This window comes from Paracoccus sp. SSK6, from assembly GCF_039770665.1.
In the GTDB taxonomy this organism is placed as follows: Bacteria; Pseudomonadota; Alphaproteobacteria; order Rhodobacterales; family Rhodobacteraceae; genus Paracoccus.
Map to the genome: position 1 here is coordinate 107,983 of NZ_JBDPNJ010000006.1, position 42,121 is coordinate 150,103.

Consider the following 42,121-nt stretch of genomic DNA (forward strand, 5'->3'; position numbering starts at 1 on the left):
CCCTGCCCGTCCGCTTCTGACCGATGAACAATGGCTGGCCCTGCAACAGATCTGCGCGGGCTGACGACGGCCTGTCGTTTTCGCCGTTGCACCCCGGCGGCGCTGCGGTTATTCACGGCCCCAGGCACCCGTAGCTCAGCTGGATAGAGCGCTGCCCTCCGAAGGCAGAGGTCACAAGTTCGAATCTTGTCGGGTGCACCAATATTTACTGGCATCTTGGATGGGTTGACGGCGTCGATTGCGTTGTCCGCACAGATTGCCGCATAGAAACCATTATTTGGATGCAGATTTCGTCGCAAGAATCGCGGGGTCGTTTTGGGTTGGCTCGTCGTTGGCCTATATACCCTGTGTCCTGGGCGAGCTGTGGAAAGCGAGCCCCTCCATCAACCGGTTTCTTGCCACGGGAGATGGGTATGGCGCCAGCGGCCGACGTGTCTGGAATTGAGCAGGAGGGGTGTCCCGGCCGTGCCCCAGCGAACAACGGCACCGGACTCGTAACCGGCAGTGAGGCGGCGTGGAAAGCAGACACGCGATTTGATGGCGAGACGTGGCCAGCACCCCCAGCCGGAGTAGCGACCGGCCCTCACAAGAAGGCCGCCCCTCGGGGCGGCCTTTCTCTTTATGGAGGCCCATCTTCTCCTGAACCGGATCCACCCGGCGGCGGAACTGGTCTCTGCCGTTCCTCCTCCAGCTCCTTCTCCAGCTCCATTCTTTTTATATGCGCTTTCAGCCTCCTGATGACGGACTGAAGCCCCACAACATCGCCGCTCGCGATAGCGGCCAAGGTGTGCGCCTGCAGCAACAAAGGCGCATTCGACCCCAACTCTTTGAGCAGTGTCTCGGCTTCGGCTATTAAACTTTGAGGCGTGGGTTCCGGGCGTTGGTCATCCTTGCTGTCCGTCATCGCTTTCTCCTCTTCGATGAAGGAAGCTTATCAACCGCTGCGTGAAGCCGCCAGCCACGCCAGCTTCTCGTGCGATGACAGCCGGGCCACGATGTGCTGGAACGACAGAATAACCCGGCGCGTCTCCTGGGCAACGACACCGGCGAGTTGCAAAGGGTCTGCCAGCACCCTGTCATCCAGATAGTGGGTCATGCCGATGTCCGTGACGCCGGGCACTCGATAGCAGACACCCAGGAAAGACCGGCCATCTGCATCCCGGCCAGTTTCCCATACCATCTTCGTTGGGTCGAATGTGAATGGATCATTCATATAAATGCCTTTGGCGACTTTCTTCATCGCAGAGGAAAATAGGACTGAAATCAGCAATCCAGAAACGAAACGTAGACGAAGTGCTACGCCATAGAGAAAAGGGCGCCCGGAGGCGCCCCTTCTATTCACCGACTTCATTAGCGGCTTGCCACTGTTCCAGAGCCACCCGCAGCCGAACGATGGCCTGGCGTTCCTCTGGTCGCGCGTCTCGGAACACGGCGATGATGCGCGGATCGTCAACGTCCTGGCCTTCGGACGCCCAAAATGGAATGCAGGCCGCCTGCGGATAAACAGTGCACCGCTGCATCAGGTCCGCTTTCTCCGCGTGCGTTGCGCGGCGATCGAACGCAAAGACACGGTCGTGCAGATCTTGCCGACACGCCGCAGCCAGTGGCCCACCGCCGCGCTCCCAGCCGTGCCACGTGTCCCACAAATCAGTCATGCCGCACCTCTTCAACTGGTGATTGTATGCCCCCAATGTCCGGTAACTGGAAGAGCTTCAGCGCTTCTTGGGCAGGCATCCGCCGCACCTCTTCCTCCGGCGCGCCTGAAGCGCGACGCAGGGCGAAATGCAGGTCCAGACGGCACTCCAGAACGGCGCCCAATCGACGCCATGGAGCCCAGCTACTCATCGCCCCTGCCCCGGCGGCGCTGGTCGCGAATCTGAACGTCGTAGAACAGGGGCCAGCCCACGACCGCGGTCCATACGGTGTTCACGATTACCAGGATGACGCGAAGGATGATGATCGCCAGCCAGATCAGGACAATGAACGCCCAGGCGCCATTCAAGGCAGCAATGACGGACCCACCGAACGCCACGATGGCGAACACGGCATTAACTCGACCCCACCAGAACATTGGCGGCCTCCTATGATATGGGAATGGAAAAGGGCGGCCCCATCCGAACCGCCCTATCGCGCGACACTTCGCCCATGCGTTCGCGCCAGCATGTCCCGGTGCAATCCCCCCGGGTTGGGATTGGCGGGGGCCTCTGGACTCGAACCAAAGCCATGCGGGCCATGGACCCCCGCATCCTCCCCTCGGAGAGCACCCCAGAAAATCTTCCGGGATATACCGCCCGGACGGTGGCCTATCTCGATGGCCAATCGCGCTTTCACTGCTTGCCGCTAAACATGGAGACGGGGCGCGGCGTTCAGCAAGTGCGTGTGCCAGGCGCTGTTTCCCGGCTGGAAAGTGCCCCGTATTAGAAAGGTATCTCGTCGTCGTATGATGTGCCCGCCGCGCCCGTGGCAGCCTGTCGGCTGTTTGTATGTGGAGCCCCGGCGCCAGCGTCGCGGCGGACATCATCCGCCGGCGCGCCGCGGCGCCCGTCGAGCATTTCCAGCGTGCCGCTGAACGGACGGATCACCACCTCGGTGGAGTAGCGGTCATTGCCTGCCTGGTCCTGCCATTTGCGCGTCTCGAGCTTGCCTTCGATGAAGACCTTGCTGCCCTTTTTCAAGAAGCGCTCGACAACGCCGACCAAGCCTTCTGCGTGGATGGCAACGCTGTGCCATTCAGTGCGCTCTTTGCGTTCGCCGGTCTGTTTGTCTTTCCAGCTCTCCGACGTGGCGATGCGCAGGTTGGCGACCTTGCCGCCATTTTGAAAAGACCGGACTTCCGGGTCAGCGCCCAGGTTGCCGATGAGGATAACTTTATTGACGCTGCCAGCCATGATGCTCTCCGTTGGTGTTGATAAGAAGATGGTTCCGTTTTCGGCCACCTCCAAAAAATGAGGCGGCCAAAACGGACTTTTATCTGGTGAGCTCGTCCGACGCGTTGATGACCGCGCGCGTGCATCGCCCTGCCAGCGCGATCACAGGCTCCACAGTCCAAGCGCCGCGCTGGGCGCGCTGTGCGGCATGGTGGGTCTTCACCAAGTCCTTGCGGTCGAGCGTCGGCACCGCGTAGCCGTCGCGCACCATGCGGTATGCGACATCCTCACCGCTGCGGAAACGGACACGCCCGTCCTTGCCGTGCTGGCCGGCGCCATAGCGGGCTTCCAAGGCTTGCAGGTGGGCGATGGCACGGTCTTCAGACTCCCGTCGAACCTTGGGGTCGGACAGGAACGGCGCGCGGATGCCGGGAATGCTGTAAAAGTTCATAGCGGCCACCCTCAGCATTCGTCGGTGGGCACGTTGCTAGGCACGAAGTAAATCGGTGAAAAACCGAGCTTCGGGTCATACCCCCAGAGCACGTAGCCATGATAGATGCCGTCCCCCGCGCCCCGGCGCACATAGTCCGAAAACGGACGCTCACGGGTCATCTCCGCGTGCACCGACGCCAGGTTTGTGAGCCGGATCTGGTCCATCGGGCGTTTGTCCTTGTGGAGCAGCTTTCCACAGAATTTTCCCGATGCAATGGATGCAGGGGCGCGGACGGCTGGCACCGCGACCCGGGTGCCGTCGGATGCCTCGGCGTGGGCGGCCCCTGCAACGACCGACATGATGATGCCCATGCCGAGGGCCAATCCTAGTGTGAAAGATTGAAAGCGGTCCATGATGTCTCTCCGGGTTGTGTTGTTGATACCCGAGAAATAGAGAAAGACCGGCCCAATCCAAAACCTACGCGGCTATTTCCTGTTTATTTTCAGCCGCTTGAAAATGTAGCAGGAAATCCGCCGCTTTTGTCGCAGCACTGGCGGCGGAAAAGATGGCGCGGGAGTCGTTTTTCAGCACCTGCAGCCAGTTCGCCACATACTCGGCGTGGTCCAGGCGCGGCTGGTTAGACACGCCCAGGTCAGCGCAGAGGAAGGCCGCGCTCAACTCCGCCACGAGCTCTTCCATCGCGTATGCGGAATCCCCAAACCTTTTCCCGAACTCGCGCTCCAAGCGGGACTGATGGCCGGTCCAATGGGCGGCTTCGTGCAGCAGGACGGACTGGAACGCTGGCACCGACACGAAATCCCCAGGCGCTGGCATTTGGACATAATCGAGCCGGGGGTGGTAGTAAGCCTGACCGCCGCCAAAGCGGACATCAACGCCGGCCGCGGCGATGAGGCGCTCGGCCGCGCTGGGCTCGTGCGGCGCCGCAGGCTCGCCGTCGACTTCATATCCCTCCACCTGGGCGGCGTTGAAAGCCCAAGAGGTTTTGAGAACGAACCGCTTGCCGGCTTCTTCCTCGTCGCCCTCCTGTTCGCCTTTCGCCGGCAGGTCTTTCCAAAAGACCACCAACGATGCCTTGGCGCCCTTCTTAACCTTCGCGCCTTTGGTCTGCCACTGCTTGAACGTGCCCCACAGCGGCGACGAAAAGCCCTTATCCTGGGCCTCTCCCCAGAGCATCAAGACGTTGATGCCCCGATACACCCGGCCCGTGGCCACATTGACAGGCCGGCCGCACTGGGAGTGCCAGGGCATGCGATACCCTTTGCCGGTGGTTAGGCCGGACTCGATTGCAGCAACGATTTTCGCGGTGATGTCGTCATATGCAGACATAGCGTGCTCCTGTTCCTCATCAGGGGGAACAGGGGACCGCATAGGTTTGCCTTGGCCTGAATCAGCTTGTAGTCTCACGGATAAATCCGAGGGACTTATGTTTGAACGACTGAAGAACGCTGGCTTTGACATCGCCATCCGCAACCATGCCGGCGCCATCCTGACCGTCGATTACCCCGACATCGCACAGGAGCTAGAAGACATCCTGCTGGCGGTGAAAATACCTGCCGAAGAACTGATCGGATCGGGCGGTGGCGAGGCGCAATCAACCCAACGGCTGAAAAAAGCCCTCTACGGTGCAGGCTGGCCCAAGCATCACTTCAAGTTTCGCCTGATGGTGGATGGGGTGGAACGGGTGGCCGCGAGCCATGAGATCGACCATGTCCGGCGCGTTGAAGGGGGCGGCACCATCGCCCTGGAAATCGAATGGAACAACAAGGATCCCTTCTTCGACCGGGATCTGGAAAACTTTCAGCGTCTCCATGCCCAATCCGCCATCAGCGTGGGCGTGCTCATCACCCGCGGCGCCAGCCTCCAAGACGGTATGCTGGGGCTAGTGGAGCGGTGCATACAGAAGCACGGCTATATCGACGAAGCCGACATGGTCGCCAACATGAACATGAAAGACCGGACAGCCCGACAAAAGGAAGCCGTCCAGCGCCGCGTAGACGCCCAAGAGCCCTTCGCAAAGGCATTCGCCAAGCAGTTCGTCGCAGACAAGTTCGGCCAGGCCACGACACACTGGCGCAAGCTCGAGGACCGCATCAGCCGCGGTGTGGGCAACCCATGTCCGCTGCTACTGATCGGGCTGCCCATCGGAGTTATTGAAGAGTGATTAGGGACCTAGAAGATCGTCCAAATAGCCAGGCGCCTGAACCTCGGTAACTATAGGATCAGCAGTGCGTTGGCCGGCCATCAATTCTGCAGGTGGTTGAATTAGCGGAACGTCCGGAAAATAGGTTGCGTAGTCGCCAGGGTTGGTCGTCATCAGAGGAATCTGCTCACATTCCGCTATAGCGCCAATCATATAGTCTGGAAGAACGCCTTTCTTGACCTGTCCTTTATGCCGACGCTTATACTCCATCCACGCGCGCCCGGCACGAAAAAGTGCGTTATTGCTTGCCCTGATGCGGTCGATCCCAAAACGCATCAAGATAAGATCTAGATCGGCGGATGTCTCGAAAACTATTGACGCTTCGGAGTAAGCAATGTCTGCGATTGCGGTCGGTCCGTCTAGGCGCCGCTCTGCCATCTTTTCCATTGCCCACTCGTGGAATCTATGATTTCGCTCTGTCAGGGCGCTAATGATATTGGTGTCGAGAAGCGTTGTCATTTTGCCCTAGTCATCGTTAGCAGCTCCTCTATCGACATCGTGGGCTCGATGCCGTCTGCTTCTATAGCTGCCAGTGCCCAATTTGAGCGCTGTTTCACAAACTCAAGTGCATCGAAGTTTTCCAGTTCATCCGGTGTGATGACTTGAAACCCTGCCAGGTAGGCTAGTTGGCTACAGCAGGGTGGAATGCTTTTGAGTATGCGTGGATTTGTAGGATGAACAGCTCCTCTCGGACGATGGTCGTTTAGTCGGATCTGAACCTGCTCTGGCACCAACTCTTGCACCCTGCTTCTCACGACTTCGTCGTAGAAGCGCGATCGACCGCCAAGAGTAAAATAAAGATATACTAGCTTTTGAAGCGCCAAATCCTTTTCAAGTGTTCGTTCACCGGTCAGCTTGAAGAAATCGCTATTTACTAGGAGCGACTGATACTCGGACGACGAGGGCTTTTTCCCTCCAAGTCCGGCATCCTCTATTAGGCGATCGAGCGCGAGAAAAAGGCAATCTACCCACCACCGGGTGACCCTTCGATCCGAAAAATCCTCCACATGTCCGATATGAAGGAGGTAGTTCAGGTTGGTTGCGAGCTTCCTGGTAGTCTCTGCCTTATATCTTGGATCTGCCGCTACATATCGTTCAATGTCATCGGCAGTGACTTTCACCACATCCCAATCAAGATCTTTTGCTATGCGGTTAACAACGTATGCATTGGCCCACATTGCTGGGCGACGTTGATAATCCTTCGAGCCCTTCCAGCGCCCGACATAGCTGAAAAGAAAAGCAAAGAGAGCTACCCGGTCAAATGCCAAGCTGTGGTCCCAGCACAGCGCCTGAAAAACCAGTTCGTCGATTACAATAATATCTTCACCGTCAACCACTCGGTTGAACAAGAAGAAGTTCATTGGGATGTAGTCTGGCCGTCCTGACGTGGCGATTCTTTCTCGGAACAGAGCGCGGGGGACATCCTCCAACGTATCCGCGAAACCAGCACGAATCACAGAATGCAACTCCGACAATCCAGCACCGCCACCCCAAGAAAAGTTCTTGGTGAAGCTCCCGGGGTGCCAGACCTCATCCCGTTCGGCCACGATGCCTCCAACAAAAAAGAACGGCCGGGTTTCCCCGGCCGTTCGATAGTAGCATAATAGTCGGAACCGAAATCAAGCTTATTCAGCCGCCGTCACGCTGCTGTTGTAAGCATATGTGGGCCACGACGGCTTGTAGTCGTCATCTGCTTGGTTGCCCCAGACGGTCCATCCAGGCCGCTTGCCGCGCCCGAACAGCTCTAGGAATGGCCCCCACGAACACGACTCGATGATGTCATACTGCTCGTCTGGCTTCCGGCTATGCTCACGCTTCCGGGTCTTCAAGAGGTCTCCGTCCGGCTCGACCTTTTCGGGCAGCCCAGGCTCCTCCGCCTCAATGTAGTTAACCTGGCGCCGGCCTGGGGCCAAGGTCCGAATGTCCTTCCCGCGCACGCCAAACAGGAGGATCTCGGTCACGTTCCGGAAGTAGAAGCCGACGCCGCGGCCGTCTGGGCCACCATCTTTGCGGATTTTCTCCCACACGATGTGGCTTTTATATTCGAAGCCCCAAGCCTTCATCACCTGCAGACCGTCAGGCAGCAGTGCGTTGGGCACCCATAAGTAGCAGTGCGCGCGCTTCTCGAGGTGCCTTGCAACGGGTAAGGCGCAGATTTCATCCAGCTCCATCGTTGGGTAGCGCGCCAGCCGCTTGTGCTCCGGCGCGATCTTTCCGGTGCGATTCTGGAATCGCCAGGGCGGGTCAGCCATGACCGTCGCAAACCGATCATCGCCAAGGAATTTTTGGAGGTCAGCGGCTGCGGACATGCTCGGACTCTTTCTCTATTCGTTCTGTTGTGCCCGTTTCGAGCAGTTATTTCAAATCGAAATGTGGGGATCGGCGGGGCGCCGCATACATCATGCAGCAGGAATGCGACACCCAGGGCGGCCACATCGCCTGTTTTCTCATCGCGGGGAAACAGGAACAGGGGTGGGCCGGAAACCCAGCGCCTTGTCTGTGGCTTCGACCAGGGTTGCGCCGGCAACCCAGATCAGCGCCGGCGGGCGGATGTGCGGTCGGTGCGTCGCAAACACGCCCACAGCATCGGCTTCATAAAGCGCCCTGTGCAGCGTGGCCGGGGCAGGCGGCGGGGCGAGGAAAACCACCGACCAGCCGAAATATACGATATCTTCGCGGTGGTATCGCAGCGACACCATACAATCGTTGCACTGGTCGAGGATCTCGGCCGCGCGGCGGGCGTCAGGGTCGATTTCGTCAAACACGACAAGAAGGTTGTAAGTGGGCATGCGGTCCTCCGGTTTCACGAGAAAACCGGAGGAACAGCGAAAGCAGCGTGGCACCGGTCCGCTGACGCTTGCTAGGCGAACCGATGGCTCTCATCATACCCAACCAGAAGGTCGGTAGGGATTCGCATATGCAAGGCTTCTACGCGTTATATTACACAGGCGTTGCCGGTTTCGGGCATGCGGTGATTGTTATGAAGGATGGAACTATAGTCGGTGCCGATGCCACCGGCGGAACCTACGACGGCACCTATGAGGCGGTGGGCGACAATATCGACATCCGAGTAGATCTTACTGTTCCAGCTGGAGGAACCCTGGTTACCGGCCAATCACTGGCGCAATCTATGACGCAGTCAATTACCGCGACCCTTCCAATGCACTTCGGCAATGGTCAGCCTGTCGCTGTCAGGACGCCCATGGGTCCGGTGAATGTGATTTTCAAAAAGTTGAGGGATGCCTGATGAGCGAGGCGATGCTGGTAGGTATCGTCGCGGCTGCGGCCGCCATAGCAGGTCCACTACTTGCTGTTTGGATCACTCGGAGGTCCGACGAACGAAAGGACGTTGTAGGTCGGCGCATGGACATCTTCCGAACACTTATGCGCACCAGAAAGATGCCGATCCACTACGACCATGTTGGGGCTCTCAACCTAATCGAGATAGAATTCGCGCACGATGAAAAGGTCATTGCGGCGTGGAAAGACTACTTTAGGAAGCTGAACGAACACCTCACACCTGACACCTCCCAGCATATTTTCGATGAGGTCATCAAACAGCGGCAACGGCTTCTTACGAAGCTGATCTCCGAGATCGCGCAAGTTCTAAACTTCAAGGTCGAGCAACTGGACATCCTGGACGGAAGCTACATCCCGCAGGGATGGAGCGACGAAGACACCGAACAGCGCATTGTGCGCAACTCCCTTATCGAAGTGCTGGGTGGCCGTCGTCCCATCCTCTTTCAACCTTATAGCCCTACGGCAGGAAACGGGCCCTACCCTCCTGCACCCCAAATCGACGATCAGCAATAAGAATTCCCCGGCCGCCGGCCGGGGCGCTTGCTTCACAGGCTCTCGCCAAGGGCGTCCAGCGCAGCCGCACCGCCGGCGCGCGGCGCTGGGGTGACGTCGCGCATACCCTGGTGCTGCGGGGCATGGTCGACCGTGTCGCCGCCTTCATCGTCACCGCCGGGCACGGAGATGGGCCAGAGTTTCGACGCACGCCGGATGCAGGTCTTCTTCGCCATCTCTTCGGGGTTTTCGTTCCAGACCTCGGCGCCCTTGCCGCCGCGCTTGTAGGCGTCCGAGTAGCGGTTGCGCACCTTCTCGACCTCTGCGCGGGTCATAAAAGTGAGCGTCTTGGCGCCGCTGGCGTAGTGGGTGATGACATAGACGGCCACCCACTCGCCGCGCTTGGCCGGGTCAAACTCGGGCTCAACGGAGATGTCGGGGTTGGTGCCTTTCACGACCCGGAACCTATCCCCGGCATAGATGACATCGGCCTCAACCGCGAGGCCGGCACGCGACGCCAGGGCGATGTAGCCCTTGTAGCCCACTTGGAGCACGGCCTGGCCGCCACGCGGGACTAGGTATGCCTGGCCCAAGGCTGGGTGCAGTTCGAGGCCGGCGGCCGCCGCGTTCATCAGGGCGGTGTAGATGGACGCGCGATTGCACTTCTCGACCAGATACTGGGCTTCCGGACGGGACAGGGCGGCCAGCGCGGCGCGCTTGAAGCGCTCGGCGGAGATGCCGGTGCCGTCCAGCGACGCGGCGATCTTGGGGGCGAATGCCTGGCTGTCCAGCATGGCGCTGATAGCCTGGATCGGGGACGGGGTGCGCTCTTCGGCGACCTGGACTTGTGCGTTCATGTTTTCCTCCTGTTGAATGAACGTCGGCGGGGTGCGGGGCCGGCAGGCCCCGCGAGGTTGTTAGGCGGCCAAGGCGTCAAGCGCTGGCGCGGCGGTGAGGCGCAGGCTGCGGCGCCCGTTCTTATCGGCCTTCCAACTGGCCTTTGAACCGTCCGGCAGGACGGCGAGCTCGGTTTCCCGCAGCACATCCATCACCTCTGCCTTGGCGGCCTCCTCGATGGCTGCTGCTGCTTTCTTTTCCTCGGCAGCAGCACAGGCGCGGTCGATAGCATCCATCATCCGGGCGTGCTGCTCCGCCGGCACAGCGGCGCGCGGGTCGGGCCGGACATACAGCCGCTTGATGGTTTCCGCGTCGCGCTCGTAGTCTGCCGTCGGCTCGCGGCCAAAATCGACATCTAGCCAGAATTGGGCGATCCGATCGCGGATCTTCCCAATGATGGTTTCGTTCCGCATACGCACGATACGGTGCATCTGGTTGCCGGCGACCAGCACGATGATGACTGCCCAGGGTGCGCCGGACAGCATCATCTGGTGCTGCACCTGGAGCTCGATGGCCGGCGGGGCAACGATGTCGTCGGGGTTGTCGGCGTTCCACTTGCGGTCGGTATAGCCAGCCTTGAAAGAGCCATTGAAGCCCAGGTAGTCGACCGTCTTGATCTCCAACGGGATGCGGCCCTCGAAGGCGCCAGGGGCATCATCCCAGGCAGTGATTTCCCAGTCGAAGCTGGAGCCGGTGCGGGCCTTTGGGTCTTCCAAATAGTCTTTGAGCGGCTTGGCTTTGAAGCCGAACTTTTCGCACGCCCAGGCGGCGATACCGGCTTCGAGGAACCGACCGGCAGCGGCCCGGTCGTTATCTTTGAAGCCGTCTTCGATGAGGCCCTTTTTCAGCGCGTAGAGTTCGAGCGGCGTCATGTAAGGCGACAGCCCGAACAGTGCCCCGACCTCGCTCGAGTTGATGTTGCGGGCACGGGTGGCGAGCCACTTCGCGCGGTTCTTTTCGTGCGCGAGGCCGCGGCGGGTTTTGACGGTCTGGGCCATGTCTTCCTCCTGTTGATGGCTTGTCAGCCCACTGTTCCGCGGGCCTATAAGAGAGATTGTTCGATTTTGGCGGGACGGAAATTATTTCGGCGTTGCGACCCATATTTTTTCCCCACGCCGATATTTATTTCTGGGTCGCACGACCAACTGCGGTATTGCGCCTTTTCGTCCGAAAAATGTTATCCGATCGGTTTGCCCGTATCTGCGTTGCGACCCATATTTATCGAGAAGCAAGAAAACCCCAGGGAGGGAACCATGCTCGGAAAATATGTCGAACTGATCGCGCGAAACTCATCGTCCGTTAAAACTTCGGACACACCCATTGAAGTGTTGGGGCTCTATGTGTCCCCGGAAACCTGGGTGGAGGCACAAAACATCATGCTCGCGGAACTGTCCTCGAAGCGCGTTGGCTTGGCCCGCGTCGCTGCCCAGGAGGTCATCCGCACGATGCGCAGATACCCCGCGCTCATAGAATGTGCGGGGGATCTTCGCGAGCGTGCAGAGATGCTCGGTGGTGTGGCCCTGCACGGAAACGCAGACCCCCGTCCCCGCACGCTGTTCCACTCCTCCGGCGCCTCTGCAACTGGGAGTCGCCAAGATTTGGTCGCGCTCACAGGCCTCCACTACGAACGCGTGCGGGACCTGCTCACCGGTCGCCGTCGCTATGCCTCGGGCTGGGCCCTGTCTGCCAAGGAAGCGCGCAAAGGGCCCGCCACTCCCGGACGGAAAAACAAAGCCTACGCTCCACCGCCCACGCCGGCGATAGAGGCACCGGAGCCAGAGTTTTTCCAAGAAAGCGGCGCCACCTTTTTCTGAAGCCCGCCTCTTGGACCTATCTGATCCCCGCCCTCAACCGGCGGGGATTTTTCTTTGCAGCACCTAAACCTTACCACCGCGCTCGGCTCCCTCTGGGCCCACCAATCGGACGACTTGGACGCATTGCGGCAAGCAATGCGCAGTGGGGCGCTGCGGATCCTCTTCGAAGCCAGCGTAGGCTACGGCAAATCTATTATCATCCAGCTGCTGGCCATTGCCTACTCCCAAGCGGGAAAGCGGGTGTGGGTGCTGTCGAACCGCTCGGCCGTGGTGGACCAGCTCTCGAAGCGCGCTGCCCATCTCCCCGGCGTCGTCGTTATGACTGTCCAAGCGGCAGACAAGCGCCGCATCGAACTGGCCGCCAAACCGGCCGATCTAATATTGATAGATGAGGCCCACATGGGCGGCAGCGCGGTGCAATACGGCCGCGTGATGGACTGCGCCCCCAATGCCAAGGTGGTGGCTTTCACCGGCACGCCCAGACCCGAGACCTTCCAAACCTTCCCCTGTCACATAAAAGCCCGTGGCGCCCGCTGGCTCACCGAGAAGGGATTCCTGGCACCACTGCGGTATGTGTGCCCCGACCCCCTGGATCTGTCTCGCGTAGCCAGCCGCCGCGGCGAATATGACGAAGCCCAGGTCATGGAGCTGCTGCAAGAGCGCCGTCTCTACGCCAACGCGCTGGAAACCTACCGAGCGCACGGCCATGGGGCCCCTACCCTGGGCTTTTGCGTCAACGTCCAGCATGCCACCGACACCGCCGATCGGTTCCGCAAGGCGGGCCACCCCTGCGAAGTCTTGACGGGGAAAGACCGGCCCGAAGATGTGAAACGGAAGATCGCGGCGCTGGCGGATGGAGGGTTGCTGTTTTCGGTCGACAAGGTGTCCGCCGGGTTCGACCTTCCGGTTCTGCGCGTATTGCTTTCCCTGCGCCCTACCAAGAGCGAGCAGCTGTGGGTCCAGCAACTGGGCCGTGCGGCCCGAGCCGCTGATGGCAAGCCGTATGGGCTGGTGCTTGACCATGTCGGCAACACGCTGCGCCTGGGCACCCTGACTGAAGAGCGCGACTGGCGCACCAGCGATGAAGCCAAGGCACAGCGCATCACCGAAGCAGGTGAATCCCTCACTGTCCGCCAGTGTGGTGAATGCATGGCTGTCTTCGAAACGGGGCCTGCGTGCTGCCCCTATTGTGGGGCCAACCTAGCGAAAGATACCCGGATCCCCCGCGCCGAGTCCGTGCGCCTCCGAGAGCTGGCCGAAGAGGAAATCGCCGCCCAGCGTCAGGCCGCACGGGAAGAACGCAAGCGGCTTGGCCAGACGATACCTCAACTCCGCGCTTGGCTGCCCTCCCGCACGCCGGGCGGCGCTCACCGCGCCGCCGTGGACACCATGCGCAAGCGCTTGGACCGCGCCCTGCGCGATGGGGATGGGGCATTGGAAGCCTTCTGCCGCGACCAGCTGCAGCGGTTCGGTGACGGTGTCTGATGGCGAACCGAGAGACCGACATCCACAACCGCATCCTGGTGGCCCTTACCCAGCGCTTCCACCCGGTCGGCATCTTCTGGCGCCAAAACGCCGGTCGCGTAAAGACAGACCGTGGCGCGTGGGTTGCGCTGGGCCCCCCGGGCATATCCGACATCGTGGGGGTGGTTCAGGGCCGGTCGGTCTTTGTCGAGGTCAAAACCGATAAGGGAACCCAGCGCACAGGCCAAGCAGCGTTCCAGAAAGCGGTGGAGCAGGCTGGAGGCATATACACCGTTGTCCGCTCTCCCGAAGAGGCTGTAGCTACATTGATGGAACATCTTCGACGTTGAACTTCGGAAATGGATTGTCCCCGCGCAATAACGAAAGGATTTATTGTGCGAATCATTATTTTATGAGCCAATGAGCCTGCGTCTTTTTGTTGGAGGAACTTTCAATGAGTCGACCGTCAGCCGCTAAAATGAAGGAAATGACCGATAGCATTATCGACGCTATCACGTCTGAGCCATTCCTAAAGAGAATGGAGGAAATACGAAAGCTTCCGATGGAGGAGCGCCTTATGAGGGCGCGCGATATTCTGTCCGTCGACGGCCTCCGAGAGGCGGGGGTGAGTATGCCTGAAGGCATGCGCATCTCCAGCCGCTACTTCGAAGAAGATCTGGGTGTTTTAGAGTTTGGCAACGTTGATGAATTTGAAGCTCCCGAAGCTAATAGCACTGACCCGAAAATTACTTTGAAGGATGGAAGTTCTATCAAAGTTGCACCTTTCCCTGGAATTGCTTGTTATAGTGAGGGGCCGGTTGTGATGGGCACTTGTGGGGGCGCTGGGGCAGGTACCGTCTGCGGATGTGGCGGGAGCTGCTGAATGACAAAACCGACAGTAGAAGACCTGCGCAGTGCCTTTAAGGAAGCTTATGCTGATCTGATAAGTTTCGTCTCGACGCCTAACTTTCAAGCGCTTCTGGACGATATGGATGCTTTGCCGGTTAGCGGCAAAGTGGCCTTTGTCAAGGAGGTGTTGCTAGACAAAGGAGAGCTTCATAGGCGCGGCATAGATGTTCCAGAAGACATCCTGATACAGCGTTCAGCATTCGGGGATCGCAGGCCTACGCTTTTCTGCGTGAAGAAATATCTTCCTGACGAGTATCACGTGTATTGGGAAAATGCGAACCTGACTTTCGATGCAACACCAGCCTATGATGTTTCAAGAGATCCGGAAGTCTGCTGGCGACCGCCGATACGACCAGATGTTCAGTCCGAAGTGATTGCTCTAGGAAAAGATCTGGAATCCGTTGCAGAGGAGAACCTAGTGCCTGCAGAATATATGGGACGCACTGCAGGACATTTCTAGCAACGGCGGTCATGCACACAGGACCATTCGACCGTCCTCAACTTCATAGTGGTCCCGCCACAATAGACCAAGGGTGCTAATACTCTTCGAAGCGTCACCTATCCATCTGCCTGTCCATAGCGAGGACAGGCAGATGGGTCAAAAGACCGGCCGCTCCAAAGTTTCAGGCGCTGGGACGGGCGTATTCACCGGGCTTGCGCCACCACCTGTATGGCCAGCTCCGGAGGCCCAGTGCGATACCAGCCAGACGGCGAACATCGGGGTTATCGTCGCAGTGTTTCAGGGCGATCAGTTCCTGCGTGCCCCTGACCTGGCCGAAGGCGGTTGCGGCCAGGATTTCGTGCTTGGACGGCGCCGCGCGGTTCATTTGCGTAGCTCCGTGCGGCGCTGCAACTCCCGCGTCAGCGCTTCTTGCTGTGCTACCGCGCGCCTGGCCACTGGCATATTGCCCTCTTCAAGGGCCAGCAGCGCCACCTTATTGGCCGCAGCCAGGGCGGCCCATACCTGCCTGTCTGACATCCGCGCCAACACAGCGGCGGTGCCAAGCCGGCCGGCGGACACTCCGTCGAGCCCCACCATCTCGGCCGGCGTGGGTTCATCTGAGCGGGGGCCGGGGGCGCCAGCCCCCGGGGCGGTGTCATCGGTCAAATCGACTGGCACGTCGAACTCGCGGTCGAACATGTTTGCGTCGTGCATCACACGGGCCCTCCCAAGCGATACCCCTTCTCGAGGTGCAACTCGCGCGCCACCGCAACGACCGTCGCCTCGCGCTCCGGGTTTTCACCCACCCATGCTTTCCTCTGCGCCTGGGTGTCAAAACCAACGACCTGGCGAGTGGCGTGGTTGGCTGCGTAGAAAGTTCGGCTCGACATTGTTTCTCTCCTATGCAGGGCTCTCCGGCCCTCTGGCTTGGTGCTTGCCCCTATGGGGAGTGATGGTAATGTTTACCGCAGCGCCTCGGAGCGGAGGGCTTCACGGCGGGCTACCAGGCCGGCATCTTCCAGGAACTTGTCGACCGTCCCAACGCCCAGGTCATCGGCTTCCCGGTCGGAAAGGTGGGCGTTTGCCGGGTCGTTGGCGATCGCCTCGACGGCGGCGTCATAAAGGTCCTCGAACTCGCGATGGTTTGCTGCGCTCTCGAACTGTGAGCGGGAAACGTGTGCCATGGTTTTTCCTCCTCGATGGCATACCAGCCCCATTGGCTGGCACACCTGAACCCCGGCCCCAGTGCGAGGCTGGCCCGGGGATGGCGCCCGCAGGGGCTATGTGGGGTAGTTAGGCGGCCCTGTGGCGCACAGACTTGGCATGCAGACAGGCCCGGCGGGCGAGGCGGGCATGGGCAGACAACTCCACCACGTCCAAGTCCTGTTCATCGGCGGCAGCCAGAATCGCGGCGTCCAGTCCAGCCTCGAACGCCGCCTCGATGTCAGGATGGTAGATATTGCCCCGTTGGCGCATCATAACCAGTGCCGAAAACCCATAGACTTTCCGGACTTCGCCCATGCGATTGCATAAACCGTTGTTGTAGTAGTCGTAGTAGATGTTGCGGGTGCACCGAAACTTCTCGAGTGCCTTGTTCTTCTCTGGTTGACTGACACCGCCCACCGACGGGATCAGTTCCCCCAGTTTGCCAGCCGTGGCATTGTAGCGGCCGTTGTTGTTCCAGTATGTGGCGTCCATGGCTTTCTCTCCCCGTTGATGGTGGGCTTCCCTGCCCACACCATAGATATGCGTCCCGCAAATACGGCGCGCAAAAAATCGGCGTGTTATTTTTCCGACAAAATGCACCACCGGTAAAATAACCCAACAAAACCGGCTAAAACTTTTTAGCGGCTGTAGTGAAAAAATGTGCGTGGGATTTGTGTGTGGCGATGGATATCAACCGGTTTGGTTGATTATGCCGGCGATGATTTCGGTCGCCTGGCAGGCTGGAATAGTGATGTGCCAAACGTCATTACGTTCTTCGACTGCTAAACCGTCCCGCTCATACTCTATTCCGCAAAATGAGACGCCCTCTTCAAAGCCTGCGCCCCGCAGCATGGATTGCAGTTTCAGGCGGCGATCGCGGGCCTCGAGTTCGCTCGAGCATGCCGCGCGCAAAGCACTCAACGCTGCGGGAATCTGCTTGGCAACCAAACCACGACTGTTGATGAATCTGTCGTGTCCTGTCTTGCGCCACGGATACAAGATTTCTCCCTGCAAGCGAACGCCGAGCCCGCCGCGGCGGTGGTATGTGTGAAATCGCACAAAAGCCCTCCTGCCGGCGTCGTCATACTCAAACCAAATTTGGGCGCGGCTTGCGCTAACTGCGTCCCCACGCACTCGAGACAGGCTCATCCCCTCGGCGGCTGCCCGCGCCAGGAACGTTTCGATGACGGGCTTCATGTCGCGCGCAAAGGCAAGCTTGGCGTGAGAGGTGGTGAGGGCGGTGGTATCGATGTTCATGGTCGGTCTTTCCTGGTTTTGCTCGCCAGAACCGCTCTGGCCCCCACCACATGCGCCAATCCAGACCCACGGCAAGTCAAGAAACCTCCAAAAAATTGCCTTGGAGCCATCTTTTCGCATCCGGGCTATCTACCCCTTGACCCACCCCGAACAGGGGACCACCTGGCTAAAATTTTGGGTTCTGTGGGGGTCTCTCTTCCGGCAGCGCTTTGTGACCAATCAGGAGGCTGTGCTATACCCACGGCATTGATGGTCTGCATTGGGGTATGCATTGGGCTGGCTGGTCGATTGGTGGAAGGCGGCGCATTTTTCGAGGGGCGTGGTGATGGCGTTTGCGTTCCTGGGCGCCGCGCCGAACATCCTAGAGCACTACTCTCCTCTCGACCTGGCCGCTGTGGTTCATGCTGTCATCGTGGGGTGGAACCAGGTGGCGGGCGGCATCGCAGGCTTTCTCGAAAACCTGCTAGACCTGCCGGACATCCACCCGGATCTGGTTACCGCCCTCATGCTCGCGTTAGCCATCGGTCCAGCCTGGTCGTGGTCTATCCTGCAAAGGGAATGGGGACAGCACAAAGGGGCGGTTCAGAACACAGCGTTCGGTGTGCGGGTCGTGATTGCCCTTCTTGAAACCCTCCCGTTCAGCCTGTTTGCAATCGCTATGCCAGTTGGCACCTTCTTGTGGTGGGTCGCCTTTGTCCCGCTCATCCTTGCCCTTGCAACGGCCCTGGCGCGCCTCCCAGCCTACCGCCACGGGTTTCTGTTCGCGCTAGGCGTCCTGGCTGCGATGGAGAGCGTGTATCTGCTCAGCACGGAACGCGTCCAAGCGGCGTTCGATGGCTTCGTGTGCCAGCACGAGGAGGCAGCGGCGCCACGGTGTGAGCCCGAAGTATTGAAGTGAAACGGCCTCCCCCAATTTGGGAGAGGCCAAAGACTCGGCACACAGCGTCTATCGACCCTAGTGTCCTTTATCCCTTTCCACCTCACCAAACCAAACGATCGAATATCTCTCACCGGATTTGATTGGCATCACACCGTGTAGATACTCTGCCAGGAAAAGAACTAGGGATCCTTCTTCTGGTCGCAGAGAAATATCGAAGGTTGGAAAATAGATTTCCCCACCGACATACTCGGAATTTAGATAATAAACCCCTGTATAGACTCTGGGTGTATTGAAGAAGTCGGTATCTGTATGGGGACGGATGTGGCAATCCTTGACATACTTTGACACCACATACGGTGAGGCCCTTACGTTCTCGATCCCAAAGAGCTGGTTTCCTTGAGTAGCAGCCTCTTCAATACGAAGGTGTTCCTCGGTCTTTGACTGCAACGGCTTTCTATTAACCAGCACATCTCGGATCTCTTTGATTTCGGCAGTCTCTATCAACTTGTCGTCTTTATAGCGACCAGCGTGTGCCGCTGACCAATCATTCCAAGAATGGACCTCGTTTAAGATCTCACTGTTTTTGACTGGATCTATAAAGTTGGGATGATAGAAAATACCAGGAGCGAGTCTCTGAAACATCGCTCTCTCAACAGTTCGTGCCACCGGGAAGAGTAACCTGATTTAGATTGTCAGCCAACTCTTCTGGCAAGGCTATAACGAAACCGCCATTTAAACCGTTGTCTATGTTTATCCCCTGCGCAGATAAGGAGGTGTGTATAGCGTCGTTGAGCGCCTCCATTGAACCAGGTTTGCTTTTCAGCTTCGCTCGGATGGCTGCAATTTCGCCTTTACGTTCATTTTCGGACAAAGCCATAACGATTCTCCCTCTGTAAAGGATTATAGAATAGCATCCTTTTCTTTATTTACTAATAAAAAAACCCCCTCCGAAGAGGGGGCAAGTCCAACAGGGAGGTAGTCAGGCCATAACCCGGGCCCAGCGGGAAGGTTTCACGCCACCTTCACGGCGACAGGGGTGCGGCCCAAGGGGCGATCGGGGGCGTGGATCCCGTCCTGCTTCTTGTCTGCATAGGTTTCGCCGGCGCTACTCAATGTGAGGCCGAAACGGACGATGTAGCTGCCCCGCTTTTCGGCTTTGAAGCCCTTCTCTTTGAGGATGTCGCCAAAGGCACGCATCGACACCGGGAAACCCACGGCGTTGAACTCACACCACTGCTTGTAGGCCTCATACAGCCGGCCAGCCTGGACCGACGCCCCTTTGTTGATCACGACGCACTGTTCCATGAAGGCGCCGGTGGCGTCGGTTTCAACCCGGTATTCGCCGCGGGCCTCGGACACGCACTCGGGCTCTTCGCCGAGGCCGTCTTTGTGCTCTTCCATCCCTTTATACCACTCCACCGCGCCCTGGATGGCCCAGTTGAGGATGCCCGGCATCTCCGCCAGGAGGCGGGTGCGCAGCATCGGGTCCTTTGGCTTCGACACACCTTTTACGAAGTCTTCGTGGGACGGGTGCTCGTAGTGGTTGGTGAAGAGGATATTCACAACCCGGCGCCAGATGGCCTTATCCTGGCTGTGGATGCGAGGGCGGAAGTTGGTATCGAACACCAACTTGCAGACCGGCCGAAACTCAAAGGCCCGCTCGAACTTAAAGGAGGCCGTCTGGGTGCCTTCACCCGACATGTCCTTCATCCGGCCTTCGTCCAGCGCATCGTCGGCGTCGCCTTCAGAGGCGTGGGCATACCGGGCGCCCCGCAGGCCTGCGAGGATGTCGTCGGTGCCGCTGGACTTCGAGCGCGGCCCGCGTTGCTTCATCAGGTAGTCTTTGGGCAAAGTTCTGGCGTAATCGCCCAACAACTGTTCAATGACATAGGTCATCACGCCCTTGCCGTTGGATCCCTGTCCGGTGAGGAACAGGAACTTCTGCTCACTGGTCTCCCCGGTCAAAATGTAGCCGATCCAGCGCTGGATGTATCGGATGAGCTTCTGGTTGCCGTTGAACACATCGTTCAAGAAGGCAATCCAGTTGGGGCACTTGGCGGCCGCATCAAACACCACCCCAGCCTGCTTCGACATGAAGGCCGATGGGTCAGACGGCAGCAGCACACCGGACCGCAGATCAACCATCCCGTTCTTGACGCCGAGGATGTGGGGAAGGGCGTCAAGCTTGTCCGCATCGATCTGCATATACGTGCGGCTTTGCTTGACCATAGCGGAGATGGCCTTCTGGTCCTGCGCACGGTTGGCCCACATCGACAGCTCTTCGAGCGAGAAGCGCACGTTCTGTGGGTCATCGACCATGCCACACCCGTCCTTGTCGCCCTCTCGCATAACCTTGGCCTCTGCGCGGGTCATAGGCAGGTATTTGAGAATGTCGGGTCGGTATTGGTGCAGGATGCGGGCAGTCTGGATGTCGTTGGCGATGCCGCGGGCGGCCTGATGGGCAGTGCGTTCAAGCGCGCCCTCTTTGCCATCTGCAACCCAGCGGTTGCCGGTCCAGGCCATCACACCTAGGCCTACCACGTCGAGGATGCGGTGGCCGTAGTGAACCAGGAGCCGATCGGTGTTGCCAAGGTCGGTGCGGCTGGCATTAAGCAAGCACCAGATGTCTGCGGCCGTTATGCGCTCTGCGGGGTCCGACTTCTTACGGGGCTCTTCGTCCTCGCCCTCAACCGTTTCCACGGCGGCCACGGCCTGCTCAATGACCGCGTTCCGGAGGTCTTTCCGGTCTGCAAGCGTCTTGGCTTGCTGCCGCCAGCGGCCCTTGTCTGCCTTTTCGGCAAAGCCTTCGGTCACCTTTTCCAACCGGTCGTCTGACAGGGCGGCCAGTGCGCGGTAGGTGTGGATTCCGGCGTTGGCAAAGGCCTTCGCGGTAGATGGCCCAATGCCGCCAATGTCGGTCAAGCGGTCGGGGCTCTCGACAACCACCTTGCCCATCGCGGCGGCCGCTTTCACAGCCTGGCCACGCCAATCCTGCGCCTTGGCCTTCTTGGCATAGCCTTTGCAGACAGCTTCCAGTTCGTCGTCGGTTGCCTTGGACAGGCGCACATAAGTGCAGAGGCCGGCCTGGGACAGTTTAGCCGCCACGGCGGCGCCGATGCCGTTGATGGTAGAAAGGTCATCCGAGGGGTGATCGGTATCGACCAGATCGGTGGCGTTGGCCTCGCGCTCGGCCTTCGCGGCGGCGCGGATTTCCGCTGCGACTTCCTCGAACTGTGCGACGGAGGCGCGGAGGGATTTGATGTAAGAATGCATGCTCGACTTCCTGTTGTTGGGCGGTCTTTCGTGCCGCTCGTTGTCGTTGTGGGTGGTTTCAGGCTTTGGTCAGGAACACGGCGCCCTTGTCGTTGCACTGGGCAACGACAGCAAAGGCGTAGGGCCGGACATTTGAAGGTAGGCTCGGGAGGTCATCTGTAGAAACGATGAACTGGCTTTTTCCGAGCTTCACCAAGCCGACGGTTGAACCCACCAAGGATTTTCCGATAACGGCGCGTGCCGCCGCTTGACGGTCGGCATAGCTGCCATTCGCACCGGCAAGGGCGATGATTGCGTTTGTCTGGCTTTTGGTGCCGAGATATTGGGGTTTGCGCAGGACCTTCATGGCTGCCTCCTCTTGTTGCGTGAGGAGGAGATGGGTCGATCCAAGCGATGTTGTTGAAGATTTTTAAAAAAAGTTACAAACCGCTGATTTCATTGGAAACCTAGCCAAGACAGAAGACAATGAAGACCTTTGTGCAACCTTCCCTATAGCGAGGGCATAAAATTAACTTTGAAGACCATATGATATTTACTCCCCAGGCGCGTGAGGAATGATTATCATAGTGTCTCCAAAGTTAAAAACGCACACCTTCTATAGGAAGGGTTGCAAAAAGGTCTTGTTCGTCTTGTCGATTTGAGGAAATTGCCAGCATTAACTGGCATATTTTCCTTTTCGATTGTCTTGATGGTCTTGGGTGCGCCATCACCAAATTGATTTTGGTGTGCATATGGATAGGAACGGACCCACCTTCCCTTCTGCAAAGGGAAAAGGATCCGACATGTCCGCACTTGCCATCGCCTCGCTGCTGATCACCGGCGCCGCCACAGTCTACGGCTTGGCGCTGCTCATCTTCGTGCCCATCCGCTGGGCCATCCGTCGCCGTGCCCACCGCCTCGAATACGAACAGCTGCTCCGCGAGCACGGCGTGTATCGCAGCCGGCCGAAAGACTGGGTGCGTTGAAAGAAAGACCGGCCGGCGTTTTGGATCCACCTTTGTTTTCCCTAGCTCCCTACCAAGGGACAAACAGGGAGGGCACACAGATGCCACAAATGACACAAGAAGACGTTTCGAAGATCCAAAGCCTCGTGGACCGCGGATTGCTGCCCAGAGGGCAACTGTTGTCTGCACAAGCAGAGCTCGAGTCTGTGCGCAAGGCCGCAGCCCAAGCCGACACCATCGACGTCGCCAAGGTGCTGGATGATGCGCAGAGCAAGGCCATCGCGGCGTTCGAAAGCGACATTGCGTTCAATGACCCAACCATTGAGTATCTTGCTGATTGCGCCCGCGCCCTCCGCTCGGTCGTGGAAGACATTGATGCCGCCCGCCGGCTGGTTGTGCCCCAGGCGGGCAAAACGCCCATCTGCCTCAACCTCGGCGATGAGATTGATGTCTGCTGGGGTGGCGGAGCCGACAAGCTGGGCCTGCTGCGTGCTCGGTCGAGTTCTTTCGAATGAACCCCATCACCCTCGAGCACGCCATCTTGGCCTTCTGCCATGCCGCCGCCCTACCGCGCTCTCATGTGAGCGCGGTCATTGTGGGCAACCGTGTGGCGCTGTGGGTGAAGGGCAACCCCGTGGCCATATGGCCTGCCCACGCGGCCTCGGCAGGTGGAGCGGCCCTCTATGCTTAACGCCATCTGCCGCCTCCTCAACATCCCCCACCCCCGTCGCACACCCAGGGGGGTGGTCAGGGGCGCCAAACACAACACGGGCGACCTGGATCACCTCGGCGAGTGGGTATCGCCGCGCCTGCCCACGCTCCTAGACACCCAGCCCACCCCTCTACCCGACACCCTGCCCCGCCCTGCCCCAGACACCCACAGGACCTGATCCATGCCGCTCCCCACCAACACCGTGCTGACCCTTGAGGAGGCCCGCCAGGCCTGCCTCCGGCTGGCGTTCTGGCTGGGCTCAGGCATCGACACGCGCACACTTTGCCAACTCGATGAAATCATTGAGGATTTGGTTCTGGAGGCAGCGCTGCACCCCCGGCCAGGCGGCCGGCCCCGGTCGGCAGGGGACCCTGGAGGACCCCTGTGAAGGGTAGCAGGGGGGGCGAGGGTCGATCGGTGCCTACTTACGAAGAAATTGAAACGCGGTTTCGCTTCGCTTTGGCGCCGGCGAACGCACATTTCACCCAACAAACATAGGAAACCTGGCGGTGACTGCAAAAAATAAAAGCGAAATCGGATCTGAAACCGATACATCCGCCCCCCTTCTCTTGTGGGGCGCTCCGCAACTGGCGGGGCTGCTGGGCGTGACGCCTCGGACCCTCCAGAACATGGCTGAAAGAGGGCTTGCCGTGCGTGCCGCGCGCGGCAAATACGATGTGCTGGCGACTGTCCGGCTGGTGCTTGATGACCTGCGTGCCGGCACCACTGAAGAGGGACTTGATGCCAAAGCTCGCTGGGAGGAGGAGCGCGCGCGCCTGACAAAGGCCCGTGCCGATAAGGCCGAGTTGGAACTGGCTATCCTTCGCGGCGATGCGGTCCTGATGCCAGATGTGGAGACCCTGATCACAGAGGAATACGGCTCGCTTCGCCTCGGTCTTTCCCAGTTGTCGGGGTCTGTGGCCCGAAAACTGGCCGAGGAAGACAAGCCGGCGGTGTGCCAAGACATCGTGGCGCGCGCCATCGAGGGCGCCCTCAAGAACCTCACTGCGGACCGACCCGGCGGCAAGCGGCCCCGCACCCGGCACCTGCCTGGGGCTGATGGGCTGGCCGATGATGAGGAGATTATCAATGCTGTCGACTGACCCGCGCACCCTTGCTCGGGCAGGTCGGCGTATGTTCGACATCCGGGCTCTGGCACTGGCGCCGCGCGAGCGCCTAACGCTGTCCCAGTGGGCCGACCGCTACGCCAAACTGTCGGTTGAAACGTCCTCGGAGCCGGGCGATTGGCTGACTTTCGGCCCACAGCGTGAGCCGATGGACTGCATGACGGACCCGCGCTATCGGCGAGTGGTGATGCGGAAAGGGGTTCGCATCGGCTTCACGAAGGCGCTCCTGTGGTTGAGCGCCTACCATATCCACTGGGATCCGGCGCCCATCTTGTTCTTCCAGCCGACCGATGACGCGGCCAAAGACTTCGACGAGTCCGAGATCCTGCCGATGATCCGGGATGTTGAAGAGGTCCGCCAGCTGTCAAATGTCGTGCTGGATGGCAAGGCGAAGGAGCAATGGCACACCCGTAAGTTCAAGAACGGCGCCATCCTGCGCCTGCGTGGCGCCAAGGCAGAGGGCAACTTCCGCCGTCTCACGACGCGTATCAACATCGGCGATGAAATCGACGACACCAACTGGGACGACAAGAGCGGCGACAAACTGGCCCGCTTGAAGAAGCGCGGCACGACGTTCTGGAACAGCAAGCTCATCCTCGGCGGCTCGCCGGTGTTGCCGGCCGAGCATGGCGGGCGAACCGATGCCGAGTTCCTGGATAGCGACCAACGCTACTACCATATCAAATGCCCGTGCTGCGGGCACGAGCAGCCCATGGTGTGGGGCGAGAAGGACGGCCCCGGCATCCACTGGGATGAAGGCCTGACGCGCGCTTGGTATCGGTGCGAGAAGGACTGTGAAATCGAGGAGCGGCACCGGATCCGGATGCTGGAAGGTGGCCGCTGGATTGCCCGCAATCCGACCCATCCCGACCCTGGCTTTCACTACCCGCAATACCTGTCCCAATTCGTGGGCTGGCTGGAAATGGCGCAGGAATGGAAGCGCGCCTTGGCTGGTGGTGCCAAGAAGGTCCAGGTGTTCAAGAACGAGGTGTTGGGTGAGCCGTTCCAGCCCGAGTTCTCTCCCACTTCCGAGGTCGATGACCTGCTGTCGTATGTGACAGACTACGGCGCAGAGATCCCTGACTGGGCCGAAGCCCTCACGATGGGCGTCGATGTGCAGCGTGGTGATACCACCGGCACCGCCTCATATATGGAGGCCGGTCTTTGGGCTTGGGGTCGCAACGGTCGATCGGCGCTTGTGGCGCACTGGGTGCTGGATGATTTCCCGCTGACAGACCCCAAGGGCCGCGCCTTCGACGAGCTCGAGGCGCTGGCTACACGCACCTGGACCTCTGCCTCGGGGCGGGTGTTCAGGGTCGAAGCCCTTTGTATCGACAGCCACGGCGGCTTTACGCAGAAGGTCTATGACTGGATTGGGCGTATGCGTCGCAAGGGCCGCAGGTTCTGGTTCGCCGTGCGCGGCCACAACGGAGCGGCGGGCACACGCCAGAAGACCATCTGGCCGGCACAGTCGGCCAAGAAGCGGCCCATCCTCTTCACCATCGACGTGTCCTTGGCAAAGGACGAAATCAACGAGCGACTGATAGGCGGGTTGGTCGAGTTCCCAGCGCAGACGCTGCCGGGCGGCGAGGTCATCAACGAGGCCTTCTTCAAGCGGTTGACCAGGGAAAAGCCGCTGCCGGTTCCAGGGCAGGCCGCGCCCCGATGGACCACGCCCTCCGACCAGGAGCCCTGGGACTGCTTCGTCTATGCGTTCGCCGCCACCCACGCCCTGATGTCGTTGGGTGGCACACGCTGGCGCCGGGCCTTCGGGACTGACGTGGTGGTGCGGCCTACGGCGGCGATGGCCCGGGTTGAGGATGTGGAGGATGTAGAGGAGGCCGAGGTGGTGGAGATGACGCCCGCGGGCCCAGAGCCGGAGCGCGATCCCGGCCGCATCTTCGTGCCCCGCAACCCCAACACCAGCGGCGCCCCCAAGCCCCCATCGCCGCCGGGCAGCCGTCCGCCTGGCACAGGTTTAATTCGAGTGCGCCGCTAACCGGCGCACAGTTTCACTGCCTCGGACCGATATCTCCCGCAAAGGAGATCCCCCGATGGCAATGTATGATGACAGCTTCTCGCTCGAAGACCTGCGTGCGATGCGTAAAAGCGTGCTGGAACAACGTGCCAAAGGCACTGCGTCCTGGTCCTACAACGGCGTGACCTACACCTATTCCAGCCCCGACCAGATGCTGAAAGTGGCGGACGAGCTGACCCGGGAAATCCGACACAGAATGGCTTCAGAACTGGGCTACCGGCCCGTGGATCTGTCTGGCCCCATCGTTCGCCGTCCCCTCTCGGAGCTCAAATAATGACCGCCCGCCGCACCACAAAGGCCGCCCCGGCGGCCGCCAAGTCCGCACTGCCGAAGGGCGCCGTCCGCCAGTCCGTGGCCCACGTCCCTGTCGTCATGGGTGGGTTCAACCTCGCCCAGGAAGCGCGGATGGACTACAACTTCTCCGAGGTCTTGAAAGACCGGAAAGACATACCGCGCGGAAGCGGCGAGGCGATCGTTTCGGCGCTGACTCGCAACCATCCCCAGATCAGCCGCATCGTCCGTGCCGCCGTCCGTATGAATGGCATTGCCGCGCGGCCTGGCGACCTGACCTCCACGATGGTCATCGGCAAGGGCATGACGCCTGTGTGCCGGGACGAAGACCTCATGCGCCTCTTCCGGCGCTGGGCAAAGCGGGCAGGCGCCGACGGGCTGGGTGATTTGCGCTTCGTTCAGGAGCAAGCCTGGCGCGAGTATTTCAACATGGGCGAGTGCTTCGGTTACCTGCGCCTGCGCAACGCGCACAAGGGCGTGCCGCTGCCTGTGGGCTTCCAGGTCCAAGTTCTTCCCACCGAAATGGTGCCTGTTGAGCTGCCCTTCCTTTCGAGCCAGACGGTCCGCGGCGGCCAGGTGTTCGATAACCGTGGCGAGGCCACCCATTACTACGTCTACAAGACGCACCCCGGCGACCGGTCGGACCTCATCGCTGCATCCAGTAAAGAGGTGGTCAAGGTATCCGCAAACGTCATCCTCCACGTCATGCGACAGCTCGAGCCCGGCGCCGTGCGCGGGGAAAGCGCGCTTATGCGGTCGCTTGTCGAGATCCATGACCTGAAGAAATTTATGGCGGCCGAACTGGTCCGCAAAGTCCTGTCCGCTAACATCGCGTATTGGGTCCAGATTCCGGACTTGACCGAAGAGGAAAAGGAGCGCCTCGCGGATGTTTTCTACGACCCCACTACGGGCAAGTATGTCGACTCCGAAAGCAACGAGGTAGAGCCGCCCAAAGGCCATACCGTCGATGTGCCCAAGGATGGGAGCGTGGTGACGCTGCCGCCCGGCGCCGAAATCAAACAGACTGCGCCGGCGGAGATGGGGAACAGCTTCGGGCCGTTCCTGCGCCAGGTCGGGCTGCAACTCGCGATGTCCCTGAATATTCCCTACGAATACCTCATGATGGACAAGGCAGGCCTGCAGGACCGGATTTACAAAGGCATTTCGCAGGAGTTCGAGCGCCAAGTCGATATGTGGCGCGCTGACTTTGCGGCAATGTTTCTGGTTCCGATCTGGAACACCTTCGTCAGGCTCGCTGTCGCAGAGGGCAAATGGACGCCGCCGAAGGGCACGACGCTGGATGACTGGCTGGACGTGGATTGGGTCGGCCAACCTTTCCCGAACCTCCACCGCGCGCAGGAGGTCGCTTCTTGGAAAGAGGAAGTGGATGCCGGGTTCTGCACCAAGTCCGACATCATCCGCCGCCAAGGGGATGACCCCGAACGCGTGCGGCGTGAGCGGCTGTCGGATCTGATCGCGGATATTGAGGCCGGTCTTTCCGATGTGCCGTTTGCGTGGTCCGACGAAGACATCAAGGAGCGCCTGGGCTGGTCGGCTGCCCGCATCGCCGCCCGCAAACCACCAGAGCCGGCGGCGCCCGCACCGCTGTTCGCCAAGCGCTAAAAAAATATCGATCCGGCGCGCACAGTTTGTGTGGGTCGGACCGATATCTCCCGCAGAACAGTAGGAACATCCGCAATGGCCCGCCAAACTCCAGATTCCGTAGCGCTTTATCATACCTTCGTCACCCGCAGCTCGGGTGGCGAAGCGGCCGTGATGAACGCCGACGGCCAGAAGGCGAAGATCCGGCTGTTCGGTGTCATCTCGCCCTGGGAAAATACCGCCGCGACCTTCATGGCTGGCCTGGATCAGCTGGCTGCTGATGGCGTGAAAGAGGCCGACCTGGAAATCAATTCGCCTGGCGGTTCGGTGTCCGAGGCGCTCGCTATCCATGATGCCATCAAGGCGTCCGGCATTACGTTTCGGGCCGTTATCCTTGGTATCGCTGCCTCTGCCGCTACGGTTGTTTCGGCCGCGTGCAGCGACCGCGTTATCGGCAAAAACGCGCGCTTTATGATCCACGAAGCCGAGTCCGGCGCGTGGGGTCGTTCGTCCGACATGCGCGAGGTTGCGGACTGGCTCGATGAAATCAACGAACAGACCGCCATTATCTACTCCGAAATCTCCGGCCAAAGCGTCGTCAAGGTCAAGGAATGGATGAAGGAAGAGAAGTGGTGGCGCGGCCAAGAGGCCGTCAATGACGGTTTCGCCTCTGGCGTGCTTGAAGTTGATGCGGCCCCGGCGCTCGCCGAGCCTGAGATGCGTGCCTACCAGAACGCCCCGGCTGACTTGATTGAGGCCGTCCAATCCGCCGCGGAAACCCCCGATGCCGTGGTCGAAATACCCGCCGAACAAGCCCCTGTGGCGGATGCCGAGATGGCCGCGCCCGAGGCGCCCGCCGCTTTTGTCGAAACGCCTGCCGTCGAAGCCCCAGAGGCTCCGGCTGTGTCCGATGCTCAAATGCAGGCGGAGGCCGATCCGGTCATCGCCGCCCTGAAATCCGGTGCTGATGAGGTCCCGGTAATGACTGCCCGCCCGGCTGAAGCGGCGCAGCAGACAACGGCGAAAGCGCCGGCCCCCTGGGTCCAACGCATCGCCGAAATGAACCGCAACTTCGGCCGATTCTGAACGAGGGAACCTCAAATGTTCAACAAAGACTTCCTGACCCTGAAGCAACTGACCGCGACCTGGAACAAGACGCCGTTCGTTGAGACTACGCTTTCGCGTTTCTTCACCGTTGGCCGCCTGCGCACCCGCAGCGCCATGGTCGAGCGTGGGGCTACCGGCCTGAAACTGATCGACCCCGGCGCGCTCTACCAGCCCGCACCGGCCGCTTCGGACCACAAGCTGGTTCGCGGCCAATACACCATCTCGGCCGTCAAGCTGGGCCGGGTTGTGTCGTTCTCTGGCGAGGACATCCAGGACGTTCGTGCCTTCGGGACCGAAGACGAGCTGGAAACCTTCGAGCAGGTCTTCAACCGCGACACCGCCACCATCCGCCGGTGGCTCGAGCACACCCACGAGTTCCAGCGCGGCAACGTGCTGAAAGGCCGCCAGGTCGACTCCGAGGGCAACCTCCTGTTCGACTTCTTCGGCGCTGCTGGCGTGACTGCGCCTCAGTCGGTCGCCATCGACTATGACACCGCCTCCCGCCGCCAGTTGCAAAACCTGGTTGCCGATGTGGTCGATTACTCGCGCGACGGCCTCGGCGCCGGCGCTGATGACGCCCAGCGCTTCGTCATGCTGCACGGCAAGAACGACTGGCGTCGGTTCCGCACCTGCGATGCTGTTGCTGCGCTGTATGACCGCTACCAGGACGGCGCCGTAAACCGCGCTGGCGCCACCGGGCAGCGCGCTCCCTTCGAGCTGTTCGACGTCGCACACCTGCCTTACTACGGCCCCTCCCTGGGCGCCGACGAATGGCAGCTGGTGCCGGTTGTTCCTGGCCTCCTGCGGACCGATTTCACCCCGCTGGACAACCCGGAAACGGCGAACACCCTCGGCCTGCCTGGCTACGCCACGCCCCACGCGACGCCCTTCAACAAGGGTGTGCAAGTAGAGATCGCTTCGCTGCCGATCCACTACATCACCAACCCGGCCGCCGTCATTGGCGGGACCTCCACCGGGTCGATTGATGGCAGTGTGGAAGCCGAAGAAGGCGCCGGCGCGTAAGCCCGGCCCCCTCTAACCAACCAGGCCCCGCCCGCCACGGCGGGGCCTTTTCTCTAGGACCCGCCGATGTTCGCCCGCGACCTCTTCAACGCCATGCCCACCAAGGCCGCCGTCTATACCGACAGCCTGGACACATTCCCGCTGCGCATGAACATTGTGGAAACCGACCAAGCATTTCGGATGTCGAACCGGGGCCGGCTGATTGGGTCAGCGGTATCGGGCACCGTTATGAAGGATGCCCGTATCCGGAAGGGCGGCCGTATCACCGTAGGCACCACCGAATACCGGGTGGATGGTGTCGTGCCGTCGCCACTGCCGGGCCTGTCGGACCTGAAACTGGACCGCCGCGCTGGGCCGGCCATTTGGGTTGTCGATGCCGCCGACATCCTGCCCACGCCTGACACCATCACCATCAACGGCGAAGACATCCGCGCCAACGTCAACCACTCCGTCGAGGTGGAAGAGGTGGGCGAGAACGGCAGCCGGGCCATCGTGTCGCGCATGATGGTGGCCATCCGCGCCGCCGATGCCGAGCGCTTGGGCGTGAAGGCTGGCACCCGCGTGCATATCGACGGCGCCCGAAAGACCGTTGGCCGGGCCATGGCGGACGGCGTCGGCATGGTGAAACTTCTCATCTGAAGAGGGAAAAATGCAAATCGACCAGTTCAACCCTCGCGAGTTTATGACGACCTACCAGCGCAAGCTGTATAACGCCATTCGCCGGGGCCTCTACAAATCCGCGCCCGATGTGGTTCAGCAGTTCCGCGAAGACGGCCTGGACGGATCCGGGCCCAAGCGGAAGAAGTCCATCTCGTTCAAAGTGCGCAAGAACAACACGCTGGCCTTCATCGACAACGGGTTCGACGCCCGCGTGCGTGAGTATGGGGACACCATCCGTGGCGGCTCGAAGATGCTGAAGGTGGTAGTGGATCCTGAATACCGGGAGCGCCTGCGCCGCGACACCGCCAAGGGCCGGTCGCAAGACATGTTCGTGACCAAGGGTCAGGATAAAGCCTTCCTGATGCAGCGTCTGGGCGAGGATGAGGTCAAGCTGGTGGCCGTCCTGAAAAAGCAGATCCGGCGCGATCCCATTCCCGAGGGCGATCGCCTTTCCCACGTCGCCTCTTCCAACCTGGCTCACATCAAAGCCGCTGTGAAGCGCGAGCTTGACCGCATAGGAGAAGTCCAATGGCAGACCCCGTAGAAGCCGCTGTCGCCACGGTTGCCCAGGCCGCCGAGGCTTTGGGCTGGCCGGTCTATCTCAACCACCCCTTTGACCTGGACGAAGGCCAACTGCCGTGTGTGTGTGTCTGGACCGGCTCCGAAGAGACGGTCAGCGACGGACCGGCCGCCGCTTGGGCGGAAGAGGTCAATATCCAGCCCATCATCGAAGTGCTTTTGGAACAGGATGACCCCAACCTTCTGGCGCCCGTCATTGCCAGTTCGTGGCGCACCCTGCGTGCATCCCTGCGCGCGACAGACTGGTCGAAAGTGACATCGTCCGGGTCTGTCCCATATTTCCGCAAAACCGCACTCGATGTGGAAGACAAGACCGGCGTGGATGGCTTTGCTGTGGTGATGCGGCTGCGCGTCGAGCTGGACTAAAAAAGTCCAGCCCGCGGCGCACAGTTTCCCCCTGCCGGACCGATATCTCCACCAAGAAACAGTGGAGCCGCGCAATGAGCCGTTCGCCAGATATCAAACTTGTCCGGAACCTCGCCGGCGAATCCTACTTCGAGTTGGAGGGCACTTCGACCTACGTGTCGATGGGCCATATGGAGAAACTCTCCACCACCGCGAATGCCACGGACGAAGACATCTTCTCGGCCATCGGAGGCGCGCGTGTCGTGAGCGACACCGACGTCACCGAGGTGTCCGTCTCTGGCTCTGCCGTCCTGCGCCAGACAGGCGCGCGCGAACTGGCTTACGCCATGCTCGCCAAGGCTGGCTCCCTGACGCAGGCGGCGGCAACCGGCATCATCAAGTCTGGCACGGCCAAGGCTGGCGACGTGATCGACTTCGGCAAGCTGGACGTGACCATCACTTCCGCCGGCAACCTCGAAGAGGGAGAAGACTACCACCTGGACGCAGGCGCTGGTGTCCTGACCTTCCTCGTAAATACGCCCTACGACATCACCGCCTCCTGCGCCGCAATCGTCGCTGCCGATGACCGCGCCATCGTCGAAGCGCTGTCGGCCCGGCAGGGGATCCGTGGCCGCCTGTTGGTCGTCCAGCGCCAGGCCCGTGGTGGTGTGCGGTTCAAATATACCGCCAAGATCGTCATGTTCCCCGATGGCGAAGCGATGCTGCACGACGACAGCGGCGCAAAGAACACCGTGCCCGTGCGCTTCAAGGTTGTCGAAGACACCACCGCGCCCGCGTCGCGCCGGTTCGGCTATCTGCAGCAGCTCAAAGCCGTCCAATAAGGAGCCTCCTTCGTGAAGCTGAAAGAGTTCAAGAAACTTGCCCCCGCGTCTGTGCCCGTGGCGTCCATCCCTTTTCGGGGCGGCATCCTCGACCTTTTCCCAATGCGGGGGAAAGACATCTTCTGGCTGATGCATCAAGCGCCGGCCCTGGTGAAAGCCTGGTCCGACCAGAACGCACAAACCGACGAAGAGGACCAGGACGAAACCGAAGAGGCGCCCAGCCTGCTGGCCGCCATCGGGCAGGCCGGACCTGTCGTCATCAACCGTATCATCGCAGCCGCCACGCGCGCCGATGAGCAGGACCTCGAAGAGCTTGACCTGGTCGCCGATGAACAGATCGACATCGTCCTGACCGCCCTGGACGCCGGCATGCCGGAAGACCTCTTGGGAAAGCTAGTGGTGGGGGCACGGACAGCGATGGTCCGAGCCGGGATGTCTCTGCCTACGCTGGCATCCGCCGGCTTTTTGTCCGGCTCGGGCGCGCAGGGTTTGACCCCTACAGCCTCACCATCCCCCAGGCCGTCGAGTTCGGCAAAGCCCTCAAAGAGCTCGAAACTGAAGACTTCAAGCGGCAAATCTGGGCCGCGCGCGCAGCGAACCTGAACGCTGCAGGATACCGCCAGTTGATGGCCGACATCGACGGCAATGCAGGCCCCGACGACAGCATGTTCGATGTTGTCGATTGCGGCGAGGAACCCACCGATGGCGAATAACCCCCTAGTCGTAGCGTTCTTGTCTGATGTCTCGGGCGCCATCCGGGGCGCGCGCGAGTATGCCGAGTCCATCCTGGGCATCCGGCGCGCTGCACGGAACGCCAACGAAGAGGTAGATCAGTCTGGCCAGACTGCCGCCGACGCGGCAACCCGTGGCCGGAATGCGATGCGCTCCCTGGGCGTTATGTCCGAGCAGGTAGCTGACCGCCAGATTGCTCGCCTTCGGGAGCAGTTTGAGCAGGTGCGGCAGTCTGGCGTTGCCACGCCCGAGGAGATTGCCCGCGCCCACGAGGCGATGGAGCAACGCATCTCCCGCATCAACGACACCATCGGTCGCAACACCCGGGGCACTTTTGACCGCATGGGCGAGCACGCCCGCCGTGTGATGGGCGGCATTGGTGGCAAGGGTATGGCATTGGCAGGCGGCGCTGCTGCGGCGGGTGCCGGGGCTTTGAGTGTCGGGGCGCTGGCCGGCGGCATCAAGACCCAGGCCGATCGGGCTCGGGAACTGGAGACCGCTACGGAGGCCGCCGGTCTCGACCCGAAGAACGCATCCGACCTGATGCGTTTGCAGCGGTTCGCATTTGCGACGCAGGCAAAATACGGCACCGACATCAGCGACCTCGGCGACACGCTCAAGGACGTCAACGACAAAATTGGCGAGCTCGAGGAGTCCGGGGGAGGCGAACTCCTGGACCTGGCGGAAATGCTGGGTCCGCTCATCGGCATCTCCAAAGAAAACTTCAAGGCTAGCACAGATGGCCTTACGGACCGGCAGCTCAAAAGGGTGGCCAAGAGTCAGGGCATTACGAAAGAAGAACTGGTCACGAAGGCCGAGGAGGACGCAAAGAAGGCTTGGGCCACGGCTGTTGCTAGGGAGTTCAAGGGCAAAGACAGCCTCGAGACCTTCGAGAAAATCGACGCAATCCTGGATCGTGTCGGCGCAAGCATAGAAATGAGGACCTTCGCGTTCGAGGCCTTGGCAAACAACTCCACCATCAAGGCCAACCTGTTCGACAACGACGGCGCCGAGCTCAAGCGCTTGGGCGATATGGGCGAGAAAACCGGCGCCTTCTTGAGCCCCGAAGACCTGGCCAAGTTCCAGACACTGAACGAGCAGCTGGCGACGATGGGGCTGACCGCCCAGAGCCTGTCGCTGGCCTTGGCTGACGCGGGAATCCTGGAAGCATTCGATGAGTTTATGCAGCGCCTGACCGGCATCATCGAATACCTGAAAGAGAGCGCCCCCTGGCTGCTGGAGATCATCAAGGGGTTTAGCCTCATGACGCTCATCCTGGTGCCACTGGCAGCTATTTTCGCCGTGTTTGCTATCGCGGCCGCCGCGATTTCGTCGCCGATCCTCGCCATCATTGCGCTGTTCGTCACGCTCGGCGCCGGAATCGTGGCGTTCTGGGGCAAGATCAAGTCGGTGCTGCCGAAGTGGATCGTGGGCGACTCCGGGAGCGCGCCCGAGGCCCCCAGCGCGGCGGTCAATGCGGCCATGGCGAATGCGCAAACCGGGCCCACCGGGACGCCCATCAACCTCAACCTGGACACGGGGACTTACCAGACCGTCGCAAACCCAGATGTCGCGGCGGCGATCGTGAAAGACCAGACCATTGCTGGAAACCTTAGCAAGGTCGGCACCCCGAGGACCTTCAAATGAGCGCCGCCAAGTTCCCCTTCCGCCTGTTCAAGAACGGCCAGGAGATCGTGTTCCCGAAAGGGGCGCGGCGGTTCATCAAGTGCGACACCGCATTGGTCGATGGGGACGGCGAGGTCGAAAGCACCATCTACGGCGGCGCTGTCTATACGGGCAGCTCGGCTTTCCGCCGGCATATGGTGAGCCTGTCTTGCACCGATATCACCGTGGCCCCGCTAGTGGGGCTGTGGAAAGGCGACGTGGTGACGCTGCATAGCCCGACGGAGATGGCCGTGCCGGGGTCGAATGTCGAACTGCCCTATGACGCCGTGCCGGGCTCCGTCTATGGCGTCGATGCCGAAGACACCGAGGTCGGCCGGGTGGCGGGCGGCGGTCGTTCGGTATCAATCCCGGGCGCGGATGTGATCCGCTTCCGCCCGGTTATGAAGTGCATGGTTGTCGAGCGGTCGTTCGATAGCGAGTTCGGCCGCGGACAGGCTGGCTGGGGTTTGACGCTGCGCGATGTCGACGGGTTCGACGGGGGTGATGCTGAAAGTGATGCGCTGACGGTGCGACTGTCGCCGCAGTTGTTCCCGGCTTCGTTTGACCAGGGAGCTTCTTTCTCCCTCGATTTGACCGAGCTTACGTCGGTGTCCGAGGGCGGGCTGACTGTGGCCTATACCCTGGAGTCTGGGTCTGCGCTCCCGCCGGGCGTCTCGCGCACGGGCGGGGTTATCTCGGGCACGCTGACGACGCCGGGGCTGCACGCTTTCGCCGTGCGCGCGACCGCGCTGAATGCGTATGCCGTGCAGACGTATGCTGTGCATGTTGCGGCGGCGGAAGCATCCGCTGCCGAGACTTGGGGGCGAGGCACCGGCGGCGAGATACTGGACTACACTGACTATGACGGGGTGAAGTGGCGCTCGCATACGTTCCTCGGTGCCAATCTGTTCAACTCCACCCTGACCGGTCTGTTCGAGGCCCTTATAGTCGCAGGGGGAGGCGGCGGCGGATCCAACAACAGCAACGTGCCCGGCGGAGGTGGAGGGGGCGGTGGTATTGTCCGCAAGACGCTCAAAGTTGCGGCTGGAAGCCACCCCATCGAGGTTGGTGCGGGCGGTAGCGGGGCGCACGGGGCCGGCGCAAACGGCAGCAACTCTTCGGCATTTGGCCTGACCGCCCTCGGCGGCGGTGCTGGGTCCAGCCTGTTTGCCAACCGGGACGGTTTCAGTGGCGGCTGCGGCGGCGGCGCGATTGGGGCTACGAAAGTCGATCAAAACGAAATCGGATACGGCGGCAGCGGCCTGGCCTCGATCCCCGGCAGCGAGTGGTGTGGGCAAAGCGGCTCCTCAGGGACAATCAACACCAACATCGCCGATCGCCGCGGGGGCGGCGGCGGTGGGTTTTCGCAGAGGGGGCAAATCATCAGCGGTGGCGACGGCTACCTGTCCGACATGCTCGGCACGGCTGCCTGGTATTCAGGCGGCGGCGGCGGCGGCTGTGGCACCACCTACCCGGTGCGACCTGGCGGCCAGGGCGGCGGTGGCTTTGGCGGCCGTGGAACGTCGTTCCCAGCTCCAGGCGCCCAAAATACCGGCGGCGGCGGTGGCGGGCGTGGCCCAATAACCTCCACAGCGAATGCCGGATCGGGTGGATCGGGCATCGTCATCGTCCGCTACAAGGTTTGATTCAATGGCACACTTCGCAGAACTCTCCGACGACAACATCGTGATGCGCGTTTTGGTCGTAAGCGACGACCAAGAGCACCGTGGCGAGGCTTTCCTTGCCGTGGATCTTGGCCTCGGCGGGCGGTGGATCCAGACGTCCTACAACGGCAACATCCGCGCAAAATTTGCCGGCATTGGTGACACCTACGACCCTGTGGCTGACGTCTTTGTGGCGCCTCCTGCGCTCGAGCCGGAACCCGAAGAAACCCCCGAAGTCGCCCCTTAAAGTTTGGGCGCGGCGCCTTTTTTCTCTAACTCCCATTCGACCCAAAGAGGTGCCCGATGGCTGCCCCCTTCATTGCGCTTGTCTCAAACACTGCCGAGTTCGACCGTGCAACGCACGAGCGGAAGGACCTGGCGCCGTTCCGTATGTCTATCTCCCAGCGCGAAGGTGAAATGGCCTATCTGCGGATGGACATGCTGCAGCCGGCGGGCGGAATGGCGAGCCTGGCGAAGAAACGGATCCTTGTTTCTGACCGCGGACGCCTGATCTTCGACGGCATCATCCAGCCGTCGCCGCGTGGGGTCCTGTCGCCGACGATCACGGTTGAGGCCATCGCACGCACCCACGGCGGGCAGATCGACACCTGGCTCTACGAGCTGGGCGAGAGCCTCAAAATGGCGCCCTACGACGCTCTTATCGTGCCATCGGACAGCGAAGACGACATCGCTGAGGCCCTTGCGTTTCGGCCCCAGGTCATCGGTCATAGCCGCATCCAAGGCAAGCCAGAGGCCTGTGACGCGCTGGGCGGAAAGACCCACCTTACCGTCATCCCGCTCAAGGACAGCCTGGAGTTCTCCCAAGATGCCGCCGTCGCCAAGACCTACAAAGTGAAGCTGACGGCGAAGTGGAAGCAGATTGGCACCCAGACCTTCATGGCCGAGAATATCGACGGCACCGAAACCCTGTCCTCGGAAGCTTTCCTGGAAAAGTGGCCGCAAAAGGAGACGGAAATCGGGACCGGCTTCAAGGTCCAGCATTCGGTTGCCGAGGTCGTCAAGGACCCGATGGGCTACACCTATTTCCCACGCATCGAAGAGAAACCGAAGAGCTTGGATCCTGCTTGGGCGGCGGTAGAGAAGCTGTGGGTGGCCAGTCCCCACATGCATAAACTCCGCCTCGCGCTGCAGCTGCGGTATGACTACGAGGTGGCCCGCACAGAGACCATCGAGCTGGTGATGAACACGGACCTCCAAGAAGAGGCCGCTGGCGATGAGGTCGAGGAAGAGGAGATTGCGGTCCGCGACCTGACCCAGAAGTCGGGCGCGAAGCCGTTCAAACAGCGACACGACTACAAAGAGGGCGACCTCATCGTCGAAGAGGGAAGCGTGTTCCGGTGCCGCGAAGACCACACATCTAAACTGCGCCGGGAATCGTCTTACTGGTTCGAGGTCGGCGAAACGAACTACCTCGCCAGCCGCCGCATGTCGTCGTTCTTCAAGTCGGACCGTGGCAAAATCCTCATAGGGTCAGCATTGGCGCGCATGTCAGCCCGGGCCGCGATCGCCTCGCGCTGTGTCACTGCTCGTTTCACCAGTGCGATGCCTAACCCCTGGCTTGTGACTCACGACACCCGCGCCACCATCAACACCCCCACGTTGCCTGGCGGCTTCATCACCGGCCGCTTGGTCGAATACGAGCTGCTCTGGGACCGAGGCCGCCGCACGCTGTCCGGCACCATCGCCGCCGTGCCTGGCGGTGGAGGCACGTCGAAACCCAGCTTCGGCGCCGTCGAAGGCGACACACCCAGCGCCTACGGCCGGGTTGAGTTTGCCATGAAGAACGCCCTGGACGACCAGCTCAAAGCCTTCAACGCCGGCGCGAACATCCCGATCACCCAGTTCGACATCAAGACCATCCCGGTCGCCAACGAAGAATTTGAACAGGAAGCCACCGTCGAGGTGACCGGCGAATTTGGCCTCCCCAAGCAGGTGCAACTGAAATGATCCGCTACGAACGCAAGATTGCCAACGCCGCCACGAAGCCCATCGACGGCGCCAAGGTGGAGCCGACCTCCGAACGCAAAGGGGGCACGCTTACCGTGGGCGGTGGAGAGCTCGAGGTCATTAAGGAAAAGCACAAGGATTGGGAGCAGGTCATCGCAAAGGATCTGGAAATCCCAAGCAACTTCCACACGATGACCTTCGAGAAGGTGATCCAGTCGGCTATCAACGTGCCCGTTGGTGAGTTCGGCCACATGGCCGTGGCCGCCTCGGGCAACTGCACCATCAACGTAAAGAAGCCCCAAGCGCTGCCAGAGGAGCAGTGGATCCCGAAGGAGGGCCTGCCGGAGGGCGCCGAGCGGCACCGCTACCGCGTGTTCTCGACCACCCTCTATATCTACTATTCCGGCCCCGCGACGCTGTCCTTGGCTGACGGCATCCAATACGGCTTTGACGGCTACAAACTGGTGACTGTCAGCGCGCCCACGGAGCCCACCGACCCACCCGCCGAGGAGCCTACGCAGCAATCAACAGAACCGCCTGCGGAGGAGTCGCCCGTCGCGGGCGAGCCTGGCGCGCCACAATACGCCCTGGAAAAGCTGTTCAAACACTACACCGAGGAGCAGCGGGAAGCCGGCACCGCCGACCTGTTTCTGCTGACCTATGACGAACGCATTGGCAGGGCTATCATTTCCCCCATCGCGCTGGCCCAGCCCAACGCCGCCGACCCCACAAACCCCATCGACGGTGAGGACGATCCAGAAGACGAAGACGAGGAAGAAGAGGACAAGGGCGACCGTGAAGACAAGCCCCAGCCGCCCGATGACGGAGAAGGCTCCTACACCGACGAGAACGGCAACCCGCTCATTCCGACGCCACCACCCCCGCGGCCGGGAAGCCCGCCCCTCATTGCCCTCCACCGCGCCGGCCTATCCATTTCGGGAGACGGCGGGGCGACCTGGATGTATCGCCAAATCCGTGGCCTGACCGAAGATCCCGAAGGCCAGCCGCCAGAGATCGACGAAAACGGCGAGGTCGTAGAAGACCCCGCCTTGGGCAGCCGTCTGGTCGATATCGCCGGCACGCAAATGGACGGCGTTTTTCTGCTGTGTGCGGACGGCACTGTCATGCATGCACGGATGCCTTACGACAATTTTGTCGAGCGGAAGATTGGAGACGACGAAGCCCAAGAAGTGCAGATCTCGGTCGTCAATGGCGACTTCGAAAACGAGAGCCTGGAGCCTTGGGTCCTGAAAACAGGCACCTTGCCGCTGTCCCTGGACCTGACCGACCCGCCCCAACTGTCTGGCTCGAAGCGCTATCTTGCCAGCGCGGCCCCCGGAAAAGAGTTCAGGATTGAGCAGCCTATCTTTGTGCCGGAGGTCGTGCGTGCACAAATTGCGGCCATTGGTTCGACCACCGCAAGGGTCGAGGCTGACATCTACCTGGACCCAGGCGCGATTGCTGCCATCTCGCTTGGGAAGCCTTATGCCTACATCCGTTCGAGCGGGAACATCCTGGGCTGGTCTTTTGGAGGTCTTAACAACGGGCGCTACGAAGACAGTGTGGTCTATCTCGCAGGCGGCAGCGGCTACCACACCCAAGTTTATATCACCCCTATCGCAGGGACGATGACGGGCTCTGGCACCGCACAGACGCAGGTTTTCTCCGCGGGCGCACACATGCGGATTTCGTGGGGAAATCTTGCAGAGGCCTTCGCGTTTAAATTTCACGACCTGGATGAAGGCCAGATCATAAGGTTCCGGCGGGCCGACGTGCTGGACTACAATCTGGAGGCCGGGGTCACCAGGGCCGAAATCGTCGGAGACTACATCGAATTCTCGGGCGCGTCGGGGCCGGTCGGCACAGACTACAACACCCGGCTCTGCTTTGTGGATATCTGTGTTCGGAAAAACGCCGAGTTTTGGACGTCCTCCGGGAACATCACGTTCGGCGATACGAGCTGGAAACCCTCCGGCAACTTCGGCACCGTCAACGCCATCGGGTCCGCCGTCGCGACCGGTGCGCAAACCGGAAAAGATCCGGCGAAAAACTGGCAAAAAATCTCCTTCGACTTCTTGATGGACCAGCTTGGAGACTCAGGCTTCTTCCTGGCTATCGAGGGAAAAGGCACGGGCACGGTCTATTATGACAACGTCCGGATCTACGCTGGACAGAACGCGAAACCGATCGTGGCCATCGCCACCTCGAATGTCGACTCCGAAGGCAATGGCGCGCGCGGCGTCGATCTCTACGATGACGTGACCCATTGGACATATCGGCAGAACGAGTGGCGCGGCGCCAAGGGCTTGCCGTTTGAGCCCAAACTTGCAGAAGCCGGCGAGAAGGGATCCGAGTTCTACCGCATGATCACCGATGGCCAAGAAGTCGCCCTATGGCACGCTGGGGGATGGCTAGAGAGGACGCTGCCGGGCGAGGCCACGGGCGAGGTGAATGGCGCCTGCTTGGTCAACATGCGGTTCGTCAAGAAGGTGGTGGAAGAGCCAGAGGAGGTAGAAACCCTGCCGGAGGGAGAAACCCCGCCGGAAGGAGAAGAGCCACCCAAAGACCCGGGCATGCTGGGCGGTCCGTTCGTGACCACCGCCGATGGCAACGTCTTGCACCTCGACGCCGAATACGAGCTGACGTCGGGCAAGAAATACGAGCAGTCTGTGACGGCGAACTGGGACGCCCGCCGCAAGCAGGTGTTGCTGACTCAAGACCAGGGCGCCATCGAAGCAATGACGCCTGACAACACAGCCCAGGCGCTTGCCTTCGTTGCGCAAAAACCCCAGCCCATCAACGCGACCATCGACAAACGCCGCACCCTGGTCACGGAGCGCGGGATGCTGTTCGGATACAGCGAGAAACTGGGCGATTTCTGTTGGACCGATGATCCCCAGACGACGTGGAAATTTGGCGGTGGGTTTGCTGTCAAACTGCCCAAGAACTCCGACCCGTTCAGTGAAAAGAAAGACGAGGAGGAGGAAGAGGGCGACGGTGGGACGACTACGCCACCCGATGACGGCGGGACCACGACACCGCCGGAAGACGGCGGCGGCACGACTACGCCGCCTGCTCCAGAGCCGCAAGCCGTGGAGGGCAACGGAGGCACGACGACCCCTCCACCCGGCGGCGGAACCACCCCGCCCGAGGAGCCGGAAGACCCGCGGATCAAGGATCCCACGGCGCCGAAGGAAGAGGAGGGCGGACTGTTCCGCTATCCCATTTTAAAGCTGTTTGAGTGGCGCTAAAAAGTTCCACTAAAGTTTTGTTCTCACGCCGTTTTTACCCATCTTCTATGGGATAAAAACGGCTTGGAATATAACCAATGCAGGGACAGATTATCGACGCCGGGCGACCGGTGGAC

51 protein-coding genes and 1 tRNA gene (1 of these 52 cut by a window edge) are annotated in these 42,121 nt (G+C 60.8%); 29 read left to right on the plus strand and 23 right to left on the minus strand.

All coding sequences use genetic code 11. The features are described from left to right. Together AAIL68_RS06530 and AAIL68_RS06535 are read left to right on the plus strand one after the other, a co-directional pair. On the plus strand, positions 1 to 64 hold the 3' portion of the coding sequence (locus AAIL68_RS06530; protein WP_347138825.1) for a hypothetical protein. The gene continues 959 nt to the left of window position 1, outside the view; the window shows 64 of its 1,023 coding nt (coding positions 960-1,023); its start codon lies beyond the left edge, outside the window; the stop codon is at positions 62 to 64. Between the two features lie 60 nt (positions 65 to 124). Next, positions 125 to 201, plus strand: a tRNA-Arg gene (locus tag AAIL68_RS06535). A 418-nt stretch (positions 202 to 619) separates the two neighbouring features. Here AAIL68_RS06535 and AAIL68_RS06540 read toward each other — a convergent pair. The 8 genes from AAIL68_RS06540 to AAIL68_RS06575 form a co-directional block, all read right to left on the minus strand. Next, positions 620 to 904, minus strand: a complete 285-nt coding sequence (locus AAIL68_RS06540) for a hypothetical protein (RefSeq protein ID WP_347138826.1) — start codon at positions 902 to 904, stop codon at positions 620 to 622. A 30-nt stretch (positions 905 to 934) separates the two neighbouring features. Continuing rightward, positions 935 to 1,240, minus strand: a complete 306-nt coding sequence (locus AAIL68_RS06545) for a hypothetical protein (protein WP_347138828.1) — start codon at positions 1,238 to 1,240, stop codon at positions 935 to 937. 94 nt (positions 1,241 to 1,334) lie between these two features. Continuing rightward, the gene (locus tag AAIL68_RS06550; RefSeq protein ID WP_347138830.1) at positions 1,335 to 1,655 is read right to left on the minus strand and encodes a hypothetical protein; all 321 of its coding nucleotides are present in this window, start codon (positions 1,653 to 1,655) and stop codon (positions 1,335 to 1,337) included. 182 nt (positions 1,656 to 1,837) lie between these two features. Next, a complete protein-coding gene (locus AAIL68_RS06555) occupies positions 1,838 to 2,071 on the minus strand; it encodes a hypothetical protein (RefSeq protein WP_347138831.1) in 234 nt (77 codons plus the stop codon). A gap of 346 nt (positions 2,072 to 2,417) precedes the next feature. Then, positions 2,418 to 2,888, minus strand: coding sequence for a single-stranded DNA-binding protein (gene ssb, locus AAIL68_RS06560; protein ID WP_347138832.1), 471 nt, complete (start codon positions 2,886 to 2,888; stop codon positions 2,418 to 2,420). 79 nt (positions 2,889 to 2,967) lie between these two features. After that, entirely contained in the window at positions 2,968 to 3,318 is a 351-nt protein-coding gene (locus tag AAIL68_RS06565; RefSeq protein WP_347138833.1) for a hypothetical protein, read from the minus strand. Positions 3,319 to 3,329: 11 nt separating this feature from the next. Further along, positions 3,330 to 3,713, minus strand: a complete 384-nt coding sequence (locus AAIL68_RS06570; protein WP_347138834.1) for a hypothetical protein — start codon at positions 3,711 to 3,713, stop codon at positions 3,330 to 3,332. A gap of 64 nt (positions 3,714 to 3,777) precedes the next feature. Continuing rightward, positions 3,778 to 4,647, minus strand: a complete 870-nt coding sequence (locus AAIL68_RS06575) for a zincin-like metallopeptidase domain-containing protein (RefSeq protein WP_347138835.1) — start codon at positions 4,645 to 4,647, stop codon at positions 3,778 to 3,780. Between the two features lie 97 nt (positions 4,648 to 4,744). Between AAIL68_RS06575 and AAIL68_RS06580 the strand changes: the two genes are divergently transcribed. Beyond that, positions 4,745 to 5,482, plus strand: coding sequence for a BglII/BstYI family type II restriction endonuclease (locus tag AAIL68_RS06580; RefSeq protein ID WP_347138837.1), 738 nt, complete (start codon positions 4,745 to 4,747; stop codon positions 5,480 to 5,482). Here the strand turns inward: AAIL68_RS06580 and AAIL68_RS06585 are convergent, their stop codons facing one another. The 4 genes from AAIL68_RS06585 to AAIL68_RS06600 form a co-directional block, all read right to left on the minus strand. Continuing rightward, entirely contained in the window at positions 5,483 to 5,980 is a 498-nt protein-coding gene (locus AAIL68_RS06585; RefSeq protein WP_347138839.1) for a type II toxin-antitoxin system VapC family toxin, read from the minus strand. Continuing rightward, positions 5,977 to 7,068, minus strand: coding sequence for a hypothetical protein (locus AAIL68_RS06590; protein ID WP_347138841.1), 1,092 nt, complete (start codon positions 7,066 to 7,068; stop codon positions 5,977 to 5,979). Before AAIL68_RS06590 ends, AAIL68_RS06585 begins: the two co-directional genes overlap by 4 nt. A gap of 78 nt (positions 7,069 to 7,146) precedes the next feature. Then, entirely contained in the window at positions 7,147 to 7,830 is a 684-nt protein-coding gene (locus AAIL68_RS06595; RefSeq protein ID WP_347138843.1) for an MT-A70 family methyltransferase, read from the minus strand. A gap of 138 nt (positions 7,831 to 7,968) precedes the next feature. Next, positions 7,969 to 8,310: a hypothetical protein gene (locus AAIL68_RS06600; RefSeq protein ID WP_347138844.1), complete on the minus strand. Its 342-nt coding sequence runs from the start codon at positions 8,308 to 8,310 to the stop codon at positions 7,969 to 7,971. 83 nt (positions 8,311 to 8,393) lie between these two features. Here AAIL68_RS06600 and AAIL68_RS06605 point away from each other — a divergent pair, with 83 nt between their 5' ends. Together AAIL68_RS06605 and AAIL68_RS06610 are read left to right on the plus strand one after the other, a co-directional pair. Continuing rightward, a complete protein-coding gene (locus AAIL68_RS06605) occupies positions 8,394 to 8,768 on the plus strand; it encodes a hypothetical protein (protein ID WP_347138846.1) in 375 nt (124 codons plus the stop codon). Continuing rightward, positions 8,768 to 9,334 (plus strand): DUF6680 family protein, encoded by a 567-nt coding sequence (locus tag AAIL68_RS06610; protein ID WP_347138848.1) that lies wholly within the window; start codon positions 8,768 to 8,770, stop codon positions 9,332 to 9,334. The genes AAIL68_RS06605 and AAIL68_RS06610 overlap by 1 nt, the downstream gene beginning before the upstream one ends. 32 nt (positions 9,335 to 9,366) lie before the next feature. On the opposite strand, the gene AAIL68_RS06615 is transcribed toward AAIL68_RS06610, so the two are convergent. Both AAIL68_RS06615 and AAIL68_RS06620 read right to left on the minus strand, forming a co-directional pair. Then, positions 9,367 to 10,170, minus strand: a complete 804-nt coding sequence (locus AAIL68_RS06615) for a recombinase RecT (RefSeq protein ID WP_347138850.1) — start codon at positions 10,168 to 10,170, stop codon at positions 9,367 to 9,369. Between the two features lie 60 nt (positions 10,171 to 10,230). Continuing rightward, the gene (locus AAIL68_RS06620) at positions 10,231 to 11,208 is read right to left on the minus strand and encodes a YqaJ viral recombinase family protein (protein ID WP_347138852.1); all 978 of its coding nucleotides are present in this window, start codon (positions 11,206 to 11,208) and stop codon (positions 10,231 to 10,233) included. A gap of 255 nt (positions 11,209 to 11,463) precedes the next feature. Here AAIL68_RS06620 and AAIL68_RS06625 point away from each other — a divergent pair, with 255 nt between their 5' ends. The 5 genes from AAIL68_RS06625 to AAIL68_RS06645 all read left to right on the plus strand — a co-directional run bounded on the left by AAIL68_RS06625 (position 11,464) and on the right by AAIL68_RS06645 (position 14,857). Continuing rightward, a complete protein-coding gene (locus tag AAIL68_RS06625; protein ID WP_347138854.1) occupies positions 11,464 to 12,024 on the plus strand; it encodes a hypothetical protein in 561 nt (186 codons plus the stop codon). 123 nt (positions 12,025 to 12,147) lie between these two features. After that, positions 12,148 to 13,509, plus strand: coding sequence for a DEAD/DEAH box helicase family protein (locus AAIL68_RS06630; protein ID WP_347138908.1), 1,362 nt, complete (start codon positions 12,148 to 12,150; stop codon positions 13,507 to 13,509). Further along, positions 13,509 to 13,838, plus strand: a complete 330-nt coding sequence (locus AAIL68_RS06635) for a hypothetical protein (protein ID WP_347138855.1) — start codon at positions 13,509 to 13,511, stop codon at positions 13,836 to 13,838. The genes AAIL68_RS06630 and AAIL68_RS06635 overlap by 1 nt, the downstream gene beginning before the upstream one ends. Positions 13,839 to 13,966: 128 nt before the next feature. Beyond that, positions 13,967 to 14,371 carry a hypothetical protein gene (locus AAIL68_RS06640; RefSeq protein ID WP_347138856.1) on the plus strand — a complete coding sequence of 135 codons (405 nt, stop codon included), beginning with the start codon at positions 13,967 to 13,969 and terminating at the stop codon, positions 14,369 to 14,371. After that, the gene (locus AAIL68_RS06645) at positions 14,372 to 14,857 is read left to right on the plus strand and encodes a hypothetical protein (RefSeq protein WP_347138858.1); all 486 of its coding nucleotides are present in this window, start codon (positions 14,372 to 14,374) and stop codon (positions 14,855 to 14,857) included. Positions 14,858 to 15,020: 163 nt separating this feature from the next. Here the strand turns inward: AAIL68_RS06645 and AAIL68_RS06650 are convergent, their stop codons facing one another. The 5 genes from AAIL68_RS06650 to AAIL68_RS06670 form a co-directional block, all read right to left on the minus strand. Next, positions 15,021 to 15,224 (minus strand): hypothetical protein, encoded by a 204-nt coding sequence (locus AAIL68_RS06650; RefSeq protein ID WP_347138860.1) that lies wholly within the window; start codon positions 15,222 to 15,224, stop codon positions 15,021 to 15,023. Further along, the gene (locus AAIL68_RS06655; RefSeq protein ID WP_347138861.1) at positions 15,221 to 15,553 is read right to left on the minus strand and encodes a hypothetical protein; all 333 of its coding nucleotides are present in this window, start codon (positions 15,551 to 15,553) and stop codon (positions 15,221 to 15,223) included. The genes AAIL68_RS06650 and AAIL68_RS06655 overlap by 4 nt, the downstream gene beginning before the upstream one ends. Before the next feature lie 248 nt (positions 15,554 to 15,801). Beyond that, entirely contained in the window at positions 15,802 to 16,023 is a 222-nt protein-coding gene (locus tag AAIL68_RS06660; RefSeq protein WP_347138863.1) for a hypothetical protein, read from the minus strand. A 109-nt stretch (positions 16,024 to 16,132) separates the two neighbouring features. After that, a complete protein-coding gene (locus tag AAIL68_RS06665) occupies positions 16,133 to 16,537 on the minus strand; it encodes a hypothetical protein (protein ID WP_347138865.1) in 405 nt (134 codons plus the stop codon). Between the two features lie 198 nt (positions 16,538 to 16,735). Beyond that, positions 16,736 to 17,302: a hypothetical protein gene (locus AAIL68_RS06670; RefSeq protein ID WP_347138866.1), complete on the minus strand. Its 567-nt coding sequence runs from the start codon at positions 17,300 to 17,302 to the stop codon at positions 16,736 to 16,738. Positions 17,303 to 17,573: 271 nt separating this feature from the next. Between AAIL68_RS06670 and AAIL68_RS06675 the strand changes: the two genes are divergently transcribed. After that, positions 17,574 to 18,200 carry a hypothetical protein gene (locus tag AAIL68_RS06675; RefSeq protein ID WP_347138868.1) on the plus strand — a complete coding sequence of 209 codons (627 nt, stop codon included), beginning with the start codon at positions 17,574 to 17,576 and terminating at the stop codon, positions 18,198 to 18,200. A 57-nt stretch (positions 18,201 to 18,257) separates the two neighbouring features. Here the strand turns inward: AAIL68_RS06675 and AAIL68_RS06680 are convergent, their stop codons facing one another. From AAIL68_RS06680 to AAIL68_RS06695, 4 genes are all read right to left on the minus strand, one after another. Then, complete coding sequence (locus AAIL68_RS06680) at positions 18,258 to 18,824, minus strand: 2OG-Fe(II) oxygenase (RefSeq protein WP_347138870.1); 567 nt, start codon at positions 18,822 to 18,824, stop codon at positions 18,258 to 18,260. 7 nt (positions 18,825 to 18,831) lie between these two features. Next, positions 18,832 to 19,059, minus strand: coding sequence for a hypothetical protein (locus tag AAIL68_RS06685; RefSeq protein WP_347138871.1), 228 nt, complete (start codon positions 19,057 to 19,059; stop codon positions 18,832 to 18,834). Between the two features lie 134 nt (positions 19,060 to 19,193). Continuing rightward, positions 19,194 to 21,455 carry a phage/plasmid primase, P4 family gene (locus AAIL68_RS06690; RefSeq protein WP_347138873.1) on the minus strand — a complete coding sequence of 754 codons (2,262 nt, stop codon included), beginning with the start codon at positions 21,453 to 21,455 and terminating at the stop codon, positions 19,194 to 19,196. A gap of 58 nt (positions 21,456 to 21,513) precedes the next feature. Continuing rightward, positions 21,514 to 21,801: a hypothetical protein gene (locus AAIL68_RS06695; RefSeq protein WP_347138874.1), complete on the minus strand. Its 288-nt coding sequence runs from the start codon at positions 21,799 to 21,801 to the stop codon at positions 21,514 to 21,516. A 436-nt stretch (positions 21,802 to 22,237) separates the two neighbouring features. On the opposite strand from AAIL68_RS06695, the gene AAIL68_RS06700 reads away from it, so the two are divergent. The 18 genes from AAIL68_RS06700 to AAIL68_RS06785 all read left to right on the plus strand — a co-directional run bounded on the left by AAIL68_RS06700 (position 22,238) and on the right by AAIL68_RS06785 (position 42,005). Next, entirely contained in the window at positions 22,238 to 22,420 is a 183-nt protein-coding gene (locus AAIL68_RS06700; RefSeq protein ID WP_347138875.1) for a hypothetical protein, read from the plus strand. A gap of 89 nt (positions 22,421 to 22,509) precedes the next feature. Then, positions 22,510 to 22,914, plus strand: a complete 405-nt coding sequence (locus tag AAIL68_RS06705) for a hypothetical protein (protein ID WP_347138877.1) — start codon at positions 22,510 to 22,512, stop codon at positions 22,912 to 22,914. Positions 22,915 to 23,620: 706 nt separating this feature from the next. Next, positions 23,621 to 24,214 carry a hypothetical protein gene (locus tag AAIL68_RS06710; RefSeq protein WP_347138878.1) on the plus strand — a complete coding sequence of 198 codons (594 nt, stop codon included), beginning with the start codon at positions 23,621 to 23,623 and terminating at the stop codon, positions 24,212 to 24,214. Beyond that, positions 24,201 to 26,237, plus strand: coding sequence for a terminase gpA endonuclease subunit (locus AAIL68_RS06715; protein WP_347138879.1), 2,037 nt, complete (start codon positions 24,201 to 24,203; stop codon positions 26,235 to 26,237). Before AAIL68_RS06710 ends, AAIL68_RS06715 begins: the two co-directional genes overlap by 14 nt. 55 nt (positions 26,238 to 26,292) lie before the next feature. Further along, positions 26,293 to 26,550: a hypothetical protein gene (locus AAIL68_RS06720; protein WP_347138880.1), complete on the plus strand. Its 258-nt coding sequence runs from the start codon at positions 26,293 to 26,295 to the stop codon at positions 26,548 to 26,550. Next, a complete protein-coding gene (locus tag AAIL68_RS06725; protein WP_347138881.1) occupies positions 26,550 to 28,190 on the plus strand; it encodes a phage portal protein in 1,641 nt (546 codons plus the stop codon). The genes AAIL68_RS06720 and AAIL68_RS06725 overlap by 1 nt, the downstream gene beginning before the upstream one ends. Before the next feature lie 75 nt (positions 28,191 to 28,265). Then, complete coding sequence (locus AAIL68_RS06730) at positions 28,266 to 29,255, plus strand: head maturation protease, ClpP-related (RefSeq protein ID WP_347138882.1); 990 nt, start codon at positions 28,266 to 28,268, stop codon at positions 29,253 to 29,255. 15 nt (positions 29,256 to 29,270) lie between these two features. After that, complete coding sequence (locus AAIL68_RS06735) at positions 29,271 to 30,299, plus strand: major capsid protein (protein WP_347138883.1); 1,029 nt, start codon at positions 29,271 to 29,273, stop codon at positions 30,297 to 30,299. A gap of 66 nt (positions 30,300 to 30,365) precedes the next feature. Beyond that, positions 30,366 to 30,938 (plus strand): hypothetical protein, encoded by a 573-nt coding sequence (locus AAIL68_RS06740; protein ID WP_347138884.1) that lies wholly within the window; start codon positions 30,366 to 30,368, stop codon positions 30,936 to 30,938. 10 nt (positions 30,939 to 30,948) lie between these two features. Beyond that, positions 30,949 to 31,503 carry a hypothetical protein gene (locus AAIL68_RS06745; RefSeq protein WP_347138886.1) on the plus strand — a complete coding sequence of 185 codons (555 nt, stop codon included), beginning with the start codon at positions 30,949 to 30,951 and terminating at the stop codon, positions 31,501 to 31,503. Continuing rightward, entirely contained in the window at positions 31,488 to 31,904 is a 417-nt protein-coding gene (locus AAIL68_RS06750) for a hypothetical protein (protein ID WP_347138888.1), read from the plus strand. Before AAIL68_RS06745 ends, AAIL68_RS06750 begins: the two co-directional genes overlap by 16 nt. 74 nt (positions 31,905 to 31,978) lie before the next feature. Continuing rightward, complete coding sequence (locus tag AAIL68_RS06755; RefSeq protein WP_347138890.1) at positions 31,979 to 32,725, plus strand: hypothetical protein; 747 nt, start codon at positions 31,979 to 31,981, stop codon at positions 32,723 to 32,725. A gap of 12 nt (positions 32,726 to 32,737) precedes the next feature. Continuing rightward, entirely contained in the window at positions 32,738 to 33,328 is a 591-nt protein-coding gene (locus tag AAIL68_RS06760; RefSeq protein ID WP_347138892.1) for a hypothetical protein, read from the plus strand. Positions 33,329 to 33,427: 99 nt separating this feature from the next. Beyond that, positions 33,428 to 35,104: a hypothetical protein gene (locus AAIL68_RS06765; protein WP_347138893.1), complete on the plus strand. Its 1,677-nt coding sequence runs from the start codon at positions 33,428 to 33,430 to the stop codon at positions 35,102 to 35,104. After that, on the plus strand, positions 35,101 to 36,768 hold the full coding sequence (locus AAIL68_RS06770) for a glycine-rich domain-containing protein (protein WP_347138894.1): 1,668 nt from the start codon (positions 35,101 to 35,103) through the stop codon (positions 36,766 to 36,768). The genes AAIL68_RS06765 and AAIL68_RS06770 overlap by 4 nt, the downstream gene beginning before the upstream one ends. A 4-nt stretch (positions 36,769 to 36,772) precedes the next feature. Beyond that, on the plus strand, positions 36,773 to 37,033 hold the full coding sequence (locus tag AAIL68_RS06775) for a hypothetical protein (RefSeq protein ID WP_347138895.1): 261 nt from the start codon (positions 36,773 to 36,775) through the stop codon (positions 37,031 to 37,033). A 56-nt stretch (positions 37,034 to 37,089) separates the two neighbouring features. Then, positions 37,090 to 38,754: a hypothetical protein gene (locus AAIL68_RS06780; RefSeq protein WP_347138896.1), complete on the plus strand. Its 1,665-nt coding sequence runs from the start codon at positions 37,090 to 37,092 to the stop codon at positions 38,752 to 38,754. Further along, entirely contained in the window at positions 38,751 to 42,005 is a 3,255-nt protein-coding gene (locus AAIL68_RS06785) for a hypothetical protein (protein WP_347138897.1), read from the plus strand. The genes AAIL68_RS06780 and AAIL68_RS06785 overlap by 4 nt, the downstream gene beginning before the upstream one ends. Positions 42,006 to 42,121 lie beyond the last annotated feature (116 nt).

Coding starts and splice junctions, on each gene's coding strand:
- AAIL68_RS06540 (WP_347138826.1), bottom strand. CDS start 904: ATGACGGACAGCAAGGATGACCAACGCCCGGAACCCACGCCTCAAAGT.
- AAIL68_RS06545 (WP_347138828.1), bottom strand. CDS start 1,240: ATGAAGAAAGTCGCCAAAGGCATTTATATGAATGATCCATTCACATTC.
- AAIL68_RS06550 (WP_347138830.1), bottom strand. CDS start 1,655: ATGACTGATTTGTGGGACACGTGGCACGGCTGGGAGCGCGGCGGTGGG.
- AAIL68_RS06555 (WP_347138831.1), bottom strand. CDS start 2,071: ATGTTCTGGTGGGGTCGAGTTAATGCCGTGTTCGCCATCGTGGCGTTC.
- ssb (WP_347138832.1), bottom strand. CDS start 2,888: ATGGCTGGCAGCGTCAATAAAGTTATCCTCATCGGCAACCTGGGCGCT.
- AAIL68_RS06565 (WP_347138833.1), bottom strand. CDS start 3,318: ATGAACTTTTACAGCATTCCCGGCATCCGCGCGCCGTTCCTGTCCGAC.
- AAIL68_RS06570 (WP_347138834.1), bottom strand. CDS start 3,713: ATGGACCGCTTTCAATCTTTCACACTAGGATTGGCCCTCGGCATGGGC.
- AAIL68_RS06575 (WP_347138835.1), bottom strand. CDS start 4,647: ATGTCTGCATATGACGACATCACCGCGAAAATCGTTGCTGCAATCGAG.
- AAIL68_RS06580 (WP_347138837.1), top strand. CDS start 4,745: ATGTTTGAACGACTGAAGAACGCTGGCTTTGACATCGCCATCCGCAAC.
- AAIL68_RS06585 (WP_347138839.1), bottom strand. CDS start 5,980: ATGACAACGCTTCTCGACACCAATATCATTAGCGCCCTGACAGAGCGA.
- AAIL68_RS06595 (WP_347138843.1), bottom strand. CDS start 7,830: ATGTCCGCAGCCGCTGACCTCCAAAAATTCCTTGGCGATGATCGGTTT.
- AAIL68_RS06600 (WP_347138844.1), bottom strand. CDS start 8,310: ATGCCCACTTACAACCTTCTTGTCGTGTTTGACGAAATCGACCCTGAC.
- AAIL68_RS06605 (WP_347138846.1), top strand. CDS start 8,394: ATGGCTCTCATCATACCCAACCAGAAGGTCGGTAGGGATTCGCATATG.
- AAIL68_RS06610 (WP_347138848.1), top strand. CDS start 8,768: ATGAGCGAGGCGATGCTGGTAGGTATCGTCGCGGCTGCGGCCGCCATA.
- AAIL68_RS06615 (WP_347138850.1), bottom strand. CDS start 10,170: ATGAACGCACAAGTCCAGGTCGCCGAAGAGCGCACCCCGTCCCCGATC.
- AAIL68_RS06620 (WP_347138852.1), bottom strand. CDS start 11,208: ATGGCCCAGACCGTCAAAACCCGCCGCGGCCTCGCGCACGAAAAGAAC.
- AAIL68_RS06625 (WP_347138854.1), top strand. CDS start 11,464: ATGCTCGGAAAATATGTCGAACTGATCGCGCGAAACTCATCGTCCGTT.
- AAIL68_RS06635 (WP_347138855.1), top strand. CDS start 13,509: ATGGCGAACCGAGAGACCGACATCCACAACCGCATCCTGGTGGCCCTT.
- AAIL68_RS06640 (WP_347138856.1), top strand. CDS start 13,967: ATGAAGGAAATGACCGATAGCATTATCGACGCTATCACGTCTGAGCCA.
- AAIL68_RS06645 (WP_347138858.1), top strand. CDS start 14,372: ATGACAAAACCGACAGTAGAAGACCTGCGCAGTGCCTTTAAGGAAGCT.
- AAIL68_RS06650 (WP_347138860.1), bottom strand. CDS start 15,224: ATGAACCGCGCGGCGCCGTCCAAGCACGAAATCCTGGCCGCAACCGCC.
- AAIL68_RS06655 (WP_347138861.1), bottom strand. CDS start 15,553: ATGCACGACGCAAACATGTTCGACCGCGAGTTCGACGTGCCAGTCGAT.
- AAIL68_RS06660 (WP_347138863.1), bottom strand. CDS start 16,023: ATGGCACACGTTTCCCGCTCACAGTTCGAGAGCGCAGCAAACCATCGC.
- AAIL68_RS06665 (WP_347138865.1), bottom strand. CDS start 16,537: ATGGACGCCACATACTGGAACAACAACGGCCGCTACAATGCCACGGCT.
- AAIL68_RS06670 (WP_347138866.1), bottom strand. CDS start 17,302: ATGAACATCGATACCACCGCCCTCACCACCTCTCACGCCAAGCTTGCC.
- AAIL68_RS06680 (WP_347138870.1), bottom strand. CDS start 18,824: ATGTTTCAGAGACTCGCTCCTGGTATTTTCTATCATCCCAACTTTATA.
- AAIL68_RS06685 (WP_347138871.1), bottom strand. CDS start 19,059: ATGGCTTTGTCCGAAAATGAACGTAAAGGCGAAATTGCAGCCATCCGA.
- AAIL68_RS06690 (WP_347138873.1), bottom strand. CDS start 21,455: ATGCATTCTTACATCAAATCCCTCCGCGCCTCCGTCGCACAGTTCGAG.
- AAIL68_RS06695 (WP_347138874.1), bottom strand. CDS start 21,801: ATGAAGGTCCTGCGCAAACCCCAATATCTCGGCACCAAAAGCCAGACA.
- AAIL68_RS06700 (WP_347138875.1), top strand. CDS start 22,238: ATGTCCGCACTTGCCATCGCCTCGCTGCTGATCACCGGCGCCGCCACA.
- AAIL68_RS06705 (WP_347138877.1), top strand. CDS start 22,510: ATGACACAAGAAGACGTTTCGAAGATCCAAAGCCTCGTGGACCGCGGA.
- AAIL68_RS06715 (WP_347138879.1), top strand. CDS start 24,201: ATGCTGTCGACTGACCCGCGCACCCTTGCTCGGGCAGGTCGGCGTATG.
- AAIL68_RS06720 (WP_347138880.1), top strand. CDS start 26,293: ATGGCAATGTATGATGACAGCTTCTCGCTCGAAGACCTGCGTGCGATG.
- AAIL68_RS06725 (WP_347138881.1), top strand. CDS start 26,550: ATGACCGCCCGCCGCACCACAAAGGCCGCCCCGGCGGCCGCCAAGTCC.
- AAIL68_RS06730 (WP_347138882.1), top strand. CDS start 28,266: ATGGCCCGCCAAACTCCAGATTCCGTAGCGCTTTATCATACCTTCGTC.
- AAIL68_RS06735 (WP_347138883.1), top strand. CDS start 29,271: ATGTTCAACAAAGACTTCCTGACCCTGAAGCAACTGACCGCGACCTGG.
- AAIL68_RS06740 (WP_347138884.1), top strand. CDS start 30,366: ATGTTCGCCCGCGACCTCTTCAACGCCATGCCCACCAAGGCCGCCGTC.
- AAIL68_RS06745 (WP_347138886.1), top strand. CDS start 30,949: ATGCAAATCGACCAGTTCAACCCTCGCGAGTTTATGACGACCTACCAG.
- AAIL68_RS06750 (WP_347138888.1), top strand. CDS start 31,488: ATGGCAGACCCCGTAGAAGCCGCTGTCGCCACGGTTGCCCAGGCCGCC.
- AAIL68_RS06755 (WP_347138890.1), top strand. CDS start 31,979: ATGAGCCGTTCGCCAGATATCAAACTTGTCCGGAACCTCGCCGGCGAA.
- AAIL68_RS06765 (WP_347138893.1), top strand. CDS start 33,428: ATGGCGAATAACCCCCTAGTCGTAGCGTTCTTGTCTGATGTCTCGGGC.
- AAIL68_RS06770 (WP_347138894.1), top strand. CDS start 35,101: ATGAGCGCCGCCAAGTTCCCCTTCCGCCTGTTCAAGAACGGCCAGGAG.
- AAIL68_RS06775 (WP_347138895.1), top strand. CDS start 36,773: ATGGCACACTTCGCAGAACTCTCCGACGACAACATCGTGATGCGCGTT.
- AAIL68_RS06780 (WP_347138896.1), top strand. CDS start 37,090: ATGGCTGCCCCCTTCATTGCGCTTGTCTCAAACACTGCCGAGTTCGAC.
- AAIL68_RS06785 (WP_347138897.1), top strand. CDS start 38,751: ATGATCCGCTACGAACGCAAGATTGCCAACGCCGCCACGAAGCCCATC.